This is a genomic window from Catenuloplanes niger, assembly GCF_031458255.1.
Classification (GTDB): domain Bacteria; phylum Actinomycetota; class Actinomycetes; order Mycobacteriales; family Micromonosporaceae; genus Catenuloplanes; species Catenuloplanes niger.
This window is the reverse complement of sequence record NZ_JAVDYC010000001.1, coordinates 8493328-8549743: the sequence shown is the minus strand read 5'-3', so window position 1 is coordinate 8549743 and position 56416 is coordinate 8493328. Positions and strand designations below refer to the sequence as shown.

Below are 56416 nucleotides of genomic sequence, written 5' to 3'. Positions count from 1 at the left end.
GACGTCCACGATCAGCTTCTACTCGCACCGGGTCACCGCGGGCGGGCGGCAGATCACGAACGGTGTGATGCACTTCGCCGGCACGTCGACCATCTACGTGACGCCGACACCGGCCGTGCGCACCGGTGAGTTCGAGTTCTACTCACGCTGGCAGCTGGTCGCGCCGCAGGTGCAGGCGTCCGTGCCGGGCCTCGGCGCGATCGAGGCCTACCTGGCGAGCACGTCGCCGGCACCGGACGGGCGGCGCGTCCTCCCGCTGGCCGCGGCGAGCGCGAAGCACCTGCGCGGGACGGCGGTGCTGGTCGCCGACGACCACACCGACGACCTCTCCCGGTACGTCCGGGCCGGCGCGGCCGCGGTCGTCCTGATCCAGGAGAAGGGCGTCGACCCGCGCACCGGCTGGAACCCGACCGCGCCGGACCGGTTGCCGCTGCCCACGATCGCGGTGTCCTACGAGGACGGTCAGCGCATGCTGCGCGGACCGGCGTCGCTCGACCTCACGCTGACCACGTCCAGCCCGTACCTGTACGACGTCGTGCAGATCTCGAAGGACCGGATCCCGGACCGGATCACGCACCGGGTCACCACCGCGAACACCCAGCGGATCACGACCCGGTACGCGCACAACGGCGGCGAGAACTGGATCAAGGAGCAGCGGTTCGCCTGGCGGCCGTGGCAGACGTTCGCCTGGAACGACACGTCCCGGGCCGCGCGGACGCCGTCGGTGCGCGAGGAGTGGGTCTCCGCCGGCGACTCGCGGTGGCTGCACCGGGTCCACCACGCCTACCCGTGGGACTCGTTCGGCCCGCTGCAGACCGGCTTCGAGGGCCCGGTGGCCTCCTACCGGCCGGGCACCAGCGCGGAGACGTGGGCCGCGCCGGTGGTCCGCCCGGCCGACGTGGGCTCGTCCCGCGACGGTGACGTGCTGCGGTTGCGGGTGGCCGAGTTCGTCGACGGCGACGGCCACTACACGAGCGCCTACCCGGGCGAGTCCACGGCCGCGCTGTGGCGGGACGGCGTCAAGGTCGCCGACCTGGTCAACGGCAACCAGAACGTGACCACGACCGCCGCGCGGGCCGCCTACCGGCTCACCGTCACCACGGCCCGCGACGACGAGGACTGGCGGTTCGGCACCCGCACGGAGACCGAGTGGGGCTTCACGTCCGCGACCGGCACCGGTGACCTGCCGTTGCTCGGCGTCGACTACGACCCGGGCCTGCTCGGCGTCCGACTCGACTTCACCGGGCGGCTGTCGTCGCTGAAGGTCGAGTTCTCCACGGACGAGGGCCGCACCTGGCTCCGGACCGTGACGATCGGCGAACTCGCGCTGGTACCGCGCGGCGGCGACGAGCCGGTCTCGCTGCGCGTCACCGCCCGCGACACCGCGGGGAACACGCTCACCCAGACCGTGATCCGCGCCTTCTGACCCGCTTCCACCCTCGCGAGAGCCGGGCACCCGCACCCAGCGGGCCGCCCGGCTCTCGCCCGCTCACGGCCCGGCCCGCCGCCTGATCATCACCCGGCTCGCCGCCCGATCACGGGCCGGCTCGCCGCCCGATCACGGACCGGCCGGTGCCCCGTCAGGCGGCGAACCGGTCGAGTGTGTCCATCACCCGCGCGCGTGCCTCCGCGGACCCGACGTGACCGGCGTTCTCCACGATCTGCAGTTCGGCGCCGGGCCAGGCCCTGTGCAGTTCCCACGCGGTGTGCAGCGGCCCGCCCAGGTCCAGCCGCCCGTGGATGAGCACGCCGGGAATACCGGCCAGCCGGCCCGCGTCCCGGATCAGCTGGCCCTCGGCCAGCCAGGCACCGTGCGCGAAGTAATGCGCGCAGATCCGCACGAACGCGATCCGGTCCGCCGGCGGCCGCTCGCTGTAGATGTTCTTCGCGTCGCCCGGCTCACCGGACAGCACCGCGTCCTCCCAGGCACACCAGTCGAGCGTGGCCTTCTCCCGTACCGTGGGATCGGGGTCCTCGGTCAGCCGCGCGTACGCGGCGACCACGTCGTCGTCGCCCCCACCGGCGTCCCGGAACCGTTCCCACTGCTCGGGATAGAACCGGCCGACGCCCCGATACAACCAGTCGATCTCCGAGCGCCGGGTGGTGGTGACCGCCGCGATGACGATCTCCGACACCCGCTCCGGGTGCGCCTGCGCGTAGGCCAGTGCCAGCGTCGACCCCCACGAGCCGCCGTGCAGCAGCCAGCGGTCGACGCCGAGGTGCGCGCGCAGCAACTCGATGTCCGCGATCAGGTGCGCGGTCGTGTTGTGCCGCATGTCCGTGGCCGGGTCGGACGCGTGCGGCGTGCTGCGCCCGCACCCACGCTGGTCGAACAGCACGATCCGGTAGCGCTCCGGGTCGAACGGCCGGCGCCAGCCCTCCCCCGCCCCGGACCCCGGGCCGCCGTGCACGACCAGCGCCGGCTTGCCCTCCGGATTCCCGCAGACCTCCCAGTGGACGTGGTTCCCGTCGCCGACGTCGAGCATTCCGCTCGCGTACGGCTCGATCGGCGGATACAGATCTCGTGTCACCCGCGGATCCTCTCAACACCGACCCCGGAAAAGCCGTTGGTTTTCCCGCTTCCGGCGTGGCCGGCTGCCGCATGCTCCCGCGGGCACCGGTCGTCGCCGGCGCTCCTCCCTGCACGTCCCGGCCCACTCACCACAGGTCACCGGGCCGGTGACCCGCCGGCCGCGCCACAGACCCCGTCGCGGGCGTACGCGTCCGTGTTCCAGTTCGCGTCGCCCGGTGCGATCTCCGCCGACGAGGAGACGAACGCGACCGTGCCGCCGTCCGCGGTGATGTCGCTGCCGTAGGAGTCGGAGTCCAGGTCGCCGCCGGTGTAGGAGGTGCTCACCCGGACCGTCGTCCCGGCCGCCCGGTCCCGCACGAACACGTCGAAGTCGGCGCCGGTCTCCGCGCCCGGGACCAGCGTGGCGGCCCGCGAGGTGAACAGCACGCACCGGCCGTCCGCGCTGAGGGCGTCCGGCAGGCTCCAGCCGCCGGCGGGCGCGCCGGACGGCGTACCGCTGATCAGCTCGGTCGTGCCCGCGACCAGGTCCCGCAGGTACACGTCCGGGTCGTCGTCGGTGTCGCCGGGCACGACACCGGTCGAGGTGGTGCCGAACGTGACGTACCGTCCGTCGCCGCTCAGGATCGGGCTCATCACGTCCGCGACCGGCGCGCCGGCGGAGTCGAGGGAGGCCCGGACCGTGGTGCCGGTCCACCGGTCCCGGACGAAGTATCCGGCGCCGCCGCCGTCCGCGACCAGGTCGGTGGCGAACGACTGGAAGCCTACGTAGCGGCCGTCGTCGCTGACCCGCGGCGCGACGCTGCTGCTGTCGCCGGTCCCGCCGCCCGGCGCCACGCTGACCAGCTCGGTCGTGCCGGTCTCCCGGTCGTGCAGGTAGACATCCGGGTACCGCGGCCCGTTCCGGTCCACCACGCCCATGTTGGTCGCCGGCGACTCGTATGCCACGAACCGCCCGTCCGCGCTGATCGCCGGCGCGGCCGCGTGCGCGTTCGGTTCCGCGCCGGCCGGCGTCAGCGTGACCCGGCCGGTCACGCCGGTCAGCCGGTCCCGCACGAAGAGGTCCTTCCGGCGGTTCGTGTCACCGGGCACGATCCCGGCATCGAGCGTGCGAAACAGCAGGTGCCGCCCGTCGCCGCTGATCACCGGCAGGTCGGCGGCCTCGGCCGGCTCGGTGCCGTCGTGCCGGAACGCGACCCGGTCGGTGGTGCCGAGCGCGCGGTCGCGGAGGAACACGTCCGCGACCTCGTTCGTGTCGCCGGGCACCAGGCCGGGCGCGTAACTGTCGAACACCGCGAACCGGCCGTCGTCGCTGATCGACGCCGGCTCGCTCGGCTCCGGGGTCCCGACGCCGGCGCTCGTCACGTTGAGCCGTTCACTGGCGCCCGGGGCCGCGTGGGCCGGGCCGGGCGCCATCACCGCCAACGGCACCGTCGCGCAGGCGGCCACGATCCAGCGGACCTTCATCGCGTCTCCGATCGTCGGGCGTCGATTGCCGCTCCACAGTAGAACCAACGACGATCACGATCTGTCGGGTTGCCGATTCCAGAGCGTGATCGTTTAGTCGGCACGGACCGGGGAATTCGCGACGCGACCTGCGCAAACGGTTATGAAGGAGTAGCGATGAAGCTGCCGATCCCCCGCGGCCCGCTCAGCGAGCACCTGGTCGACGCGCTCACCCGCGACCCGCACGATCTGGGCATGCCGCCGGTGCCGGAGACGGTCGCGTTCACCGACGAGGACGCGCAGCTGGCCCTGTTCATCGCGTACGAGCTGCACTTCCGCGGCTGGGACGGGGTGGACGAGCGCTGGGAGTGGGAGCCGTCGCTGCTGCGCCTGCGGGCCGCGCTGGAGGCGCCGTTCGAGCGCGCACTGCGGGACCTGACCGGCCCGCTGCCGGAGACCGCACCGGCCGACGTCGCGCACGCGCTGACCGACGTGGTGGACGCGGACGACGGGCCGTCGCTGGCCAAGCACCTGCAGAAGGGGTCGAGCCTGGCGGAGTTCCGCGAGTTCGTGGCGCATCGCGCGGTCTACCACCTGCGCGAGGCGGACCCGCACAGCTTCGCCATCCCGCGGCTCGGCGGGCGGGCCAAGGCCGCGCTGATCGAGATCCAGGCCGACGAGTACGGGCAGGGGCGCGAGGAGCGCATGCACGCCACGCTGTTCGCGAACACGATGGCCGCGCTCGGACTGGACACCACCTACGGCGCGTACGTCGACGCGGTGCCCGCGGTCACGCTCGCGACGAACAACACGATGTCGCTGTTCGGCCTGCACCGGCGGCTGCGCGGCGCGATCATCGGGCACCTGGCCGTGTTCGAGATGACCTCGTCACTGCCCAACCGGCGGTACGGCAACGGGCTGCGGCGCCTCGGCTTCGGCCCGGAGGCCACGTTCTTCTACGACGAGCACGTGGAGGCGGACGCGGTGCACGAGCAGATCGCGGCGACCGACCTGGCCGGTGGCTTCTGCGCGGCCGAGCCACAGCTGACCGGCGACGTGCTGTTCGGCGCCGCGGCCTGTCTCGCGGTGGACGCGCTGTGGGCCGGCCACCTGCTGGACGCGTGGGCGGAGGGCCGCAGCTCCCTCCGCCCGGGCACGATCAGTGCTCCCGGCCTGTTCCTGCCGTGAAGCCGACCACCTTGTGCGTACCGTCGCAGAAGGGTTTGATCGCGGACCGGCCGCAGCGGCACAGCGCCACCGTGGACCGGCCCGCGTCGATCAGTTCCCCGTCCGGCGTCATCAGTTCGAAGTCGCCGCGCACCAGCAGCGGCCCGTCCTCGTAGGGCGTGATCCGCGCCTTGTGATCCGTCATGATCGCCCGGTTTCCCCGGCGCCATCAGCGCAAACCCGTCAGGCCGCCTGGAGGGACCGCTTGGCCAGCCCGATGCTGTAGCCGTCGATCACCGAGGTCGGCGGCGCGGCCGGGTCGGTGGCGGCACCGAGCGTGACGAACAGCGGCGTGAAGTGCTCGACCGTGGGATGCGCGTACGGCATGCCGGGCGCCCGGTCGCGGAACGCGGCCAGCGCGTCGACGTCGCCGCGGCCGAGCGCCTCGACGGCCCACGTGTCGAAGTCCGAGGACCAGCCGGGCACCGCGTCCGGCCGGCTCCAGTCGACGAACGGCAGTCCGTGCGTCATGTAACCGGAGCCGATCACCAGCACGCCGGACTCGCGCAGCGTACGCAGGCGGCGGCCGAGGTCCAGCAGGCGGTCCGGGTCGTGGGTGGGCATGCTCAGCTGCAGCACCGGGAGGTCCGCCTCCGGATACATGATCTTCAGCGGCACCCAGGCGCCGTGGTCCAGCCCGCGGCCACGGTGCTCGTGCACCGGCTCGGTGTCCGGCATCAACCCGGCGACGGCCCGGGCCAGGCGGCCGGCGGACGGGGTGTCGTAGCGCATCCGGTAGTACATCGGGTGGAAGCCGCCGAAGTCGTAGACCAGCTCGGTGGCCTGCGTGCTGCTCACGCTGAGCGGCGCCGACTCCCAGTGCGCGGACACGATCACGACGCCCTTCGGGCGGGGCAGCGACCGCGCCCAGTCGTGCAGCTGGGTCATCCACTCGGTCATCTCGAACAGCATCGGGGCACCGTGGCTGATGTACAGGCTGGGCAGCGGCCCGTCGGCCTCGGTCCAGCCGCGGTGCGCCTCCGCACCGCCGAGCGCGGCGGCACGGCGCAGGTGCGCGGCGAACGGGTGCCCCGCGGGGATGTGGGCGTCGGCCGCCGCGGTCGTGCTGAGCGGGGTCATACGGACTCCTTAGTTGTACCTACAACTTGCACCCTACCGGACACTAAGTTGTAGCGTCAACCAATAGCCGTCACTCTCCGCAATTGCCGCCCTACCGACGCCGCCCGGCCTCGACGGCCAGGACAGCCGGCCGCCGGACCACCTCACCGAGGACACCGCGCTGGACACCGCGACCATCGGCGGCAACGACGCCGGCCGCACGAAGACGGGTGCCCGGTTCACCGGTGCCGACCGGTCCGGGTCCTGAGGTGACCGGGGACCGACCGGCACGCGACACCGGTCCGGGCAGCCGGCCTGCCCAGACCCGTCCGGGCAGCCGGCCTGGGCAGCCGGTCCGGGCCGGCGTCAGGCGGCCAGCTCCGGGATGCGCCGCTGCCAGGCGTCGCGGACCGCGGCGGGCAGGTGCAGGTGTGGCCACATCCGGCCGAGCAGGTCCCGGTTCACCAGGTCGCACAGCTCACCCGCACCCGCGGCGTGGGTGAGTATGTGCTGGTAGGCGCTGCGCGCCTGGGCCGGATCGGCCAGGTCGTAGCGGCGGCGGCTGCGGTGCCCGCGGCTCATGTGATGCGGCAGTTCCAGCACGCCGAGCCGCTGTCCGTGCAGGTCACCGAGCCGGCCGGGGACGGGGGCCGGGCGGTCCGCGCCCCGGCCCCGGCCGTCCCGCGTGACGAGAAGCTGAGTCATGCCCTACACCGTAGGAGCCGGACGGCCGCGGCGTCCCCGATACCGCTCAGCGTGGGCCGTGGATCTCCCGGTGCAGGCGTTCCATCCGCTCGTCCAGCCGGGCCGCGTCGTGGGCGGCCGCGACCAGCTCCTCGCGCAACGGGGCCGGAATGTCCGGGTCGTACTTGTAGTAGATCTTATGTTCCAGGCTGGCCCAGAAGTCCATCGCGACCGTGCGCAGCTGCACCTCGACCGGAACCGCCACGACCCGGTCGGACAGGAACACCGGGATCTCCACGATCAGGTGCAGGCTGCGGTAGCCGTTCGGCTTCGGCGCCGCGATGTAGTCCTTGGTGAGCAGCAGGTTGATGTCCGGCTGCCGGGTGAGCATGTCCGCGACCGTGTAGACGTCGGAGACGAAGCTGCACACGATCCGGATGCCGGCGATGTCCCGGATGTTCGCCCGGACCTCGTCGACCGTCATCGCACAGCCGATCCGCGTCGCCTTCGCCGTGATGCTGGCCGGCGTCTTCAACCGCGGGCTGACGTGCTCGATCGGGTTGCCCCGGCCCTTGTGCGCCAGCTCCTCCGCCAGGATCTTGACCTTCGTCTCGACCTCGGCCAGCCCGAACTTGTAGTGCAGCATGAACTGCGAGAAGTCGTCGGCCAGGTCGCGGAGCTTCTCGAACGTGGGCGTCACGCCGGACGCGGCCACCAGCTCCCCGCCCGGCCGGGCCTTCCTCCGCTGAGGCATCTTCCCTAACCCTCCGTCACTCGCGCCCTGAGGGTACGTCCCCGCCTCGACCCGGGGGTGAGGCGGAGACGTCGTGGCGCGGGACGAGTTCAGTGCACCGCGACCGCGGCGTCGGCCGGGACGGTCTCGGTCAGCTGCCACGGGCGGGCCAGCGTGAGCAGCACCAGCGCGGCCGCGGCCAGGCTGCCCGCGATCACCGCGGCCATCGCGAGCGCGTTCGAGCCGAGCAGGCCGACCGCGGGGGCGGCCAGCGCGCCGATGCCGAACTGGCCGGCGCCGAGCAGCGCGGCGGCCGTGCCCGCCGCCTCGCCGTGCCGGGACAGCGCGAGCGCGGGCGCGTTCGGGAACGCCAGACCGGCCGCGGCCAGCACCAGCCACAGCGGCGCCAGCACACCGGCCAGCCCGCCGACCTCGAGCACGGTCAGCACGACCAGCAGCACGCCGGCGGCCAGGCCACCGAGCAGCGCGGTCACCAGGATCTGGCTCGGCGTCCACCAGCGCAGCAGGCGCACGTTCAGCTGCGTCGCGATGATCATGCCGACCGCGCCGCCGCCGAACGCCACACCGAACTGCTGCTCGGTGAGCCCGAACTCCCCCTGCATGACGAAGCTCGAGCCCGCGACGTAGGCGAAGATCGCGGCCATGGTCAGGCCGGTGGTGAGCGCCAGCCCGACGTAGACGCGGTCCCGGAGCAGCCCGGCGTAGGCACGCAGCACGCTCGCGGGGGTGGCCGGCCGGCGGCGCTCGCGGGGCAGCGTCTCCGGCAGCCCGAACGCGGTCATCAGGATCAGGAGCACACCGAACACCGCGAGAGCGGCGAAGACCCCACGCCAGTCGGTACGGGACAGCAGCGCGCTGCCGAGCGTCGGCGCGAGCACCGGCGCCGCGCCCATCACCAGCATCAGCCGGGACAGGATGCGCGCCGCGGGCAGCCCGGTGAACAGGTCCCGCACGATCGCCATCGCCACGACCGCGGCCGCGGCGGCACCGAGCCCCTGCAGCACGCGCAGCGCGCCGAGCGTGCCGATGTTCGGCGCGAACACGCACAGGACCGAGGCGAGCACGTGCACCGCGGTGCCGGCCAGCAGCGGGATTCGCCGCCCGACCACGTCGGAGAGCGGGCCGATGAGCAGCTGCCCGGCCGCCAGCCCGGCCAGCGTGCCGGTCAGCGTCAGTTGCACCGCCGCCGCCGTGGTCGCGAACTCCGCGGTGAGCGCGGGCAGCGCCGGAAGATACATGTCGATCGTGAGCGGACCGATCGCGATCAGCGACCCCAGTACGATGATCAGCCGGAACCGCTGCGTCGTGCTCATCAGATCGCCCGGCGTGGCGGCAGCTGCCACCTGCCGTTCCATGGTCGCCGTCATCGCTCTCCCTGCCGCGTTAACCTGCACGTAACGACCCACCCGGGCCGACGCACTTACAGTGCGCGACAAGTCCCCCCGGCGCGACCGCATTCCCGGTTTCCACCGTCGTGCGCCCCGTCACACCGCTTCCAAAGACCCAACCTGGCTCACCCCGGTTCCGCGGGAGCACGCCGTCGGCAACTGAGCAGGGCTGCACACAGCCGACAGGAACGGGACGTCACCCATCACGCTACGAAGCGCCCGTCGTTCTCCAGGGAGGACGACGGGCGACCCTCCCGGTGCCCAGCTCGGACGTCAACCGGCGCCCCGGCACCGAGAGAGCAGAATACGGGCGTTGCGGGACTTTTGTTGCATATGGTATGGTTTATCCCGACGCGAGGCAGCGGGCAACACTCGCCGCGCACGACGTCAGGGCGCAATCACACGCCCCCAAACCAATAGACTTTCGGAATGGCCCGACTGCTGAGCAGTCGGGCCATTCCGCATTTGACTAGAGGCCACGAACATGAGCGACGACGACCGGCCGGGCAGCCAAGGCGAGTCAGGCAATCCAAATAGCAGATTACTGACCCAACGACACATGGGCCTGGAGCAGGCCTGCCTCCTGGATGAACTCGCAAAATCCCTGGAGAGTCGAAAACCACCGAATTTCGAGGACACCCGCGCGATCGCAGTCAGACACTCCCTCACCTACCACCCACCGGAGGATCCCTCGCTACGCAAGAACGAGATCGACAAGCGTCATCTACTCGCGCTACAGGATCTGATCCCGCCGTGGTGTGCGGCACGCCAGGACCCAGAACAGCAAGAACCGGCGCTGGAAAGCGTCATGACACAGCACGCAAAGTCGTTTCCATGCGCAAATGAGGCCCTTGCAACCTGCCCCGAGGACGATCGCTGGGTATACCTCATGTGGTCGTTTCAGCGATTCGGCCGCGACGGGGCCATGAAGGTTACAGGATTTGGGCGCCACAAGACGGAAAGGCTGTTCCAGAGAACTCAAGTGGTGATCGAAAAACATCTGAAGTCCAAAAAAGGCAGGAAACCGTGAAAATAATCAAACAACACCGGCCGGCAAGCTCTCGAGAGACACGTCGCGACGACGAATATCACGCAGCACTGGCGAAGATGATGGCGGCGTCGGGAGCGCTCGAGATCGCACGCGACTTGTTCACGAAGGGCCAGTGGAGGCTGGCCTTGACATTCTTGGTGATCGCGGACAGATGCAAACTCCCCGAAGCCGAAGCCGACCTGCTCTACTGGCGAGCCACCGGTCGGCCCCCCAATGACAACTCAGGAGCGACATCGGTTCCCGTGCCGGCACCGAGGCGCTGGATCGCGTACTGGGCCAGTACGGCTTCCCCGTACGGCTGGCGGCCCGGCATCGTGATGGCGGCCCTGCTGACCACCGGCCTGGCCACCGGGCTGACGCTGGCCGGGCAGTCCACATCGACACAGGAGGAAGCCGGTACCCGCCGAGCTCCCGTGCATGCGTCGTCGGAGCAAGCCGGCAGAACCCTCCCGGAAGTTGCCGTCAGCTTCAGCGCCATTGTTCCTACAGGTTCGGCACCCCCGCAGGCACCTCCTTCAGAGGGCAGCCCGCAGGACGTTGCGGAACTGCGGGTTGCACTCACCGACCCGCCCGCCGACAAGTACGTGGTAACGCTGCGTGCGGCCGTAACGGAAGCCTGCGAATGGCGCATCGTGAAGTCGCCGACGGACGGCCTTCCCAACGCTGCGATAGTCAGTCTCGCCCCCGGCCAGTCGGGAAAGGTCACGGTTCCGGTCGGCCAATTAGCAAGCCTCTCCATCTTCCCCCAAAACCAGGGCCAGCATCCGGGGTGCACGGTGGTGAGCGGGCAGTACTTCTCCGGGGCGGTGCCAACCGTACCGGCGACCGCCGTACCGCCCGATCCGGCCGATCAACCGGATACGACCGTTCCGCCGACGTCACACCCAGCCGGCACACCTTCTTCGGTTCAGGTATCGCCGCAATCGGTTCCGCCACCATCAACAGGCACCGCCGCACCGTACGCTACTCCACCTTCCGATTGATTCGGACCACCGCTCAGCATCGAGGGCGGTGTCAGGAACGCTTTGTTCCTGACACCGCCCTCTTCATGTTCGAAGGAGATCCCCACCCGTGACGCAACAAAACATCAGCGAGCCACAGTGGAGGCGAAGTGCCCGCTGCGTGGCGAGCCATCACTGCATGGAAGTCGCAATCTGCGGCGCGCTCGTTCTGGTGCGCAACTCCACGAGGCCCACCGTTGCACTCGACCTCAACGGAGATCAATGGCGGGGATTTCTTGCGTATCTACGCTCCGCGAAGCGGACCGAGTAGGCGCGCACTGAACTGTCCCGACGGCGGGCCACCCTCCCCCTCGGGCTTCTCAACCGTTCCCCTCCGGGAATTGGCTCCGCTCTCCTCGAAGGCGGCCCGCCCGCCATGGCCGCACGAAATTCGCCGTCCACCATCCGCAAGAAACGGAGTTCCGGCCCCCGCGCCGCAGACAGGCGCCATCCTCCGTATGCGATCCAGTACATTCTCGGGATTTCACTGTCTGCCATCGAGCGCGCATAGGATCGCACGGCCTCGTCGGTCAGATCACCGCACTCCCAAGCATGAAACCATGCTGTCAAGATCGAACTAGAGTAATAGAACAGTCTTTCGTCAACGTGTTCGGGCGTGACTCTGGGGCCCCAGCATTGACCGTAGGCAGGCTCTTCCATGGCAGTTCGGAGAACATCCGCATGCAGTTCCCGAGCCATCACCACACGTTCTTGGCGAAGCTGACGTCGCTGAACGAGAACGGCCACACACAGCGCAATCGCCGACAACAGCGTCGAGATAGGGCCGTAAGCCTGCCCGATCTCACCGAGACGACCCACATCGAGACCATCGGTATCGATGGCCCCGAGGACGACAGGCGATGCCAACACCGCTATGGAAAGGATCAGCAGGGCACCGGCCGAGAACAAAACGGTAAAAACACTGCGAAGCAACCTGGCACTGACTCCGCGTCGCGAAACGGGGGGGTAGCGGCATCGATTCCTCCTGATGAGGGGACCCGGTCACCTGCAGTGTCTGCACCGCTGTCCACTCGCCATGATCGCTACACCGCCGTGATCGGCGTCAGGCGTCGCTTCGGGTGAAGGTAACGGCGACCAGCACCCAAACGCCGATCGTCCATACCGTCGTCGCAAGCGTTCCACGGCTCGCGTGGGTGAGCATGGTGTCCGGAAGCCAACTGCCCAGTTCCTCGCGGAACAACGGGCCGACGATGAAATACACAGCCAGCAGCGGCAGAAGCGCAGCAACCGGATAGCGAATGACAGTAGTCACCGCGGCGGACAGCAGCGTGGTCAGGGTGAGGTAAGCGGTGGCGTCGGCGCCGCAGGTGAGGGATGCGGTGGCGGCGACCGGGAGGGTGGTGGCGGCGAGCGTGAGGGACTTCGCGGCGAGCAGCGGGAGGCGGCGGGGCATGGCCAGCAGTGTGGTGTGGAACTGGGCGCCGGCCTCGTGCTCGGACGAGACGGCCAGCACGCCGAGGACCAGGAAACCCGCCTGGGTGTACGTCAGCGGCAGCGCGCCCGGCTCGCCGGCCGCCCAGCGCAGCAGCCCGGTCGCGGCCAGCGTCAGTGCCACGGTCAGCCGCAGCGACGGCAGGGACCAGAGTTTCAGCAGCTCCGCATGCAGGTAGGTCATGCGTCCCGCCGGTGGAACAGCCAGGCGCCGAGGGCGAGCAGCGCGACGACCCAGGCGGTCATGGTGAGGCCGGCGACGAGCGGGGACATGGCGTAGTCGAAGCGGTCGCCGCGGATGAACATGCGTGCGCCGGCGATGTCCGGCAGGTAGTAGGCCAGGTCGGTGACCTTGGTGAGCAGGTAGGAGACGGAGACGAAGAAGCTGTTCACGATCAGGACGGTGAGCGGCACGATGCCGTTGCGGACGATCAGCGTGATCGCGTACGCGAACAGCGCCAGCAGCACCCAGTAGATCAGCACCGTGACCAGGCGGACCGGGTCCACCGGTGGCATCGCGCCGCCGTGCAGCGCGCGGGTCAGCGTGAGCACCGCGGTCGCGGCCACCGCGGACTGCAGCAGCACCACCGCGATCAGCGCGGCCGTCTTCGCGGCCAGCAGGCGCAACCGGTGCGGCATCGCGGTCAGCGTGGTGTGCAGCTGGGTGACGCCGGCCGAGTGCTCGCCGGTCGGCGTGAACTCACTACTGATGATCACGACGCCGAGCACGAGCGGGCCGAGCAGCCCGACGCCGAGGTCGTTCATCCCGAGGTTCGACAGGTCGCCGTAGCTGCCGTCCGCGATCGCCCGGCGCGTCGCCGGCGCGTTGAGCAGCACGATCAGCGGGGCCAGCAGCGTGCCGACGACCAGGCCGGCCCAGGCGGTCGGAATCCCGAGCAGTTTGCGCAGCTCCGCGATCACCACGAGGCACCGCCGCCGGCCGTGGTCAGCGCGAAGAACGCGTCCTCGAGGGTGCGGTGGTCGCCGGTCACCTCGGCCAGCGTGCCGGACACCACGACCCGGCCCTTGTCGATCACGACCACGTCGTCCGCCGTCTCGGCGAGCTCGCCCATCAGGTGGCTGGAGAGCAGGACCGTGTGCCCCTGTGCCGCACGCTCCCGCAGGAAGCTCCGCATCCACCGGATGCCGCCCGGGTCCAGGCCGTTGACCGGCTCGTCCAGGATCAGCACCTCCGGGTCGCCGAGCAGCGCGGCCGCGAGCCCGAGCCGGCGGCTCATGCCGAGCGAGAAGCGGCCCGCGCGCTTGCCCGCGTCGCCGGTCAGGCCGACCGCCTCGAGGACCTCGTCGGCCCGGGCGGCGGGCAGCCCGTTCGACGCGGCGACCCAGCGCAGGTGGGCGCGGGCGGTGCGGGCCCGGTGCGCGCCGGAACCGTCGAGCAGCGCGCCGACCCGGGTGAGCGGCCGGGTCAGGTCGCGGTAGCGGCGGCCGCAGACCAGCGCGGTGCCGCCGTCCGCCCGGTCCAGGCCGAGCAGGACGCGCAGCGTCGACGTCTTGCCGGCACCGTTCGGCCCGAGGAAGCCGGTGACCCGGCCGGGCCGGGCCTCGAAACTCACGTCGTACAGAATCTGGGTCCGGCCCTTGCTCTTGCTGACCCGATCAATGGAGATCATGCCGGTCAGTCAACCGCCCGCCGGGCGCGCGCACATCGGACCGGGATCCGATCCCGGCGCCGGTCTCAGACCTGGGTCCGAGAACTACAGTCGATGCGGTGAGACCCCGCCGCACGCTTTCCCCCGCGCTGCTGGTCGCGGCCGTGACCTGTGGCGTCCTGATCACCGCGATGTGCACGGCCGGCACGTCCGGCCCGCTGGCCCGCGTGGTCCCGGCCGTGATGGTCGGCGGTGCGATCGGCGCCGCGGTCTGGACCGTGCGCCGGGCGCGCGCGGACCGGGCCGACTACGAGGCGCGGCTGACCGCGTGGGCCGCGTCCGAGGCGGTGCTGGCCGAACGCCTGCACATCGCGCGCGACCTGCACGACATCGTCTCGCACGGGCTGGGCCTGATCACGGTGCGGGCCGCGGCCACCCGCCACCTGCCGAAACCGCCGGAGGTCGCGGCGGCGCTGACCGACATCGAGGAGGCCGGCCGGCAGGCCACCGCCGAACTGCGCCGCATGCTCGGCGTGCTGCGCTCCACCGACCCGCTCACGCCGGTGGACAGCCTCGACGACCTGGCCGCGATCGCCGCGGACGCCGGCCGCGGCGGGCTGCGCGTCGACCTGTCCGTCGGCGAGCTCGGGCCGGTCTCGCCGGGCGTGCAGGTCGCGGTGGCCCGCACGGTCCGGGAGGGGCTGGCCAACGCGGCCCGGCACGCGGGGCCGTCCGACGTGCGCGTCCGGGTGCACCGCGACGGCGCGGACGTGGTGGTCACGGTCGCGGACGGCGGCCCGGAGCCCGGCTGGCGGGCCACGCCCGGGGCCGGTCACGGGCTGGCCGGGCTGCGCGAACGCGTGGGCAGCCTCGGCGGCGTGCTCGGTGCGGCACCGGTCGACGGCGGTTTCCGGCTCACCGCCCGCATCCCGGACGCCGCCGCATGACCCGCGTGCTGCTCGTCGACGACCAGCCGCTGCTCCGGCGCAGCCTCGCCATGATCATCGGAAGCGACCCGGCGCTCGAGGTGGCCGGCGAGGCGGCGGACGGCACCGAGGCCGTGGTTCGCGCCCGCGCCACCCGGCCGGACGTGGTGCTGATGGACGTCCGCATGCCGCACCTGGACGGCCTCGAGGCGACCCGCCGGATCTGCGCCGATCCCGCGCTGTCCGGCACCCGGGTGCTGGTCCTGAGCATGTTCGAGCTCGACGAGTACGTCTGGCAGGCGCTGCACGCGGGCGCCTCCGGCTTCCTGCTCAAGGACGCGCGCCCGGAGGACCTGATAGAGGCGATCCACCGTACGGCCGAAGGGGTCTCGCTGTTCGCCCCGTCCATCCTGACCAGGCTGGTCACGCACTACGTCGGTACGCCCCGGCCCGGCCGGCCGGGCACCGCGCCCGGCGGGCTGACCGCGCGCGAGGTGGAGGTGCTGACGCTGGTCGGCGGCGGCCTGTCGAACGACGAGATCGCGACCGCGCTGGTGATCTCCGTCAAGACGGTCAAGACGCACATCACCCACCTGCTCGCCAAGCTCGCCGCCCGGGACCGCGCCCAGCTGGTCATCGCCGCGTTCGACGCGGGCCTGGTCCGGCCGCGCGGATAGCCCGCAACCGCGTCGCACCCCGGCCGCACCCGGCCCGCCACCGGCGGGGTGGACCGTGTTGATGCGACAGAGAGTCCGCGAAACGGAGACGGCATGGGCGTCCGGCAACGGCTGGCGGCGTTCGGCGCTGCCATGCTGGTGGCGCTGCCCGCCGTCATCGGGCTGCCCGGCGCGGCCCTCGCGGTGCCGGCGGCGCCCAAATCCTTCTCGGCGGTACGCAACACGGCCGCGCCCGGCCAGATCACGCTCGGCTGGAAGACCGTGCCGGACGCCGACCACTACGTCGTCGACGTGCTGCGCGACGACGTGGCGCAGCCGGCTGTGTCGCTGCCCGTCGCGGCCACGTCGTACATTGTGGATGGTGCGAACCCGTGCGTCACGTACAAGATCCGAATCGGTGCGGTGGACGCGGCCGGCAACGGGACCAGCACGGGCTACGTGACGGTGCGGACGCTGGCACCGGGCGTGGTGCCGGGCATGACCACCGGGCGGTCCGACCCGGCGACCGGCACGGTGTACTGGCGGGTGCCGTCGCACACCGGGTACTCGCCGATCACCGGCTACCGGATGCTGCTGACCCGGGACTCGGACGGCGCGGAACTGGTCGACCGGACCGTCACCGAACTGTCGCACAGCCTGCCGGGGCTCGATCCGGCCATGACGTACAAGATCCAGGTCACCTCGGCGAACGAGTGGGGCGGCTGCGCCACGGCGACGTCGCCGATCGGGCGCTGGCGGCCGGCCGACCCGGTCTCGATCACGGCCGTCCGCCGGGCGGAGTCCCCGGCCACGGCCGAGGTCTCCTGGGTGCCGGCGGCGAGTCGGCCGGCACCGACCTACTACCAGCTGACCTACACCAGCGGGGCGACCACCTCGACGGTACGGGTGGACGCGCCGGCCACGTCGGCCGCGCTGACGCTGGACCCGGCCCGGACGTGGACGCTGCAGGTCAAGTCCTACAACGAGTACGGCGGCAGCGGCACGGCCACGACGACGCTCGGCGTGTACGTGCCGCCGTCCACCGGCCCGACGCCGTCCGCCAGCCCGGTGTCCTCCGCCGGCCCGGCACCGTCGGCCGGCCCGACTCCCTCAGCCGGCCCGGCACCGTCGACCAACCCGGCTCCGTCGGCCGATCCGGTCCCGTCAGTCAGCCCCGTGCCGACCGGAAGTCCGGCGCCGACCAGCGGTCCGGTTCCGTCGGCCGATCCGGAGCCGGCACCCGGCACCGGTCCGAACCCCGCCCCGCTCCCGCGACCCGACCCCGAACCCGGACCGGCACCGAGCCCGGCCGCACCCGAGACGGCACCCGGCACCGAACCAACCCCGGGCACGCACCCGGAACCCACCCCGGCACCCGGACCGGCACCGAACCCGGTCACCCCCGAGCCGGCACCCGGAACCGGACCGGCCCCGATCCCGGCACCGAGCCCGGCCGGCACGCCGGGCCCCGCCGGCGCGCCGAGCCCGGTCGTCGCGGACCCGGCGCCCCTGCCGCAGCCGGGCCCGGAGCCGAGCGGCTCGCCGGGCCCCGTCCCGGCGCCCGGTCCGTCGCCGGACCCGGAGACCGGGCAGAGCCCCACGCCGGTGCCGACTGCCGTCCGGCCGGACGACACCACCCCGCCGGTGATCGCCGCCGTGCTGTCCGAGCCGGCCGACGGCGCCGGGTGGCACCGGGCGCCGGTGACGGTCGCGTTCACCTGCGCGGACGCGCAGTCGCCGATCGTCTGGTGCCCGCCCGCCGTCCCGGTCACCGCGGACGGCGCGGGTCAGGCGGTCACCGGCACCGCGGTCGACGCCGCCGGCAACCTGGCCGGCACCACGGTCACGGTCAACCTGGACCGCACCGCGCCGACCATCGTCGCCACCGTGGCCGGCACCCGGTCCGCGTCCGGCTGGTACACCACGCCGCCCACGGTCCGGTTCTCCTGCGCCGACACCGGCTCGGGGATCGCCTCCTGCCCGGCCGAGCGGCGCCTCACCGCGGAGGGCCGGTCGTTGACGGTCACCGGGCAGGTCACCGACCGGGCCGGCCACACCGCGGTCGTGTCGCTGACCGGCCTCCGGGTCGACCTGACCGCGCCCACGACCCGGGTCACCGGCGTGATGCCGTTCGGGCCGTTCCGCCGGTTCGCGACGCCGGTCCCGGCGTGCGTCACCACGGACACCGGCTCCGGGGTGGCCCGCCGGGCCACGCTGACCGTCACCACCACCGGTTCCGGCCGCCGCGCCGCCACCTGCGCCGGCGGCACCGACCACGCCGGCCGGACCGCACCGCCGGTGACCGTCACCTACGCGGTCGAGCAGCGCCGGGTGCGCCGCTGACCGCACGCACCCCGCGGGAACCGCCGGCCACCGACCGGGCCGGGCACCGACCGGGCCTAGGGTGGGACACATGATCACTGACACCTCGCGCCCGCGTATCGGTTTCATGTTCGATCGGGATCGGCGGCCGGAGGAGCTGGCCGGTTTCGCCGCCACCGTGGAGGAGCTGGGCGCCGGCGACCTGTGGGTGGTCGAGGACCTCGGCTGGACCGGCGCTATCAGCGCCGCGACCGTCGCCCTCGCCGCGACCCGCACGCTGCGCGTCGGCATCGGCATCGCGCCGGTGGCGCTGCGCAACCCGGCGCTGCTCGCCATGGAGCTGGCCACGGTCGCCCGGATCTACCCGGAGCGCCTGGTCGCCGGCCTCGGCCACGGCGTCACCGACTGGATGCGCCAGGTCGGCGCGGCGCCGAAGTCGCCGCTGTCCCGCCTCGAGGAGTCGATCGTCGTCACCCGCGGCCTGCTGGCCGGTGAGACGGTCACGATGCACGGCCGCGAGGTGACCGTCGACGGCGTGACGCTGGTCCACCCGCCGGCCGTGGTCCCGCCGATCGTCACCGGCGTCGTCCGGCCGAAGTCGCTGGAACTGTCCGGCCGGGTAGCGGACGGCACGATCGTCGCGGAGGGCAACGGCCCGGCCGAGCTGACCGACGCGCTCGGGCACATCGCACGCGGCCGTGCCGCCGGCACCCGGCCGGCGCACGAGCTGATCGCCTTCGCCTACCTGCACGTCGGCGACGACCCGGCCCGGGCCGCCGCCGAGACCGGCGAGATGGTCGCCGGCCAGGCCGCCTGGCTCGGCAAGCCGGCCGAGGAGCTGTTCACGCTGATCGGCTCGGCCGACTCCGTCCCCGCCAAGGTCGCCGCCCTGCACACGGCCGGCGCCACCACGGTCGTCCTCCGGCCGCTCGGCTCCGACCCCGACGCGCAGGCCCGGGCCGCCCTCGAGGCGCTCCGTACGGCCTGATCCGGCCCGCCTCAGCGGTTCCACTCCTTGGCGAGCAGTTCGTAGGAGCGGACGCGATCGGTGTGGTCGTGGGTGATCGTGGTGATCAGTAGTTCGTCGGCGCCGGTGACGTCGCGCAGCGTGCGCAGCGCGGCGGTGACCGTGTCGGGCGCGCCGACGAACTGGGTGTCGAGGCGGTCGGCGACCAGCGCGCGGTCCTCGTCGGACCAGACGTGCGCGCGTGCCTCGGCCGGGCCGGGGAACGGGATCGCGCCGCCACCGCCGCGGATGCTGCGCACCCACAGCCCGTACGGGGAGGCCAGCTCGCGTGCCTCGGCGTCGGTCGGGGCGACCACGACGTCGGCGGAGACCGACACGTACGGGCGGTCGAGCATGCCGGGCGTGAACGCGTCCCGGTAGGCCCGCACCGCCTCCAGCACGGTCGCGGGACTGACGTGGTAGTTCGCCCCGAACGGCAGGCCCAGCGCGCCGGCGACCCGGGCGCTCTGCCCGGCGCTGCTGCCGAGGATCCACACCTGCAGGTCGGCGCCCTCGCCCGGCACCGCGTGCGCGTCGATGCCGTCCGGGGACACCCAGGTGCCGCGCAGCAGCGCGAGGAGGTCGTCGACCTGGTCCGCGAAGTCCGGGGTCTCGGCGCCGGGTTGTTGCAGCAGCTTCCCGTACGCCCGGAATCGTGGGGTCGTGAAGAGGTGGCTGAAGGAGAACGCCGCCGGGATGAGCAACCCGTCCACCACCCGGGCCGGAGCGGGTGCCGGCGGGGCCGCGGTCTCCGAGCGGCGCTGACCGGACCGGCCCAGGCCGAGGTCGATCCGGCCGGGGTACAGCGCGTCGAGCGTGCCGAACGACTCGGCGACGGAGAGCGCGGTCCGGTGCCCGACCTGCACCGCGCCGGACCCGACCCGGATCCGGCGGGTGGCGCCCGCGACCGCGCCCATCAGCACGGCCGTGGCGGAGCTGGCGACGCCCCGCGCGAAGTGGTGCTCGGCCAGCCAGTAGCGGTGGTAGCCGAACTCCTCCACGTGCCGGGCCAGGTCGATCGTGTTGCGCAGCGCGTCACCGGGACCGGACCCGGACGGTACGGGCGACAGGTCCAGAACGGCCAGGGGCGTGGTCATGCGGCGGCCTCCACGGTAGACGGTGGGACGGGAGAGAACGGCCGGCTCGGGATCGCGGCGCGCAGCGCGGGCGCGATGTCGCTCTGGAACAGTTCGAGCGTCCTCCGGTGCTGGGCCGGGGTCAGGCCGTCGCGGTCGGCGTGCAGGTGGATGACCTCGTGGCCGAACGCGGCGTGGTAGCGCTGCACCTTCTCGATGATCTGCTGCGGGCTGCCGACCAGCGCGGAGCTGCGCTCGACCGCGTCCTCGACGGACGTGAACACCGGGTCGACGCCGAGCCGCCGGAACGCGGCCTGCCGCGCCTCGAAGATCGGCCGCCAGGTCGCGATCGCCTCCTGGGCTGCCGGAAAAGCTCGTACGCCTCCCGGTTGCGGTCCCAGCCGCGCCGTTGCCCTTCCCGATGATCAGTTCGAGGCGCCCGCCGGAGAGGTGGTCCAGCGTGGCGTAGTCCTCGAACGCGCGGACCGGGTCGAGCAGCGCGAGCGTGGTCACGGCCGTGAACAGCCGGATCCGTGCGGTGCGTGCCGCGATGTGGCTGAGCACGACCGGCGGGGACGAGGAGATGAACGGGCGTTCGTGCCGCTCGCCCACGCCGTACCCGTCGAATCCGAGCTCCTCGGCCAGCACCGCGTTGTCCACCACGTCCCGGAATCGCTGCGTGGTCGACGGCCGCACGCCGGTGAGCGGGTCCGGCAGGTGCGTGATGAGCGTGATCAGCAGGATCTTCATGCCGGGCCGCCGCCGAGGAAGGACGCGACGGACGCGGGCGAGGTGGGTGGAAGCCCCAGCAGCGACCGCAGCGTCGAGCCGCCGGACGGGTACGCGGTCCGGAACACGCCGCGCTCCTGCAGCAGCGGCACCACCCGGTCGACGAAGTCGTCGAGTCCGGCCGGCGTGAGGTGCGGGACCAGGATGAAGCCGTCCGCCGCGTCCTGCTGGACGAACGCGTCGACCGATTCGGCCACCGCCGCCGGCGTACCGATGAAGGACTGCCGGCCCGTCACCTCGATGATCAGGTCACGGATTCCCAGGCCCTTCTCCTCCGCCAGGGACCGCCACGCGCGCGCCGTGGCGACCGGGTCGTCGAACAGCCTGGTCCGGCCCTGCGCGATCGACTCGCCGGAGACGTCCGGGTCGAACGGCGGCAGCGGCCCCTCCGGGTCGAACGAGGACAGGTCCCGGTTCCACAGCTGCTCCAGGTGCCGGATCGCGGTCTGCGGCGTGACCTGCTGCCGCCGGATGTGGTGCGCCTTCTCCTGCGCCTCCGCGTCCGTGTCGCCGAGCACGTAGCTGACGGCCGGCAGGATCTTCAGCGAGTCCGGCGTCCGCCCGTACGCCGCGAGCCGGCCCTTCACGTCCCGGTAGAACGCCTGCCCGGCCTCCAGCGTGCTGTGCCGGGAGAAGATCGCGTCCGCGGACGCCGCCGCGAAGTCCCGCCCCGCCGGCGAGTCACCGGCCTGGATGATCACCGGATGCCGTTGCGGGCTGCGCGGCACCGTGAAGTGCCCGGAGATGTCGAACTGCGTGCCGTGGAAGGCGAACGCTCCGGGCGCCGGGGTGCGCGCGAACGAGTCCCCGTCGACGACGAGGTCCTCGGCCGACCACGAGTCCCACAGCGTCCGCGACGCCGCGATGAACTCCGCCGCGCGCGTGTACCGGTCCGCGTAGGACAGGAAGCCGCCCCGCCGGAAGTTCTCCCCGGTGAACGCGTTCGGTGTGGTCACCACGTTCCACGCGGCCCGCCCGCCGGACAGGTGATCGAGCGAGGCCAGCTGCCGGGCCAGCTCGTACGGCTCGTGGAACGTCGCGTTCAGCGTCCCCGCCAGTCCCAGACGCTCGGTCACCGCCGCGATCGCCGCCAGCACCGTCACCGTGTCCGGCCGCCCGACCACGTCCAGGTCGTAGATCTCGCCGCGCTGTTCGCGCAGCCGCAGCCCCTCGGCCAGGAAGAAGAAGTCGAAGAGCCCGCGTTCGGCCGTGCGCGCCAGGTGCACGAACGACGAGAACTCGATCTGCGACCCGGCCGCCGGATCCGTCCACACGGTCGTGTTGTTCACGCCCGGGAAGTGCGCGGCCAGGATGATCTGCTTGGTCATGCGGCGCCTCCCGCGACGGCGTAGCGGCTGGCCGGACGGGACAGCCCGAGCGTCTCCCGCAACGTCGTGCCCGGATACGCGCTGCGGAACAGCCCGCGCTCCCGCAACCGCGCGGTCAGCTCCCGCGCGATCAGTGTCAGGTCGTCCGGCAGCACCCCGGGCCGCAGCCGGAACCCGTCGAGCCCCGCGGCCCGCCACTCCACCAGCAGGTCCGCCAACTCCCCCGGCGTACCGGTGAACACGAACGCGTCCGACGTCAGCTCCGCCCCGTCGAGGTCGTCCAGCTCACGCTTCCGGCGCGCCGCCGCGCCCGGCTCCGGATCGAGGAAGACCACAAGATCACCGAAGATCCGCAACGGTACGCCGTCGCGGCCCTCGGCCCGCTCCGAGGCCCGCACCTCGGACACGACGGCCGCGGCGTGCGCGCCCGAGTCAGGCGTCACGTAGAGCACGTCCGCGCCGCGCACCCCCAGCAGGTACGGCACCGTCGCGTGCCCGAGCACGGTCACCAGCGGTTGTCCCTGCGGCGGCCGGGGCACGATCGACGGCCCCTTGACGCTGAACCACTCCCCCTCGAAGTCGACGTAGTGCAGCTTCCGGTTGTCGACGAACCGCCCGGTGGCCACGTCCCGGATGATCGCGTCGTCCTCCCAGGAGTCCCAGAGCCGGCGCACCACCTCGATCACGTCCGCCGCCTCGTCGAACAGCGGCCGGACGACCTCCGCGATCCGGTCCGGCCGCGCCGTGTGCAGCGCGGGCACCGTGCGCCGTCCGACGTGCGTGGCCTCGGCCTGCCGCGCGGACACCTGCGCGCGCCACCCGGCCCGCCCGGTGCTGACGTAGTCGAGCGTGGCGATCGCGCTGGCGATGTGGAACGGTTCGGTGTGCGTGGTGGTGACGGTCGGGACGATGCCGATGTGCGTGGTCAGCGGCGCGACGCGGGCCGCGATCACGGCCGCGTCCAGCCGCGCGCGGACCCGGTCGGCCCGGTCGACCGGCACGCCGGGCAGTTCGGACGGCGGCGCCAGCGAGTCCTCGACGGTGACGAAGTCGAGCAGTCCGCGCTCGGCCTCCGCGACCAGCCCGGCCCACCAGCCGGCCGTGAGGATCGCCGGCCGGTGCACGCGCCAGGCGGCCGGATGCCAGCCGGCGCCGTCCAGCGCGACGGCCAGATGCAACTGACTCATGGGGCAGTTCCTCCTGTGACCGAGGTGGGCAACGCCGCGACCAGCGCCTTCGTGTAGTCGTGCCGCGGATGGTGGAAGACGTCGCCGACCGGCCCGGCCTCGACCACGCGCCCCTCGTGCAGGACCAGGACCCGGTCCGCGAGGTGGTGGACGACGCCGAGGTCGTGCGAGATGAACAGGTAGGCGGTGCCGTCCTGGGCGCGCAGCTCCGCCAGCAGGTCGAGCACCTGAGCCTGCACGGACACGTCCAGCGCGGAGACCGGCTCGTCGCAGATGATCAGGCTGGGCCGGGGCGCGACGGCCCGGGCGATCGCGACCCGCTGCCGCTGCCCGCCGGACAACTGCCGGGGATGGCGGTCCGCGTGCTCCTCGCCGAGCCCGACCCGGTCCAGCAGCGCGAGCACCTCGCGGCGGCGGGCACCGCGGCCGGGCAGCGCCTCCGCGATGATCCGCCCGACCGGGTAGCGCGGGTCGAACGAGTTCAGCGGGTCCTGCGAGACGAACTGCATGCGCCGGCGGTACGGCCGGCGCCGGCGCTCCGGCACGCCGGACCAGGGCCGGCGCTCGAACTCGACGGTGCCCGCGTCCGGTGCGACCGTGCCGAACAGCAGCTGCGCGACCGTGGTCTTGCCGGACCCGGACTCGCCGACCAGTCCGACGATCTCCCCGGCGTGCACGTCGAGCGACACGTCCGCGACCGCGGTGTGCCCGCCGTACCGTTTGGTCAGGTCCTTGATCGTCACGACCGGTTCGCCGGAGCGGTGCGCCGCGACCGGCAGCGGCCCGCCGGGTGGGGCGAGCCGGCGACCGCGGGACGCCGCGGACGGCACCGCGTCGCGCAGCACCCGGGTGTAGGCGTGGCGGGGCGCGCCGAGGATTTGCGCGGTCGGCCCGGACTCGACGATCCGGCCGTCGCGCATGACCAGCACCCGGTCCGCGATCGCGGCGACCACGGCGAGGTCGTGGCTGATCAGCAGCAGCGTGTCCCGGCGCTCGGCGAGCAGGCCCAGGATCGCGGCCTGCACGGTCACGTCCAGCGCGGTGGTCGGCTCGTCCGCGATCAGCAGTTTCGGCCGGCCGGCGATCGCGGACGCGATCAGCGCGCGTTGCCGCAGGCCGCCGGAGAGCTGGTGCGGGTACTGCCGGGCGCGGCGGGCCGGTTCCGGCACGTGCACCTCGGTCAGCAGCTCCTCGACGCGTTCGTCCACCAGCCGGCCCGGGACCAGCCGGTGGGTGCGCAGCGCCTCACCGACCTCGTCGCCGACCCGGCGCAGTGGGTCGAGCGAGACCAGCGCGTCCTGCAGCACGAGCCCGGCGGTCCGGCCGCGCACCCGCTGCCAGTCCCGTTCGGTGAAGCCGCGCGCGTCCCGCCCGTCGATCTCCAGGCGGCCCGCCCGGACGGTGGCCCGCGGTCCGGCGAGGCCGACCAGCGTGCGCGCGGTGACGCTCTTGCCGGACCCGGACTCCCCGACGATCGCGACCCGTTCACCGGCGGCGACGGTGAAGCTGACGCCCCGCACCGCCTCGACCGCACCGCGCGCGGTCCGGAACGTGACGTGCAGGTCCTCGACGGCGATCATCACGGGTGCCTCGCCGGCCGGCGCGGTGGTGTCCGGCCGGGCGGCGTCGTCGACAGTGGTCATCGGAGGTCCCGTCCCTCGAAGCGGGCCTGGAGGCGGCGGCCGGTCACGGTCAGCGAGATGACGGTGAGCGTGACCGCGACGCCCGGCAGGATGCCGGACCACCAGGCGACGGAGAGGTAGTTGCGGCCCTCGGCGAGCATCGCGCCCCACTCCGGGGACGGCGGCTGCGGTCCCATGCCGAGGAAGCTGAGCCCGGCCGCGGCCAGCACCGCCTCGCCGAGCCCGATGACCGCGACGACCGGGATCGGGCCGAGCACGTTCGGCAGCACGTGCCGGACCACGATGCCCGCCCGGGAGCGGCCGAACGCGACCGCCTGGGACACGTACCCGGCGCGGCGGACCCGCAGGGTCTGCGCGCGGACCACGCGGGCGTAGTGCGGCAGCGTGGCGATGCCGATCGCGATCGTCAGGCTGAGCGTGCCGGTGCCGGCGAGCGCGATGAACAGCAACGCGAGCAGCAGCAGCGGGAACGCGGAGAGCGCGTCGAACGAGCGGGCCAGCGCTTCGTCGGCCCACCGGTGCGCGAGACCGGCCAGCAGGCCGAGCAGCACGCCGGCGCCCACCGCGACGGCGGTGGCGGCGACGCCGATGGCCAGCGAGGCCCGTGCGCCGTGCACCACCCGGTCGAACACGTCCCGGCCGAGCTGATCGGTGCCGAACCAGTGCGCGGCCGACGGCGGCAGCAGCGCGTCGAGGGGGTTCGCGGCCAGTGGGTCGCCGGCGCCGAGCGCACCCGGCGCGGCCACCGCGATCGCCACCAGCGTCAGGTACGCGACCGCGGCCGCGATGCCCGGCCCGGTCCGTGGCGTGACGGTCCACCGGGTGCCGCGGACCCGGTCGAGGGCCGGCGTCATGTGGTCCTCCGCAGCCGGGGGTCGATGAGCAGGTAGGCGAGGTCGGCCAGGGTGTTCAGCGCGACGTGGACCGCGGCCGCGAGGACGACGACGGCGAGCACGACCGGCATGTCGCTGCCGAGGACCGCGTCCAGCGTGACCCGGCCGACGCCGGGCCGGCCGAAGACCTGCTCGACGATCACCGCGCTGCCGAGCAGCAGCCCGAACTGCCAGCCGGCCAGCGTGACCGCGGGCAGCAGCGCGTGCCGGAGCGCGTGCCGGGCCAGGACCGCGCGGTCGCGCAGGCCGCGGGCGCGGGCGGTGACCACGAACGGCTCGTCCAGCGCGCGGTCGAGGCCGTCGCGGAGCACCTGGCCGAGCAGCCCGGCGATCGGCAGCGCGAGCGTGACCGCGGGCAGCACCAGCGCGGCCGGCCCGGCGCCACCGGCGACCGGGAACAGGCCGAGCCGGAACGAGAACACCGTGAGCAGCACGATCCCGATCAGGAACGACGGCGTGGAGACGACGGCCAGTTCCGCGGTGGACAGCACGCGGCGCAGCCACGGGCGGCGGTCACCGGCACCGGCCACGGCCGCGAGCACGGCGAGCGCCACGCCGAGCGCACCGGCCAGCGCGGCGAGCTGCAGCGTGGGCGGGATCTGCTCGCCGAGCACGTCCGCGACCGGGCGCTGCAGCAGGTAGGAGGTGCCGAGGTCGCCGCGCAGCAGCCGCCACAGGTAGTCGGCGTACTGCACGATCTCCGGCCGGTCCAGGTGCCAATCGCGGACGATCTGCGCGCGGATCTCCGGCGTGTCCGCACCGTCGCCGATGATCCGGTCGACGACGTCGCCGGGCGCGAGCAGCAGCGCCAGGTACGCGGCCGTCGCCGCCGCCCACAGCACCACCAGCCCGGTGCCGAGCCGCCGCAGGACATGCCTCATGCGCCGATCCAGACGTCGTACGCGCCGGCCGGCACGCCCGCGGTGGGCTCGAAGCCGGTGCCGCCGACCGTGTCGGAGACCGCGAGCTGGTCCTGCGGGGCGTAGAGCGGCAGCACGACCGCCTGGTCCCGCACGACGTACCGCTGCACCTCCTGATAGATCTTGAGGCGGTCGGCCGCGTCCGGCGTGGCCTGGCCCCGGTCGAGCAGCCCGTCGAGCTCCGGGGAGTCCAGGTGGGTACGGTTGATCGCGCCCCGGGAGTGCAGCAGCAGGTTGAGCGCGGCCCCGGCGTCGGTGTCCGCGCGGGAGTTGTCGAACAGCTCGTACTCGCCGTCGTTCAGCGCCGCGGTGGCCGTGCCCTGGTCGACGAGCCGCACGTCCAGGTGGATGCCGGCGGACTGCTTGACCGCGGCCTGCACCGCCTGGGCCAGGATCTCCCGCCGGTCGCGGACGAACGGCGCGCTCTGCACCAGCCGCACGGTCAGCCGCCGCCCGTCCCGGGTGCGGTATCCCTCGGCGTCGCGGGTGGTCCAGCCGGCCGCGTCGAGCAGCGCGTTCGCCGTCGCGGCGTCCCCGCCGTACGCGCCCTCGAGGGTGTCGTCGTAGAACCGCGACGACGGGCTGACCACGCTCCACGCCCGGGTGGCGGTGCCCCGGTAGACCGACTCCAGCACCGCGCCGACGTCGACGGCCTCGCGGAACGCCTGCCGGACGCGGATGTCGTCGAACGGCGCGTGGTCGACGTTGAGGTAGTACGCGTACGCGGATCCGGAGTTGAGGCCGCGGTCCAGGCGCAGCCGCCGGTTCGCGGCGATGGTGGCCTCGTCGGTGGCGGGCACGCCCTCGACGACCCGCACCTGGCCGGAGGTGAGCGCGCCGATCCGCACCGACGACTCCTTCAGGAACCGGTAGGTGACCGTGTCCAGGTAGGCCGGCCCGGTGTGCGCGGCGGTCGCCGGCGCCCAGTCGTAGGCCGGGTTCCGCCGGTAGACCACCTGCTGGCCGGCCGTGTACGAGTCGAGCACGAACGGGCCGGTGCCGACCACGTCCGTACCCCCGGCCTTGAGGTTCTTCGCGTTCCGGAGCGATCTCGGGGAGATCTGCGCGCCCTGCGGCGTGGTGAGGAAGTCGCGGATCAGCGTGTCCGGCACGGAGAGGTGCAGCCGCACCGTGACCGGGTCGACGACCTCGACGCTCTTCAGGTTGCGCAGCTGAACGGTGCGCACCTGCGGGTTGTAGCCGTCGGAGAGCAGCAGGTCGAAGTTGGCCTTGACCGCGGCGGCGTCGAACGTCTCCCCGTCGTGGAACGTCACGCCGGTCCGGAGCCGGATGGTGTACTCCCGGTCGCCGCCCTCGATGCCGGTGGCCAGCCACGGTACGTAGTTGCCCTGCTCGTCGTGGGTGAACAGCGCCTCGAACGAGTTCCAGACCAGCGGGCGCGCCTTGGCCTGCGCGTACTGGTGCGGGTTGAACGTCAGCGGCTCGGTCTCGACGGCCCACACCAGGTCGCCGCCGCTCCTCGGCTCACCGGCCGCGCTCGCGGCCGGAGCCGATCCGCACGCGGCCAGCAGTAGTGACAGGATGACGGCGGGTAACAGACGCGATCTCATGAAGGTGCTCCTGTCCGGATTCGGGCATGGCTTCGCCCCGGCGCTGGGGTGTGGTGCGTGATGCGGAGGGGTTCGGATCAGGCCGGACAGGACGCCGACCACACGCGACCGAAGTCGATGTGGCCGCGGATGGTGAGCCGCAGCGTGCCGCACATGTGACCAGTCCAGCGCGGAGCGTGCCGGGGTGTCAACGAGATGACCTCCGGGTGTCGGCTATCGCACGTGAGCGGCGCAAACCGTTGACCTAATCATACTTCGCCGATAGGGTTGGGCAGCATTGCGCCGTAGGGTGCCCCACCCGGCTCGACATGGTCCTCTAGGGTGTGACCAGCCCGGGGAGATCCGGCCCGGGCCGGAGGGAACGGGGCCCATGGATCACATCGACATCGCGGCGCGCATGCGGCAGGTGCAGGAGGTCGTCGCGACCGCGACCGCGGAACTGACCAGCGAGGACCACGAGGTGACCGTGGTGGCCGGGCCGCGTGGCGCGGTGCGCTCGGTGGAGCTGAGCCCGCGCGCGTTCCGGCTCACCGGCGCGCAGCTCGGCGAGCTGGTGGTGCGCACGATCCGCGCGGCGAACGCGCAGGTGGACGCGGAGATTCGCACCGCGCTGACCGGCTCCTCCACGCTGGGACCACCGGCGCCGTCACTGAGCGAGCTGCGGGCCCGGCTGCGGCAGGCGCCGCGATGAGGGCCTTCGAGAACCAGGAGGAGGTGCTCGCGCTCATCGAGCGCGTGCGCGCCCGCAACCAGCACGACACGGCCCGGCTGGAGAGCTACCTCGCCGAGGCCGGCGCGCTGACCGGCGAGGGGTTCTCCGAGGACGGCAGCGTGCGCGCCGAGGTCGACGAGGACGGGCTGGTGTCCCGGCTCGACATCCCCGACTCGGCGCTGCGGCGCGGCGCCCATCTCGCCGAAATGATCATGGTGGCGATCCGGGAGGCGCAGGCCGACCGCGCGCTGCGACTGACCGAGCTGGGCCAGGGCATCAACGGCGAGCGGACCGCGGAACGGGTGCGGGACGCGATCCCGGAGCACACCCGGGACCGGATCGCGGAGCGCAGGAGAGGAGACGGCCGTGGCTGACGGCGTCATCGTCCCGACCGACAAGCTGACCGGCACGGCCCAGGTGCTCAAAGGGCTCAGCACCAGCGCCGACCAGATCAAGACCGCGATGGCCGCGGCCGACCCGCCGGGCGTGCTGTGGGGCGGGCTCGGACTGCTGTTCGTCGGCTACTACAACGGCAAGGCCGACGAGGTACGCGAGCACGTCGGCCTGATCGCCAAGGCGTTCGACTCCCAGCACGGCGCGATCACGGCGAACGCGGACGCGTACACCCAGCTCGACGAGGCGCTCAACGCGGCGTTCAAGCGCTTCCAGGACAAGCTCTCCGGGAGTGGGTCGTGACGGACGTCCCCACGCCGCAGCCCGGCCCGGCGCCCACACCCCCGCCACCGAAGCCGCGGGACACCACGGGCACGGACGCGTACATCAGCAACAACGACAAGCCGTCCAGCCCGTACGCGGCCGGGGTGATCGACACCGACCCGGGCTCGGTCATCCCGCTCGCCGACCCGGTCAAGAACGCCTACTCCGGTGTCACCCAGGGCGACTGGACGGACCTGTACTCCTCCGCCGCCGACCTCACCGGCAACGCGGTCTCGTTCGCCATCGACCCGCTGAACTGGCTGATCTCGGCCGGGCTGACCTTCCTGATCGACTTCATCCAGCCGCTGGAGGACCTGCTCAGCCTGGTCACCGGCAACGCCGAGCGGATGGAGCCGTACGCGGCGCAGTGGAAGCAGCTCGGCGAGGCGCTCGTGCCGCTGGCCGCCGCCGCCCGGCAGGCCGCGGACGACGACCTGATCGAGTGGCAGGGCAAGGACGCGGACGCCGCCAAGACCCGGCTGCACGAATTCGCGAACGCGGTCGAGGCGACCGGCGGCGAGGCCGCGTCGATCAGCGGTCTGCTCACGCTCTTCTCGAAGATCATGGGGGCGGCGCAGCAGATCATCATCGGCATCATCGCCACGTTGATCGAGTGGATGATCATCGAATGGGGCATCGCGATGGCGGCCGCGGTCCCCACCGCGGGCGCGTCCGTCGCGGCCGCCGGGGCCGCGACCGGCGTCCAGGCCACGATCGCCACCAGCCGCGCGGTCCGGATCATCGACAAGGTGGTCTCGCTGCTGCAGAAGATGGGCGCGGTCCTGGCGAAGGTGCTCCCCGCCGCACTGAAGGCCAAGGTCGGCCAGAGCGTCGTGCAGTTCACCGCGGAAGGCCTCGGCCACGCCGCGCCCGCCACGCTCTCCATGGTCGCCCGGATCGCCGGCGACGTGCTCTCCGACCCGCGCGGCTACGTCGGCCCGATCGGCAACAACGTCACCACCGGCGCCGCGAAGAACGCCACCGCCGACGGTACGGACATGTCCCCCGAGGAGATCGAGGCCGGATTGGACGTGACCCGGTGAGCAACCCGTTCGACGCGCCGAAACCGTTCCCCGGCACGCCCGTCCTGCCGTGGCCGGCCACCGCGCCGGCGCCCGCGCTGCCGCCCGGCACGGCCGGCATCGCGATCCGGGTCCGCCGCGGCGGGTTCGACTCACCGCACTTCCGCGCGGCCCGGGCGATCGGCGTGGACGACCGGCCGCTGTGGCACGGTCTCGACCGCGCGGTCGCGGTCGTCGAACCGGGCACGCACCTCGTCGAGGTCCGCGACGACACCGGCGCCGAGTCGATCCGGCGGGTCGAGGCGGTCGCGGGCGAGATCACCGAGTGGCACATGTGGAGCCCGGCCACGTACGGGCGGGTGCCCGGCATCCTGGTGCCCGCGGCCCAGGCACGGCGGCGGCCGGGACCGCACGCGTGGGGCATCGTCGCCGGCTTCGCCGCGATGGCGGTCGTGCCGCAGCTGCTCGGCGGGCTCGGCGGAGTGGTCGTGCTCATCGGCATGCTGGCGGCGTTCCCGCTCGCGCTGTTCGGGGTCGGCCGGATCAAGAAGGTGATCGACGACCGCTACCGGGTCGCGGTCTCCACCGCCGCCGAGGGCCGGACCGACCCGGCCGAGGCGGAGGACGGCATGTTCCTCGGTCACGCGGACGTGCCGCCCGGCGTCGCCGACACCACGCACGGCGTGCTGCTGCTCACCGCGGACACGACGCTGAAGTACTCCAAGGACGGCCGCGACATGATCCTGCGGCCCACCGTCGATCGCAACACCTGGATCCCCTGGCCACGCCTGACCATCGACGGCCGGTCCCGGCGCCTCGCCTGGCAGAACTGGGCCTACCGCCTCCCGCCGGGGCCGCACGAGCTGCTGGTCACGCCGCAGGCACCGGCCACGCCGGACAACGTGCCGGGCGTCGCGCCGCAGGTCACCGTCACGCCGGTCCGGGTGCCGGTCGACATCCGCGCCGGCGAGACGACCCGCCTGCACCTCACCGTCCACGCCACCGTCGCGGTCCGGTCCAACCCGCCGGCCCCGGTCCGCTCGACCTCGCTGACCGACTTCACCGCCACCGTCGAGGCCGGGCCGGCGTCCTGACCGGCCGCCCGGCGTCCGCGCACCGGCCCGCGCGATGCCGCGTCGCCGCCGGTACCGTCCCGGGAGCCGCACCGGCCCCGGGACGGCCGAGCGTTCCGGAGCTCTACGACGTACCGGCGGAGGAATGTGACCTGGTCACGACGTCGAGGGTGCGGGCGCGGGCGGCCGGGTCGCCGGACGGGATGAGCACGACGTCGGTGGCGCCGGCGTCGCGGAGCCGGTCGACGGCGGCCGCGATCACGGACTCGTCGCCCACGGCCACGGTGTCGGCGATGCCGGTCAGACCGGCCCGGCGCAGCGAGGCGGCGTAGGCCGGCAGCTCACCGGCGGCGCCGAAGTCACGGGCGATCCGTTCGCGGGCCGCGTCCGGGTCGGTGGTCAGCACCGTGACCAGGCTGACCACGATCCGGGCGCCGGGCGGCTGGCTGGGCACCAGGCGCTCGGCGACGATCTCCGGCGTGACCCAGGTCGCGACGACGCCGTCGGCCAGGTCGTGGGCGACACGGAGCATCTTCGGGCCGAGCGCGGCCAGCAGCACCGGCGGCGCGGGCGCGCTGATGTCGAGCGCGGTGTCGACCGTGACGAACTCACCGGTCAGCCGGGCCGGCTCGCCGTGCAGCAGCGGGCGGAGCGCCGTCAGGTACTCCCGGGTGTGCCGCAGCGGCGACGTGTAGGGCAGGCCGAGCGCGTGCTCGACGTACCAGGCGTGGCCGGGGCCGACGCCGAGCGTCAGGCCACCGCCGGCGGCCTGCAGCGTGAGCGCCTCCGACGCCATGGTCACCGGGTGCCGCGGGTAGGTGAGCACGACCGCGGTGCCGATCTCGGCGGGACGCTCGCGGAGCCCGGCCAGCAGCGTGAGCGGGTCCCAGCCACCGGCCATCTGGTTGGTCCAGAAGCTGTCCAGGCCGCGCCGGGCGGCGTCGGCCGCGGCGGCCACCGTGTCGGCGGGCGTCGCGGCGTACAGAAGGGCGGTTCCGATGCGCATACGACCATCCCAGCGGCTCGCGCCCGCGGAATCGATGGCCGACCTCGCTCCGCAGCGATCACTTTTTGTGATAGATGAGGTGGGTGGAACTGAAGGCGTTGCGCTACTTCGTGACCGTCGCCGAGGAGCTGCACTTCGGGCGCGCGGCCGAGCGGCTGCACATCGTGCAACCCGCGGTCAGTCAGCAGATCGCCCGGCTGGAACGCGAACTCGGCGTGCAACTGCTCGACCGCACGTCCCGGCGGGTCACGCTCACCCCGGCCGGTCGGCGCGTTCTCGACGCCGCCCGGGAGACGCTGGCCGCGGCCGCCCGGGTGCGGGTGGTGGCCGGCGAGCGGGCCGCGACGCTGCGGATCGGCGTCGAGTCGTGCGTCACCGACCGGCTCGACCGGGTGCTCACCCGGCTGCGCGACGGGCCGCGGCCGGCCGAGCCGGTGCTGATCGACCTGCCGGAACCGGCGCGGCTGGACGCGGTCCGCGACGGCGAACTCGACCTGGCGCTGGTGCGGGGCACCACCTCCCCGGCCGGTACGGCCGTCGTGCACACCTGGTCGGACCCGCTGCACGCGATCGTGGCCCGGGAACACCCGGCGGCCGGGCGGACCGGTGTCGACGTCCGGGACCTCGACCCGGACGGGCTGCTCCTGCCGGACCGCCGGCACGATCCGTCGCTGTTCGACGCGATCGTGGCCGCGCTGCCGGTCACCCCGTCCCGGCCGCCGGCCGGAGACCCGGTGCACGTGCTGTTCGCGGTCGGCGACGACCCCCGCGCCTGGACGGTGCTGCCGGCCGAGCGGGCCACCGGGGCCCGGTCGGCGCGGATCCGGCAGGTGCCACTGGACCCACCGGTCACCATCGCCGGGTACGTCGTCACCTCGCACGCCACCCCCGCGTCATGCGTGTCCTCGTTCGTCACGGCCTTCACCGACTGAGCCGCCGCCCCGCACGCCACACGGCCGTGGCCGGCCGATCGACCGGCCGGGCGCGTTCTGCCAGCAGCGCGACCGCGCCACGAACCGGCACGCCGGACGTGGGCCGGTGCTGCCGCTGTCGGTGGCCGGAGCGCGGTGTGGGCCGGCCTCGGTGGATGCGGTTGGTAGTCTGGCGCGGCAGGTCATGAGCGCCGGCGCGAAGCCCCGGCTCGCCGGCCGGCAACCCTCCGTCTCGCGGCCGGGATGCCCCGGGCGATGACCCGGTCCGGCACGGTCGTGCCGGGCAACCACCGCGACCGGAGGCCACCGTGCCGACCAGCACCTCCCGCCCGCGGATCGCCCTCCGCCCCGGCACCGCCGACGACGCCGCGTCGATCGGCGCGCTGCACGCGGACAGCTGGCGACGCCACTACCGCGGCGCCTACGCCGACTCCTATCTGGACGGTGAACTGGTCGCGGAGCGGCAGGCCGTCTGGTCTGCGCGGCTCGCCGACCCGGCCGGCACCGAGACGATCATCGCCTGCCGCGGCGAGGCCGAACCGATCGCCGGCTTCGCCCACGTCGTCCTCGACCACGATCCGGTCTGGGGCAGCCTGGTCGACAACCTGCACGTGTCCCACGATCTGCACCGCGCCGGCATCGGCCGGCGACTGCTGGCCGAGGCCGCACGGGCGGTGGTCCGGCGGGCGGCCACGGATCGCCTCCATCTGTGGGTGCTGGAGCAGAACGTGGCGGCGCAGCGCTTCTACCTGGCGCTCGGCGCGCAGAACGAGGGTCGCCACCCGGTCACCGCGGCCGGTGCGGGCCCGTCCCGGCTCGTCGGCACGCCGGCCAAGTTCCGGATGGCCTGGCCGGACGCGTCCACCCTGGCGGCACCCGGCGCGTGAGCCGGCCCGCGCAGCCGGATCCACACGCGGCCGGCCTCGCTGGACCACCCGCAGCCGGCCTCCCGCAACGACGCCACACGCGGCGGGCCTCGCACAGCCGCCTCGCGCAGCCGGACGCGGGCCGGCGGCGGCCCGACTGCCGGCCGGAACGCGGCGGAGCGCGGGTGGTCAGCCGCTGAGATCGAGGAGGACCGCGTCCTCGACCGTGACGCGGTAGGCGCCCTTGCCGCCGAGCTGGAACGTGACCTCGCCGCTCGCCCGGCTGGTCGCCGCCGCGGTGAAGGTGTAGCTCAGCCGGCAGGGCGTGGGCCCGACCGGCACGCTCTCCATCAGCGACTCCCGGTACGCCGGCGGGTCCTCGTCCTGGATGCGCAGCAGGATCTCCTCCCGGCGGTCGCTCTGCACGGTGAAGTCGAACCGGTACCGATGGCCCTTGATGATGGTGATGCCGCTGCGGATGCCGATCAGGTCGGACGGTGCGAGCGAGTCCGCGGGCACGCTGGCCACGAACCCGGTGTCGGTGGGCGCCAGGTCCAGGGCGGGCTTGTTCGGCCACCAGTTCGGCGACACCGTGTCCGGGCTGCCGGCCGGCCCCATCACCATCGCACCGGACGGCCGCGCCGCGCCGGACGGCAGGCAGACCGGGTCGGCCGGGTCCGGCACGTTCGCCGGGCCGGTGCGGTCCGGCGTACCCGCCGGGATCTCGGCCGCGCCGGCCCGCGGGTCGGCGAGGCGGGAGCCGGTCACGCCGACGATGACACCGGTCGCGAAGATCGCCGCCAGGGCCATCCACGCCGGGCCGGGCCGCAGGCGCCGCCACCACGACGGCCCGCCGGGTGCTCCGGGCGCCGCCGGGCCCGGAGCGGCCGCGTTCGCCGTCACCACGGTGCGCCGGCCGCCGGCGTCGCGCGCGACGAGGGCCGCGGCCGGGCGCGGGACCGGCAACCGGTCCGGTGCCCGCCGGTCGGCCTCGTGCGCGGCCGCCAGCAGCGCGTTCAGGTAGTCGACCGCCACCGTCAGCCGTTGCGCGTCGTCCGCGCCGAACGGCACGGCGGCGATGAGGTGCGAGGCCTTGGCGACCGCGACGACCGTCACCGGATCGGTGAGGTACCGCAGGTCGCCGGCCAGCACGCCGGCCACGCCGTCCTTGTCGACGGCCCGGCCGGGCGCCAGCCGGTGTGCGCGGATCACCTCGGCCAGGTGCCGCAACGACGCCGCGCGACGCCGGCGGCGGGGCGGCGGCGACCCGCGGGGCGGGGAGTAGGTGCCGTCCCGGCCGGCCCGGGCCGCCGCGGCGTTCACCGCCGAGGTGATCAGCTGCGCCGCGTCGTCGACCTGTTTCCACCACGGTGCTGCCTGTGCTGTCACGCCCACCCCCTGACATCGGCCGACATGATTGTATTTCACGCTCACCAGTCGCCCGGCGCACACCGGTCCGCCACCCGGGGCGGACCGCTCCGGCGGGGCGGACGCCGCCGGGACGGCGCCATGATCGATCATCGTGGCGTGGGGAGCGGCCCGCATCGGCACCGTTCCGGCCGCCGCGCCCTCCCGGACCACCGCCACGACCGGCCGCGATCCGGCCGGACGACCGCCGAGGAGGCCGACCGCATGCGCATGTCCAGCACCCCGTGCCGATTCCGCGGGCCGCGATGACGACCGGCCCGGCGGGCACGCACGCGGCGCGGCTCGCCGCCTGGGCGCGGACGCTGCCGGCGGCCGCCGGCCGCACCCGGGTGGTGGCGGTCGAGGGCCGGTCCGGGGCCGGGAAGACCGGGCTGGCCACGGCGCTCGCGGCCGAGCTGGCGGCGCCACTGGTCCGGATGGACGACCTCTACCCGGGCTGGGACGGGCTGCTCGGCGGCGTCCGGGTGCTGCGCGAGTGGATCCTCGCGCCGCTCGCCGCCGGGCGGCCGGCCCGGTGGCGCCGCTGGGACTGGGCCGCCGGCGCCTACCGGGACTGGGAGCCGCTGACGGCCGGCTCCGACCTGGTCGTCGAGGGAGTGGGCTGCGGGGCTCGCGCGCTCTCGGCGTACCGCAGCGGCCTGGTCTGGATCGAGGTTCCGGACGCGGAACGCAAGCGGCGGGCGCTGGCGCGCGACGGCGAGAGCTACGCCCCGCACTGGGACCGCTGGGCGCGCCAGGAGGAGGCGTTCTATGCGGCCGAGGAGGTCCGGGCGAACGCGGACGTGATCGTCGACAACGCCGGCGACCTCGGCTGACTTGCGGCGAGCCGGGTTCCGCGCGATGATTTGGGCGATCGCCCAAATTCGTGCGGGAGGAGGACCGGCGTGAACCAGACCCGCGCCCGGCTGTTGCGCGCCGCCGCCGAGCTGGTCGTCGAAACCGGCTGGGGCGGGGTCAGCACCCGCCTGGTCGCGCAGCGGGCCGGCGTGCCCGGCGGGGCCGTGCACTACCACTTCACCTCCGTCGACGCGCTGCTGCGCGAGTCGGTCGCACCCGCGCTGGCCGCGCTCACCGCCGGTCTCCGCGCCGGCCTGGCCGCCTCGCCCGGCCCCCGCGACGGCGTACGCCTGATGATCCGCGCGGTCACCGACGGGCCGGCCGACGGTCCCGGCGCGATCCTGATCGGCGAGGTCTTCCTGCGCTCCACCCGCGACCCGGTGCTGCGCGCGGACGTCGCGGCCGTGCTCGCCGCGCTCCGCGCCGACCTGGCCGGCTGGCTCGCCGGCCACGGCCTCGGCGATCGCGCGGCCCCGGTCGCGACCGTGCTCACCGCCACACTCGACGCGCTCGGCCTGCATCGCGCGCTCGACCCCGCGCTCGACCTGACCGGCGTCGAGGACACGCTGCTGGAGCTGATCCGGTGAGGCGCGCGACGATCTGCGGCGCCGGCATCGCCGGGCTGACGCTGGCCTGGTGGCTGACGCGCGACGGCTGGACGGTCACGCTCGTCGAACGCGCGCCCGGTCCGCGCGGCGAGGGCTACCTGATGGACTTCTTCGGCTCCGGATACGACGTGGCCGAACGGATGGGCCTGCTCCCCACGTTGACGGATCGTGCGAGCCCGGTCGACGAACTGGTCCACCTCTCCCCGTCCGGCCGCCGCACCGGCGGTCTCCGCTACGCCGCGATGACCGGCGTCCTCGGCGGCCGCGTGCTCAGCCTGCTCCGCGGCGACCTGGAGTCCGCGCTCCGCACCGTCCAGAAAACCCCGCCACGGTACGGCGTGAGCGTCGCCGCCGCGGTCCCGCGCGGTGACCGGGTGGACGTGGAGCTGACCGACGGCACCCGGCACACCGCGGACCTGCTCGTCGGCGCGGACGGCATCCACTCCCGCATCCGTGAGCTGGTCTTCGGCCCGGAGGCACGGTTCCTGCGCCCGCTCGGCTTCCGCACCGCGTCGTACCTGTTCGACGACCCGGACCTGGCCGCCTGGCTGGGCACCCGGTTCGCCGTGATCGCCGCCCCCGGGCGACAGGCCGGCGTCTACCCCACCGGTCGCGGCGGCCTGGCCGCGAGCCTGATCCACCGCACGCCGCCGGCCGCCCGCCGGATCGGCTCGTCCGGTACCGGTCCGCCGCTCGCCGCGTTGTTCGCCGGTCTCGGTGACACCGCCGCCCGCGTGCTGGCGCGCTGCCCGGCCGGACCCGGGCTGTACGACGACTGCGTCGCGCAGGTCGAGATGACCTCCTGGACCCGCGGCCCGGTCACGCTCGTCGGCGACGCCGGGTACGCGGTCTCCCTGATGGCCGGTCAGGGCGCCTCGCTGGCCATGGGCGGGGCCTGGCTGCTCGCGCACCACCTGGCCGCCCGCCCCGGCGACGTCCCCGCCGCGCTGTCGGCCTACCAGGCCGAGATGCTGCCGTTCACCCGCCGTAAACAGCTCAGCGGCCGCCGCGCCGCCGCCTGGATGGTCCCGTCCACCCGCCGGCGCCTGCGCCTGCGCGACCGGCTGATGTCCATCGGCGACCTTCCCGGCGGCGTCGCGCTGCTCCGGCCCCTGATGGCCACCACCGCCGCCGGCCTTCCCGCGCTCACCGCTGTGCCGCGAACAGGGAACATCCACGGCCACGAATAATCTTTACGCTGGTCGGAGGGCGGTTCACTGCACCGAACGGGGGCCCGGCCGTGGGATTCACCGTGGAACCACACGCGCTCGACGACTTCGCCACGCTGCTCGGCCGGGCGGGCGACGACGCGTCGGCCGTCCGGCAGTACCTCACCCGGTACGCCATCCCGGAGGACTGGCCGGGCGAGCTGAGCAGAATGATCGGGCCGGCCGCACGGGCGTCGATGGAGTCGGCGATCGAGGCCGTCCGGAAGGCGACCGACATCCTGTACGTCAGCGCGGAGGGCATGCGTCACGCCGCGAACTACTACCGGCAGACCGACGCCACCGCGGCCGCGCAGATGGACGCGACGCTGCCCGGCCGGGAACCGGGGCCCGCCACCGCGCAGGAGGGAAGGTGGGCCGCGACCGGGATCACCCCCACGTTCACCGACGTGCACGAGCCGCAGGGCCGGCTCACGCCCGTCGACGACGTCGAGTACACCCACTGGCTCGCCGATCTGGACCTGATCAGCCCGGCCCATCACATCATCGCCGTGTGGGAGCAGATCTCCGGCACCAACCCGCTCAACGACGCCCTCGACTTCATCGTCGGCGACTGGCAGTCGATCGCCAATGCCGGCCGGTCGCTGGAGAACGCGGCGAACGCGCTGGAGGATCTCGCGCTCAACCTGCAGGGCGGCGCGTCCGCGCTGCATCCCGCGTGGTGGCAGGGGCACGCCGGGGAGACCGCCTACCAGTTCTTCGCCCGCACCGCGCAGGCCGTGGTCGACCTCCTGGTGATGCCGATGCGGGAACTCGCCGCCCGGTTCGCGGAGATCTCGATGGGCGTCTACCACTACTCGGAGGCGACGAGCGGCTTCATCAAAGGCATGATCGACGGCGCCGTCGTGGTCGCGCTCGCCGCCGCCGGCGGAGCGGCCTCCGCCGCGACGGTCGTCGGACCGGTCTTCGCCGCCGGCGTGGTCGCGATCGAGGTGGCCCGGATCCTGGCGCTGATCAGCAGCGCGACACAGGCGCTCACCACGCTCTACGGTGTGGGGCAGCAGGTGCTGGGCGTCATCCGGAGCAGCGCCGCCGACCTCGACGGTGCGGCCCTGCCCGCGCCGTCCGGCGGCGGCTACGCCCACCCGCTCGCGGGATGACCGGAGAGGACGGATCGTCATGCACGACAGCGCGTACGAGCTGGCCGGTGACCGGCGGATGACGAAGGCGGTCCGGCTCCTGCTGGAGAAGCTCGCCGCCGGTACGGACGGCACGCTGAAGGAGATGGCCGAGGGCGTCCTGGCCGGCAACCTCGACCTCCGCGAGGCCGCGCACTCGTCGATCTACGGCGACGCACTGAGCGCCGCGACCGAGCCCGCGCTGCGCCGTTGTGCGGAGATGGACGAGGACGAGCGTCGCGCCCTCGTCCGCCGCACCGAGGCCGAACTGGAAGACCTGCTGGGCTAGGCGCCCGTACAGGTCTTCCGGCCCCGCCGGACGGGACCGTCACGCGCACACGCTCGACGCACCCGGCACGTTCTACGTCCTCGCGGACGGCCGCGCCCGCCCGCGCCTACCCCGTCACCCACCCGGTGGGCGGTCGTGCGGGTGATGCCACCGCCGTGGATGCGGCCGGTCAGCGGACGGGCTGGTCCACGCCGAAGAGGCCGGGGAGGCCGCCGGTGTGCAGGAAGACGACGCGGTCGCCGGCGCCGGCCGTGGCGGCGAGGCCGGCCATCGCCCGGCCGGTGTAGATCGGGTCGAGGAACAGTCCCTCCGTGCGGGCGGCCAGCCGCAGCGCGGCCCGCACCTCGTCGGTCACCGTGGCGTATCCGGCGCCGATCCGCTCCCGGTCGATGCGCAGCTCGCCCGGATCGGTGGGCAGCAGTGCCCGGACGGCGGCGCCCGGGTCGGGCAGCGCGCCGGTGTCGACGCCGGCGACCCGGCCCGCACCGAGGCCGAGCACCAGCCCGGCCATGGTGGCGCCGGAGCCGACCGCGACCACCACCCGGTCGAAGTCCGCCCGTGCGGTCAGTTCCCGGGCGCATTCGGCGTAGGCGTGCACGGACGTGGGTGACGAGCCGCCGAACGGGATCAGGTGCGCGCCCGGCCGGGTCGCGGCCTCGATCGCGGCGACGTCGCCGGGCGGCCGGTCACCGGCCCACACGATCTCCGCGCCGGCGAGCCGGTCCAGCAGCAGGTTGCCGCGCTCGACGGCCGGCCCGGCACCGGCCAGCACCAGTACGCAGCCCAGCCCGAGGCGGGCCGCCACGGCGGCGGTCGCGCGCGCGTGGTTGGACTGTGGCGCCCCGGTCGTCACGAGCGTGCGGGCGCCCGCCGCCAGCGCCTCCGCCGCGGTGACGCGCAGCTTGCGGGCCTTGTTGCCGCCGCCACCGGCCCCGATCAGGTCGTCGCGTTTGATCCACAGCCGTGCCAGCCCGAGCGATGCCGCCAGGCGCGGCGCGTCCTCCAGCGGCGTCGGGAACGTACCGAGATCCAGCGGCTCGATCATGACCCGAACTGTAGGCCCGCCCGGAGGTCCCCCGCGGCCGGGTCCTCCGGCTCTGCCGGGCCGGACCCGCGCGCCCGTAGCGTGAAGGGCGCTGGAGGTGGTTCTGATGAGGAACTGGCAGGTCGGGGACGTCATGACCAAGGATGTCGCGACGGTCACCGCGGACACGCCGTACCGGTCGATCGTGGATGTCCTGATGCGGCGCCGGGTGAGCGCGGTGCCGGTCGTGGACGAGCTGGGCCGCGTGGTCGGTGTGGTGTCCGAGACGGATCTGCTTCACAAGATCGAATTCGCCGGCACGGATCAGGCGCCGCGGCTGTTCGAGAGCCGCCGCAACCGCCGGGCCCGCGTCAAGGCCGACGCCGTGGTCGCCGCGGACCTGATGTCGACGCCGGCGAGCACCGCGCTGGCCACCACGTCGATCACCGCCGCCGCCCGCCGGATGGACGCCGGCCGGGTCAAGCGCCTTCCGGTCGTCGACGAGCTGGGCCGCATCATCGGCATCGTCACCCGCTCCGACCTGCTGAAGACCCACCTGCGCCCGGACGAGGCGATCCGCGTCGACATCGAGAGCGGCATCCTGCACCGGGTCCTGCTGCTCGAGCCCGGCACGATCACGGTGACGGTCACCGCGGGCACGGTCACGCTGGCCGGCACGGTCGACCGCCGCTCGTCCGCGGAGCTGGCGGTGCGGCTGACCCGCCAGGTGCCGGGCGTCGTCGAGGTCGCCGACGCCGTCACGTTCGAATTCGACGACACCGCGATCCTGTACCCCGCGTTCTGAACCGGCGCGCGGGACACGAACCCGGGCCGGCACACGAACCCGGCCCGGCACACGAACCCGGCCCGGTTCACGAGCCGGCCGGGTCCTTGGCCGTCCAGGCGGACATCTCGACGCGCACGGACTTGGTGCCCGCCGGGACGGCATCCGGCAGCTCGACCATTTTGATCATCACGAGGCTGCGGGCGGTGCGCAGGCACCAGACCTGGTCCTGGTAGACCCGGACCCAGTCGGAGGCGCCGGCCAGACCGTGGCAGCCGTCCGGGTCGTCGAGGTCGCCGCCCTCGCTGCGCGCGGCCGTCGTGCCGGTCTTCGGGCTGGGCACGAGATGGTAGGCCGGTATCGTGCCGGGCCGGCAGCCGGTGCGGTTCTGCCGCGGATCGTCCTGGTCGGGCGGCATCCGGCATTCGATGGTGAATCCCCGGTCGTCCTTCGGCGTGCTGTCCAGCGTCTCGTGATCGAAGCTGCGCTGCGGGATCTCCGACGTGTCCAGGAGCACGGTGAACGGCGCCACGCGCCGGACCGCGTCGAAGTGACGTGGACCGGTCCGCGTGAGTCCCCAGTACAGCACGCCCCCGGCGGTGAGCAGCAGCGCCAGGCCGCCGGCGAGCAGGAACCCCCGCGACCGGAGCGGCCCGCCGGCCCGATGCGGCCCACCGGCCCGGTGCGCGGCCGGCCGGCTCGCGCGCATCCGGTGGAGGCCGAACCCGGTGAGGATCGCACCGGCCACACCGGCGACCGCACCGATGATCGAGAAGATCTTCTCCGCTGTGTCCAGCGAGCTCATCCGGTCACCATAGAGCCGGTCGCGGTGCCGGTACGGTCGTCCGTTCGGCCCACCGGTTCCGTTCGGCACCGATCGGGCGACACCGCGCCGGTCCCGGCCGTGGGCCGGCGGCGCCGAAGCACGACAAGATCGACTGATACCGATGTCGGGGTCGGGCGTCTAGATTGAGGGTCCGACCTCAACCGTGGGGGTTCCGATGCCACAGCACGTGTCCCGGCGCACCCTTCTCCGCGCCACCGCGGCCGGCGGTCTGGTCACCGCCGTTCCCGCGCGCGTCCCGGTGCCGTCCGCCGTCCGGGAGCTGGAGGACCGGATCCGGGCCGGGATGGAGCGGTACGGTGTCGCCGGCGTCGGGGTCGGGCTGTGGTACCGCGGCCGGGAGTACGTCCGGGGTTTCGGCGTCACCCGCACCGACGCGCCCACGGCCGTGGACGGTGACACCGTCTTCCGCGTCGCCTCGACCACCAAGACGTTCACCGGCGCGGCCGTCATGCGGCTGGTCGAGCAGGGCCGGATCGACCTCGACCGTACGGTCCGCTCCTACCTCCCCGGGTTCCGCACCGCGGACGCCGCGGCCTCGGCGCGGGTCACGGTCCGGCAGGCGCTCAACCACACCGGCGGCTGGCTCGGCGACTTCTTCCTGGACACCGGCGACGACGCCGGCGCGCTGGCCCGTTACGTCGCCGCGATGGACCGCCTGCCGCAGCTCAACCCGCCCGGCCGGGTGTTCGCGTACAACAACGCGGCGCTGTCCCTGGCCGGACGACTGATCGAGGTGGTGACGCACCGGCCGTACGAGGAGGAGGTGCGCCGCGGCCTGCTGCACCCGCTCGGCCTGACCCGGTCGGCGTTCTCCGTGGACGACCTTCCCGGCGCCTCGGTCGCGCAGCCGCACGTCGTCGACCCGGCCACCGGCACGCTCGTGGTGTCGCCGGAGTCGTGGTGGCTCCCGCGGTCGCTGCACGCGGCCGGTGGGCTGATCTCCAGCGCGCGCGACCAGATCCGCTGGGCCCGGTTCCACCTGGGTGGCGGCGGCCGGGTGCTGAGCGGTCGCGCGATCCGCGCGATGCGGTCCCGGCCCGGCCCCGGCGGCACGCTCTTCGTCGAGCTGGACGGCGCCGGCGTCACCTGGATGCTGCGGCCGACGGCCGAGGGCCCCACGGTGGTGCAGCACGGCGGTGACTGGTCCGGGCAGCACAGCGGCTTCCTGATGGTGCCGGCCCGCGACGTCGCCCTCACCGTGCTCACCAACTCCGACGCCGGTCCGGCGCTGCTCGACGACTTGTTCGTCGGCGACTGGGCGCTGCGCCGTCTCGCCGGCGTCAGCAACATCCCGGCGCCGCCGCTCACGCTCACCGACGCCGAACTCGCGCCGTACCTGGGCCGCTACTCCGGCCAGCAGATCGACGTCGACGGCACCGTCTACACACAGGAGTTCGAGTTCGTCGCCGACCGGGGCCGGCTGGTGCTGATGGCCGGCGGCGCGGCGGTCGACGGTTTCGCGTTCTACCGCAAGGACTACGTCGTCGACCTGCCGTTGCGCGGCGGCACCGAGGAGGGCATCCGGGCGAACTTCGTCCGTGGCCCCGACGGTTCCGTCCGGTGGTTCCGCATCGGCGGCCGCCTCTACCGCCGCGGCGGGACCGCGGCGGCCACCGCCCGCGTCCGCCCCTTCAACCCGCGGCCCGCACTGTCCTGACCGGTGCCGGCGGAGGTGGGCCGTGCCGGGCCCGCCCCCGCCGGGGGCCGTCAGAACGCGGCCACGACCGCGCCCTTGTACTTCTGCGTGATGAAGTCCTTGACCTGCGGGGAGTGCAGGAGCTTCTCCAGCTTGACGATGCGCTCGTCGGTCTCGTCGCCGGTGCGGACCACGACCAGGTTGGCGTACGGGTTGTTCTCGCCGGTCTCCAGCGCGAGCGCGTCGGTGGCCGGGGACAGGCCGGTCTCGAGCGCGTAGTTGCCGTTGATCACGGAGATCGCGGTGTCCTCGAGGCTGCGCGGCAGCTGGGCGGCCTCCAGCGCCTCGAACCTGAGGTTCTTCGGGTTGCCGGTGATGTCCGCCTCGGTGGCCTTGACGCCCACGCCGTCCTTGAGCGTGATCAGGCCGTTGGTGGCGAGCAGGTTGAGCGCGCGGCCGGAGTTGGACGGGTCGTTCGGGATCGCGACCACGGCGCCGTCCGGGACCTCGGTGAGCGCCTTGACCGTCTTGGAGTAGACGCCGAGCGGCTCGATGTGCACCGGCGTGAGCGGCGTGAACCGGTAGCCCTTGGACGCGACCTCCTCCTCCAGGTACGGGACGTGCTGGAAGTAGTTCGCGTCCAGCTGCTCGTCCTGGAGCGCGGTGTTCGGCTGGACGTAGTCGTTGAACTCGACGATCTCGATCTTCAGGCCCTCGGCCGCGGCCAGCTCGTCGCTGACGTACTTGAGGATCTCGCCGTGCGGGACGGGGCTGACGCCGATCGTGAGCGTGTCGCTGCCGCTCTCCGAGCCGGAGTCGTTGCCGCAGGCGGCCACGCCGATCAGGAGCGAGGCGGCCGCGGTGAGCGCGACCAGGGTCCGACGCATGACAAACTGCCTTCCGTTGTACGGATATCTCTGGATGAAACCGCCCGGGGATGGCGGCGTGGGGCAGGCTCCGCGGTGAGCCGACGGCGGCGCGTCCCTCCGCGCGTTCGTCGCCCGCCGCACGCGCGGGAGGGACGGCGGTCCGGGAGACGGGCTACCGGTGGGAGAGGCGGCGCACCAGCAGGTCGCCGAGGCTCTGCACGGCCTGGACGAACAGCACCAGCACCACCACGGTCGCGATCATCATCTCGGTCTCGAAGCGCTGGTATCCGTACCGGATGGCCAGGTCTCCGAGTCCGCCGCCGCCCACGGTCCCGGCCATGGCGGAGTAACCGACCAGCGCGATGATCGTGATGGTCAGTCCGGCCGCCAGGCCGGGCCGCGCCTCGCGCAGCAGGACCTTGTGGACGACCTGCCACCGGGACGCGCCGGCCGCGATCGCGGCGTTGACGAGATCGCGCGGCACCTCGCGGATCGCGGTCTCCACGATCCGGGCGAAGAACGGGATCGCGCCGATGGTCAGCGGCACGATCGCGGCGTCCGTGCCGATCGTGGTGCCGACCACCGCGCGGGTGAACGGGATGACCGCGACCAGCAGGATGATGAACGGCAGCGACCGGCCGACGTTGACGATCAGGCCGAGCACCAGGTTGACCGGCGGCGCGGACAGCAGCCCGCCGCGCTCGGTCAGCACCAGCAGCACACCGATCAGCAGCCCGCCGAGCGCGGTGATCGCCGTGGAGACACCCACCATGTAGGCGGTCTCCCACAGCCCCTCACCGAGCAGCGGCCAGATGTCCTCCCAGGTCACGCCACGACTCCCGTCTTGTCAGCGCCGGCCACCTCGGTCGGGACGCCGGTCTCGCGCAGCCAGGTCAGAGCGGCGCGGTTGTCGTCGGCGGAGCCGGGCAGCGCCAGGCGCAGCCGCCCCGCGCGGGTCGCGGCCAGGTCCTCGACCGTGCCGCCGAGGATGCGCACGTCCACCTCGAAGCGCCGGGCCAGTTCCGCGATCAGCGGCCGGTCCGCGTGGTCGCCGCTGACCGTCACGTCGACCACGGTCTGTCCCGGCAGGTCCGGCACCGGTCCGAGGCGCAGCAGTTCCGCCGCGAGCTCCGAGCCGGGCCGGGCCAGGACCTCCGCGATCCGCCCGGACTCGGTGAACCGTCCGTCACGCATGATCGCGGCGGAGTGGCAGATCCGCTTCACCACGTCCATCTCGTGCGTGATCAGCAGGATGGTCAGGCCGAGCCGCTTGTTCAGGTCGGCCAGCAGCCCCAGGATCGAGTGCGTGGTCTCCGGGTCGAGCGCCGAGGTGGCCTCGTCGGAAAGCAGCACCTTGGGGTCGCCGGCCAGCGCCCGCGCGATGCCGACCCGCTGCTTCTGCCCGCCGGACAGCTGCGCCGGATACGCGCCCGCGCGACCCTCCAGCCCGACGAGCTCCAGCAGTTCCGCCACCCGTGCGGCCCGGGCCGCCCGCGGCACGCCGGTCACCTCGAGCGGGAACGCCACGTTCCCGGCCACGGTCCGCGAGCTGAGCAGCGCGAAGTGCTGGTGGATCATGCCGATGCGCTGCCGTTCCCGGCGCAACCGCCGCTCCGGCAGCGCGGTCAGCTCGACCCCGCCAACGGTGACGGTGCCGGAGTCGGGGCGCTCCAGCAGGTTCACGCTGCGCAGCAGCGTGCTCTTTCCGGCCCCGCTGCGCCCGAGCACGCCGTAGATCTCGCCCTCGGCGACGTCCAGCGAGACGCCGTCGAGCGCGGTCACGGCCCGGCCGCGCCCGCGGTAGACCTTGTGCAGGTCCCTGATGCTGATCACTAGAGGAGTCCTGAGGTAAGGGGTGATGGGCGTTCGCCACAATACACTACTTGCCCGATAGGGTTTAGAGACTTTCAGCCCAGAGTGACGGGCGACTCACCAGAACCATTGTGCCGAGCCGGATTCCGCCGATTCGGGCGACCCGCGAAGCTGTGCCCTGCGTAACATGCACGAAATGATCGACCGTGGTTGAATGCATCATGTTCGATGCGATGCGGATCGGCACGGTGGCGCTCGTCGCGATACTCGGCACCGCACCGGCCGCGCCGACGGCCGGCACCGCACCCGCGGTTGGCGCCGCACCGGCCACCGCGCCGGAGACGGTCGGGCCGGCCGCGATCCTCGACCGCCGCGCGCTGCTCGGTGACGTGCCCGAGCCCGGGTGGTACGAGGCGAACATCCCGTTCGTGGACCTGCCGGACGCCGAGATCGAGGACACCTACTACTACCGGTGGCGCACGTTCAAGGAGGCGCTGAAGTACACCGGGCCGCGCGACGGCTGGATCGTCACGGAGTTCCTCGGCCCGGTCGGCTACTCCGCACCGTTCGGCGGCATCAACGCGGCCGCCGGGCACCACCTCTACGAGGGCCGCTGGCTGCGCGACCGCCGCTACCTCGACGACTACCTGGACTACTGGCTGTCCGGCTCCGGCGCCGGCCCGAAGCCGGCCACCGAGGCGCTCAACACGGACACCACGGACTGGGCCCACCAGTACTCGTTCTGGGCCGTGGACGCGGCGGTGGCACGGGCCGAGGTCACCGGTGACTGGCGGTTCCTGCTCGACCGGTTGCCGCGGCTGACCCGGCAGTACGAGACGTGGAAGGCGAGCCATCTCGACCCGTCGCGCGGCCTCTACTGGCAGACGCCGGTGTGGGACGCGATGGAGTACACGGCCGGCTCGTACCAGACCGAGGACCCGTACCACGGCGGCGACGGCTTCCGGCCGACGCTCAACGCCTACCAGTACGGCGACGCCCGCGCGCTCGCGGAACTGTCCCGCCGCGCCGGCGACGCCGCGGCCGCGCAGCGATTCGACCGCGAGGCCGACGCGCTCCGCGAGCGGCTCACGCAGCTCTGGGACGGCGACTTCTACAAGCACGTGCAGCGCGACGCGACCACGCCGATCGCGGACCGCGAGCTGATGGGCTACGTCCCCTGGTACTTCCACCTGCCCCCGGCGGAGAACGCGGTGGCGTGGGCGCAACTGACCGACCCGCGGGGTTTCGCCGCACCGTTCGGGCCGGCCACCGCGGAGCGCCGCAGCCCGTGGTTCATGCACGAGGCACCGGACGGCTGCTGCCGGTGGAACGGGCCGAGCTGGCCGTTCGCCACCAGCCAGACGCTGACCGCGCTCGCGAACCAGCTGCTCGACTACCCGGCACAGCCCCACGTCGACCGGGCCGACTACCAGGACCTGCTGCGCAGGTACGCGCTGACGCAGCGCAAGGCCGGCCGGCCGTACGTCGCGGAGGCGCACCACCCGGACGAGGACCGGTGGCTCTACGACGGCGCCGGGCACAGCGAGGACTACAACCACTCCACCTTCACCGACCTGGTGCTGTCCGGCCTGCTCGGCATCCGGCCGCAGTCCGGCGACACGGTCCGGATCGCGCCGCTCAACGACTACCGTCACTTCGCGGTGGAGAACCTGAGCTACCACGGCCACGACCTGTCCGTGCGCTGGGACGCGGACGGCACCGCGTACGGCCGGGGCGCGGGGTTCCGGGTCTTCGTCGACGGCCGCCAGGTGCTGCACCGCGCCACGCCCGGCGACGTCACCGTCCCGGTCGGCGCGCCGGTGGTGCCGCCGCTGCCGGAGCCGGTGGACGACGCCGCGAACCCGCGGGAGACCGGTTATCCGGCCGCGCGCGCCTCGCACACCTGGCGGGGGGACAAGCCGGTGGACGCGATCGACGGCCAGGACTTCCACCTCGACGTGCCGGCCACCCGCTGGACCAACTACGGCACCCCGCACCCGGCCGACCATTTGGAGATCGATCTCGGCGCCGCGACCGTGGTGTCGGACGTGCGGATCGTGTTCTACGACGACGGCGGGGGCGTGCGCACTCCCCCGTCGTTCACGCTGCGGTACCAGGCTGCGGACGGCACCTGGCAGGACGTGCCCGGGCAGGTCAGGTCCCCGGCGCAGCCGGTGGGCCGGGACGTGAACCGGGTGCGCGTCGATCCGCCGCTGACCACCGACCGGCTGCGCGTCGCCGCGCCCGGCGTCTTCGGCGTCACCGCGGTCCAGCTCTGGCGCGTACCCGACCCGAGCCTGACGGTCACGCTCCCGGAGACGCTCGCCGTGGACGCCGGCGAGGAGGTCGACGTGCGCGCCCGGGTCACCGCGTCCGCGTCCGTCCCGCGGGCACGGATCAGCCTGACGGCACCGCGCGGCTGGACCGTCACCGGGAACAGCGATCGCGCACGCCCGCTGCGGGCCGGGCAGACAGTCGAGACCACCTGGCGGGTACGGGTGCCGGCCGGCGCGGACCCGGCCGGGCTGCCGCTGCGCGTGCTGGCCGGCACCGGCGCCGGGGTCAGCTCCGCGCTCACCACCACGGTGTACGAGTTCGACCCGGCCGACTACCCGGTCACCGCGTGGGACGACGACTTCGGCACCGACCGGCTGGCCGCCTACCGGATCGACCATCCGGTCGCGGAGCCCTCCCCCGCGCTCGCGGTCGTGGACGGCGCGCTGACCGCGACCGCGAGCACGCGCGCGTTCGCGGTGCTCGCCGCGCCGGTCACCGGCTCGGCCGACGGCACCGCGGTCGTCGTGGAGCCGCGCGCGTTCGCCGGCTCCGAGCCGGAGGACAGCCTCTTCCTGGGCCTGTCCGGCGGGTCCGGTGACTTCGCGCTGGCCTGGTACAACCACCGGCACCGCAGCTCCGGCGCGGACGTGCGGACCGGCGGGCGCGACCGGCCGGAGGCGACCGGCGGTTGCTGCGCGGCCGTGACCTGGCGGCCCGGCGACCGCCTCGCGGTCCTGGTCCGCTGGGGGCGGCTGAGCACCTGGCTGGAGCACGACGGGCGCTGGACCCGGATCCACGACGCACCGGCCGGCGCCGCGGTCGACGCGGCCACGCTGACCTCCTGGTCGGCCGCGGCCGGGCTGCGGCTGGACGGCGGCACGATCGCGCTGGACCGGCTCACCGTCCGACACCGCTGACCCGCGCCGCCGTCGCGCGTTCACCGCCGTCACCGACCGTGTTCCCCAAGTGTCGGAACGTCCACAGTGTGTTCCGAGTGGACATTCATGGTTGCCATGATGTGCTCGTTCGACCGCCGGGGCGGGGGCCCCGGCGGCACCGAAGGGAGTTCACATGTCACGACGCTGGACAGCGCTCGCGGCCGGCGCCGTCGTCGCCGCGCTCGTCACCGCGCTGCCGGGGCCCGCGCACGCCGCGGCCCCCTCGGGCGCGCTCGACCCGACGTTCGCCGCCGCGCCCACGGACTTCGCGGCCGCGTTCGACTTCGGTGACGCCGTGGTCCCGGTCACCGGCGGCAGTGCGGTGGTGGCCGGGCGGGCCGGCTCGGCGGACTTCGGGCCCGGCGACTTCGGGCTGGTCAAGTACAGCCCGGACGGCACGCTCGACCCGACGTTCGGCACCGGCGGCCGGGTCGTCACGGACCTGTCCGGCAGCGAGGACCAGGCGACCGCCGCGATCGCCCAGCCGGGCGGGAAGATCGTGGTGGCCGGCACGACCGTCGACGCGACCGGTGACGCGAACTTCGGGGTGGCCCGCTACACGGCGGACGGCGCGCTGGACACCACGTTCGGCGGCGGCGACGGCTTCGTGACCACGAACGTCCTCGGCCACGACGAGGCCACGTCCGCGGCGATCACGCGGGACGGGCGCATCCTGGTCGCCGGCTTCACCACGGTCGACAACGACGGCAGCTCGATCGCGCTGGCCCGCTACACCGCGGACGGCGCGCCGGACACCACGTTCGGCGGCGACGGGACCGTGACCACGTCGGTCAACGGCAACGAGCACGCGAACACGGTCGCGCTCGCACCGGGCGGCCGGTTCTACGTCGGCGGCTACACCACCTCGGACGCCGGCGGGTTCGACATCGCGCTGCTGGCCTACCTCGAGGACGGCACGCCGGACACGTCGTTCGACGGCGACGGCGTGGTGACGACGCCGGTCACCGGCGACGACCGGGAGGAGATCACCGCGCTGGTCGTGCAGGCCGACGTGGTCACGGCCGCGATCGACCGCGAGTCGATGGGCGCGCAGCAGGCCCTGCTGCTGGCCCGGTTCCAGTGGGACGGCACGGCCGATCCGTCGTTCGACGGCGACGGCTGGGTGACCGGCACGGCCGGCACCGGGTCCGGCGCGGTCGCGCTGGTGACGGCCGGCACCGACCTGTTGGTCGGCACCTCGGACTGGAAGCTCGTCCGCTACGACCGGTACGGCGCGCTCCGGACCGGCTTCGGCACCGGCGGCGTGCTCACCACCGACCTGCCCGGCGAGCCGGACCAGCTGGCCGCGCTCGCCTGGGGCCGGGACGGCCGCCTCTACGCGGCCGGCACCGCAATCCCACCCGGCGACACGCTCACCGACTTCGCCGCGACCCGCTACCGGATCCGCTGACCACCGACACCGCCGTGACGGAGGCGTCCCGCACGAGTGCGGGACGCCTCCGTCACGTCACGCGGGCGCGGGTCAGCTGAACACCGGGATCTCCCGCGCCTCGGCCAGGTACGACGCGCCGCCGGTGTATCCGGTGCCGCCGGTCGCCGCGCCCAGCATGCGCACGGCCAGCCGATGGTGGGTGCGGCGCCAGACGTCCACGGCCGCGGCGAAGTCGGCCATCGCCGCACCGGCCGCCGCGCGCCCCTCCGGCGGCAGCGTCGCGGTCCGGTAGGCCGCGTCGACCGACGGCAGCCCGGTCAGCACCAGCTCCCGGATCTCCGGCACGTGGTCGTAGGCGGCCGAGCCGAGGCGCGCCACGTCCGGCCGGCGCGCCAAGCTCTCCATCAGCTTGTAGTGCCGGGACTGGATCGCGCTCGCGCCCTCGGTCCACTGCCGGAACCGGCGGAACGCGTCCACCCGCATCGTGGCCACCACCGACCAGAGTGGACTGACCTCCCGCAGCAGCGCGGCCGCGTGCCGCAACGCGTTGACCGCCGCGCAGACCGCGCCGTCGGTCAGTGCGCCGGCCGCGCGTTCCAGGTCGCGGACCAGCGCGGCGAACGCGGCCTCGAACGTCTGCAGCACCCGGATGAACAGGTACTCGTCGTGCACCACGTCGACCGGCAGCACGGTGCAGCGCAGCATCAGCCGCTGGCCGTCACTGAGCGCCGACTCCGTGGTCGCCCACACCGCGCGCGCCTCGACCCGCACGCCCGGCCCGGCCACCGGCACGGCCCAGCCGAGCCGGTCCAGCACCGGCCGGATCACCCGCAGTCCGTGCCGCAGCCGCTTGTCCACCAGCCCGTCGTCCGGCGGCATCACCGGCAGCGGGCCGGCCGGGTCGTCCGCCGCGGCCAGTTCGAAGCGCATCAGGTCGGCGACCAGCAGCACGGTCAGCAGGTCACGGTCGGCCAGGTGCGGCGCCAGCAACGGCAGCGCCAGGTAGGAGCGGTAGTCGTAGGTGCCGTCCCGCTTGTCCAGCAACACGTCCAGCAGTGTCCGGAGCCCGGCCGTCGCGTGCGGCCGGGCCTCGGACAGCGCGTCCAGCAGATCGATCGGAACCAGAGCCTTACCCCATCGCCGGTACGCGCAGAGCACCTCCGCGTAGGGGAACTCCCCACCGGACGCGGTCCACGCCCGCACCGCCGCCACCTCGGCGTTCATGATCCGTATCCCTCAGCAGGCAACGCCGGTCTACTTAGGTCAGTCAGCACGACCGAACCATATCGATCAATAAACCGTTTCGCTCGGTGATTTATCTATCACTCTCGGTGCCGATTGGGCATTGTCCAGATACGGATCATGCGAGAACATCCCGGTGCGGCGGATCAGGAACCGAGGCGGCGGTAACGGCGGATCGCGAGCGGCGCGAAGACCGCGATCAGCAGCAGCGGCCAGGCGATCGCCAGCGGCAGCGCGTGCGCGGCCGCCCAGGAGTCGCCGCCCACACCGGGGTTGCCGAACAGGTCCCGGGCCGCGGCCACGGTGGCGGAGATCGGGTTCCACTGCGAGACCGCACCCACCCAGGACGGCATCAGCTCCGGCGCCACGAAGACGTTGGAGAGCGCGGTCAGCGGGAACGCCAGCGGGAAGACGATCACGGAGACCGTGTCCGGGTTCGGCACCAGGCTGCCCATCCAGATGCCGACCCAGGTGAGCGCGAAGCGCAGCAACAGGATGAGGCCGATGCCGGCCAGCGCGGGCCCGATCCCCCGGTGCGCCTGCCAGCCGACCAGCAGCCCGCAGACGATCAGCGCGGACATCTCCAGCAGCGCGCGGACCAGATCGGCGGCGCTGCGCCCGGCCATCAGCGCGGACCGGGCGGTCGGCATCGACCGGAACCGGTCCACCACGCCGCGGTTGATGTCGACCGCGACCGCGGTGGCGGTCGCACCCAGCCCGTACAGCATGGTCATCACGAACACACCGGGGATCAGGAACTCCCGGTACGTGTCGCCGGTGACCGCCATGCCGGCGCCGAACACGTAGCCGAAGACCAGCGTGAACATGATCGGCAGGGTGAAGTAGAGGACGATCTCCTCGGGCGCGCGGGCCACGTGCGTGAGGTAGCGGCCGGTCATCACGCGGGCGTCGCCGAGGGTGTGGGCGAGCGTGCTCATGCCTGGTGTCCCGTCAGGTGAAGGAATACCTCGTCGAGGGTGGGGCGGTGGACGCCGAGGTCCACCACGGTGATGCCGGCGTCCTGCAGCGCGCGGGCCGCGTCGATCAGCGCGCCCACCCGGTCCGTGACCGGCACCCGGATCCGGCGGGTGTCCACGTCCACGTCCGCGTCCGCCGCACCGAGGATCGCGGCCGCCTTCGCCAGCGCGTCCGGCTCCCGGACCACCACCTCGAGGCGGTCCACGCCGATCACCGACTTGAGCGCGTCCGGGGTGCCCTCCGCCACCACCCGGCCGGCGTCGATCACCGAGACGTGGTCGGCGAGCTGGTCGGCCTCCTCCAGGTACTGCGTGGTCAGCAGCACGGTGGTGCCCTCCGCCACGAGGTCCCGGACGGCCTGCCAGACCTGGTTGCGGCTGCGCGGGTCCAGGCCGGTGGTCGGCTCGTCCAGGAACAGCACGGCCGGGCGGCGGATCAGGCTCGCGGCCAGGTCCAGGCGGCGCTGCATGCCGCCGGAGTAGGTCTGCGCGGACCGGTGCGCCGCGTCCGTCAGGCCGAAACGCTCCAGCAGCTCGTCGGCGCGGCGCCGGGCGGCCCGCGCGCCCAGGTGGTGCAGGCGGCCGAAGAGCACCAGGTTCTGCCGCCCGCTGAGCAGTCCGTCGACGGCACTGTACTGGCCGGTCAGCGCGATCCGCTCGCGTACCGTGCCGGGATCCTTGGTCACGTCCGCGCCGGCCACGACGGCCCGGCCGGCGTCGAAGCGCAGCAGCGTGGCGAGGATGCGCACCGCGGTGGTCTTGCCGGCGCCGTTCGGGCCGAGCAGCCCGTGCACGCTGCCGGCCGGGACGTGCAGGTGGAAGCCGTCCAGCGCGGTCGTCCGCGGATAGCGTTTGCGAAGGCCCTCGGCGAGGACCCCGGATGAAGTGGTCATGCCGGTCAGCGTGGCGGTGCGCGCTGACCGGCCGCGCACGGATCACGCACGGATCGCGTACGCGAGCGCCTCCTCCCGGGTCAGCGCGGCCCCGGCCGCGTGCCGGGCCCGGAAGACGCGCTCGCCGAGCGCCCGGCGCACCACCGCCGCCTCCGTCCCGGGCCGCGGCGGCGCGGCGCCGGCCACCTCCAGCGTCGCGCCGGTGCCGACCAGCAGCGTCCCGGCGGCACCGAGCAGCGTGGCCGCGCGTTCCGGGTCCCCGGCCCGGACCGCCAGGCCGACCAGACCCTCCAGCGCCTCACCGACCGCGGCCAGCCCGTCCGGGCCCGGGCCGACCGTGAAGATCTCGCGGAACAGGCGACCGGCCGCGGCGTCGTCACCGTCGAGTTCCGCGATCCGGCCCAGCACGGCCAAAATCGTGACCCGCACGCCGTACGAGCCGTACCAGTCGACCGGGCACTCGTCCAGCGCGGCGTGGCACAACCGGCGCGCCTCGGGCCGGTCACCGCGGCGCAACGCCAGCCGGCCGAGCCCGAGCAGCGCCGCCGACAGCAGCTCCGGCGCGCCGCACTCGCGGGCCAGCTCGGCCGTGCGGACCAGGTCGGCCCGCGCACCCTCGAGGTCGCCGGTGGCCAGCCGGCTCTCCGCGCGACCGCGCAACAGGTCGGCGGTGTCCACGGTGGATTCCAGCTCGACCGCGAGCCGCATCGCCTCCGCCATCCGCTCCTGCGCCGCGACCTGGTCACCGCGCGCGGACGCCATCTCGGCCAGGCCGCTCAGCGCCAGCATGGTGCCCCAGCGCTCGCCCAGCGCCCGGAACCCGGCCAGCGCGGCGCGGAACTCCGGCTCCGCCTGCTCCGGCGTGCCGCCGTTCAACAGCAGCAGCATCCAGCCCTCGCCGATCGCGCCGAGCGCCTCGCTCCACGGGTCGCCGGCCAAATGATCGCGCAGGTGCAGGTGCATCGGCTGCAGGCCCGCGAGGCTCTCGGCCGGCGGGCCGGACACGATCGCGGACAGGTACATCAGGAACGGCTGCGCCGGCGGGCGGGTGATCCCGGCCAGGTAGCGGCCCGGCTGCCGCTCCCCGGCCGGCGTGCCGAGCCGCGCGAACAGCACGCACAGCGCGTGCTCCTCGCCGAGCCCGTCCGGCGGCTCCGGAAGCTGCCGCAGCAGCGCGCGGGCCAGGTCCGCGGCCTCGGCCCGCAGGCCGCGCAGCCACCAGTAGAACGACAGCGCGGACAGCAGCCGCATCCCGGTCGCCGGGTCGGCGTCGCGCAGCGCCGCGTGCAGGTTGTCCCGCTCCGCGTCCAGCTCGCGCAGCGCGGCCAGCTGCCGGGGGCCGCGCAGCGCACGGTCCGCCGCGCGCGCCAG

The 56416-nt window shown here is 73.5% G+C and carries 54 protein-coding genes, 2 pseudogenes and 1 riboswitch (2 of these 57 running past the window's edge); of the genes and pseudogenes, 25 read left to right on the top strand and 31 right to left on the bottom strand.

Annotated features, from left to right (window positions below; translation table 11 throughout):
• Positions 1–1426 carry the 3' portion of a S8 family peptidase gene (locus J2S44_RS37620; protein ID WP_310424459.1) on the top strand. Its footprint begins 2021 nt before the window's first position, so the window shows 1426 of its 3447 coding nt (coding positions 2022–3447); its start codon lies beyond the left edge, outside the window; the stop codon is at positions 1424–1426.
• A 154-nt stretch (positions 1427–1580) separates the two neighbouring features.
• Here the strand turns inward: J2S44_RS37620 and pip are convergent, their stop codons facing one another.
• Both pip and J2S44_RS37610 read right to left on the bottom strand, forming a co-directional pair.
• Entirely contained in the window at positions 1581–2531 is a 951-nt protein-coding gene (gene pip / locus J2S44_RS37615; protein ID WP_310424457.1) for a prolyl aminopeptidase, read from the bottom strand.
• Positions 2532–2668: 137 nt separating this feature from the next.
• Entirely contained in the window at positions 2669–3997 is a 1329-nt protein-coding gene (locus J2S44_RS37610) for a TolB family protein (RefSeq protein WP_310424456.1), read from the bottom strand.
• Between the two features lie 156 nt (positions 3998–4153).
• Between J2S44_RS37610 and J2S44_RS37605 the strand changes: the two genes are divergently transcribed.
• On the top strand, positions 4154–5164 hold the full coding sequence (locus tag J2S44_RS37605; protein WP_310424454.1) for an iron-containing redox enzyme family protein: 1011 nt from the start codon (positions 4154–4156) through the stop codon (positions 5162–5164).
• Here J2S44_RS37605 and J2S44_RS37600 read toward each other — a convergent pair.
• The 5 genes from J2S44_RS37600 to J2S44_RS37580 form a co-directional block, all read right to left on the bottom strand.
• Positions 5136–5348: a CDGSH iron-sulfur domain-containing protein gene (locus J2S44_RS37600; RefSeq protein ID WP_310424452.1), complete on the bottom strand. Its 213-nt coding sequence runs from the start codon at positions 5346–5348 to the stop codon at positions 5136–5138. The two genes, J2S44_RS37605 and J2S44_RS37600, sit on opposite strands and share 29 nt — an antisense overlap.
• 38 nt (positions 5349–5386) lie before the next feature.
• On the bottom strand, positions 5387–6283 hold the full coding sequence (locus J2S44_RS37595; RefSeq protein WP_310424450.1) for a dioxygenase family protein: 897 nt from the start codon (positions 6281–6283) through the stop codon (positions 5387–5389).
• Positions 6284–6628: 345 nt separating this feature from the next.
• Complete coding sequence (locus J2S44_RS37590; RefSeq protein ID WP_310424448.1) at positions 6629–6967, bottom strand: hypothetical protein; 339 nt, start codon at positions 6965–6967, stop codon at positions 6629–6631.
• 46 nt (positions 6968–7013) lie between these two features.
• A complete protein-coding gene (locus J2S44_RS37585) occupies positions 7014–7700 on the bottom strand; it encodes a GTP pyrophosphokinase (protein WP_310424446.1) in 687 nt (228 codons plus the stop codon).
• Positions 7701–7789: 89 nt separating this feature from the next.
• The gene (locus J2S44_RS37580; RefSeq protein WP_310424444.1) at positions 7790–9067 is read right to left on the bottom strand and encodes a multidrug effflux MFS transporter; all 1278 of its coding nucleotides are present in this window, start codon (positions 9065–9067) and stop codon (positions 7790–7792) included.
• A 505-nt stretch (positions 9068–9572) separates the two neighbouring features.
• Here J2S44_RS37580 and J2S44_RS37575 point away from each other — a divergent pair.
• From J2S44_RS37575 to J2S44_RS43050, 3 genes are all read left to right on the top strand, one after another.
• Positions 9573–10118, top strand: coding sequence for a hypothetical protein (locus J2S44_RS37575; RefSeq protein WP_310424441.1), 546 nt, complete (start codon positions 9573–9575; stop codon positions 10116–10118).
• Positions 10115–11122: a hypothetical protein gene (locus J2S44_RS37570; RefSeq protein WP_310424439.1), complete on the top strand. Its 1008-nt coding sequence runs from the start codon at positions 10115–10117 to the stop codon at positions 11120–11122. The genes J2S44_RS37575 and J2S44_RS37570 overlap by 4 nt, the downstream gene beginning before the upstream one ends.
• Positions 11123–11210: 88 nt before the next feature.
• Complete coding sequence (locus tag J2S44_RS43050) at positions 11211–11411, top strand: DUF397 domain-containing protein (RefSeq protein WP_374727944.1); 201 nt, start codon at positions 11211–11213, stop codon at positions 11409–11411.
• Here J2S44_RS43050 and J2S44_RS43045 read toward each other — a convergent pair.
• The 4 genes from J2S44_RS43045 to J2S44_RS37555 all read right to left on the bottom strand — a co-directional run bounded on the left by J2S44_RS43045 (position 11360) and on the right by J2S44_RS37555 (position 14223).
• Positions 11360–11959, bottom strand: coding sequence for a DUF6082 family protein (locus J2S44_RS43045; protein WP_374728048.1), 600 nt, complete (start codon positions 11957–11959; stop codon positions 11360–11362). The two genes, J2S44_RS43050 and J2S44_RS43045, sit on opposite strands and share 52 nt — an antisense overlap.
• Before the next feature lie 244 nt (positions 11960–12203).
• Positions 12204–12776, bottom strand: coding sequence for a hypothetical protein (locus J2S44_RS37565; protein WP_310424437.1), 573 nt, complete (start codon positions 12774–12776; stop codon positions 12204–12206).
• Positions 12773–13516 carry a hypothetical protein gene (locus tag J2S44_RS37560; protein WP_310424435.1) on the bottom strand — a complete coding sequence of 248 codons (744 nt, stop codon included), beginning with the start codon at positions 13514–13516 and terminating at the stop codon, positions 12773–12775. Before J2S44_RS37560 ends, J2S44_RS37565 begins: the two co-directional genes overlap by 4 nt.
• Positions 13510–14223, bottom strand: a complete 714-nt coding sequence (locus J2S44_RS37555) for an ABC transporter ATP-binding protein (protein WP_310424433.1) — start codon at positions 14221–14223, stop codon at positions 13510–13512. The genes J2S44_RS37560 and J2S44_RS37555 overlap by 7 nt, the downstream gene beginning before the upstream one ends.
• A gap of 98 nt (positions 14224–14321) precedes the next feature.
• Between J2S44_RS37555 and J2S44_RS37550 the strand changes: the two genes are divergently transcribed.
• From J2S44_RS37550 to J2S44_RS37535, 4 genes are all read left to right on the top strand, one after another.
• Entirely contained in the window at positions 14322–15149 is an 828-nt protein-coding gene (locus J2S44_RS37550; RefSeq protein ID WP_310424430.1) for a sensor histidine kinase, read from the top strand.
• Positions 15146–15805: a response regulator gene (locus J2S44_RS37545; RefSeq protein WP_310424428.1), complete on the top strand. Its 660-nt coding sequence runs from the start codon at positions 15146–15148 to the stop codon at positions 15803–15805. Before J2S44_RS37550 ends, J2S44_RS37545 begins: the two co-directional genes overlap by 4 nt.
• Before the next feature lie 93 nt (positions 15806–15898).
• Positions 15899–18127 carry a fibronectin type III domain-containing protein gene (locus tag J2S44_RS37540; protein ID WP_310424426.1) on the top strand — a complete coding sequence of 743 codons (2229 nt, stop codon included), beginning with the start codon at positions 15899–15901 and terminating at the stop codon, positions 18125–18127.
• A 70-nt stretch (positions 18128–18197) separates the two neighbouring features.
• Positions 18198–19094 (top strand): LLM class flavin-dependent oxidoreductase, encoded by an 897-nt coding sequence (locus tag J2S44_RS37535; protein WP_310424424.1) that lies wholly within the window; start codon positions 18198–18200, stop codon positions 19092–19094.
• Between the two features lie 11 nt (positions 19095–19105).
• On the opposite strand, the pseudogene J2S44_RS37530 reads toward J2S44_RS37535, so the two are convergent.
• The 9 genes and pseudogenes from J2S44_RS37530 to J2S44_RS37490 form a co-directional block, all read right to left on the bottom strand.
• Positions 19106–20173 (bottom strand): annotated as a pseudogene (locus J2S44_RS37530) (LLM class flavin-dependent oxidoreductase); the annotation flags it as partial.
• A gap of 32 nt (positions 20174–20205) precedes the next feature.
• Positions 20206–20472: a hypothetical protein gene (locus J2S44_RS37525; RefSeq protein WP_310430174.1), complete on the bottom strand. Its 267-nt coding sequence runs from the start codon at positions 20470–20472 to the stop codon at positions 20206–20208.
• Between the two features lie 175 nt (positions 20473–20647).
• Positions 20648–20938, bottom strand: a pseudogene (locus J2S44_RS37520) (LLM class flavin-dependent oxidoreductase); the annotation flags it as partial.
• The gene (locus J2S44_RS37515) at positions 20935–22305 is read right to left on the bottom strand and encodes an NtaA/DmoA family FMN-dependent monooxygenase (RefSeq protein ID WP_310424422.1); all 1371 of its coding nucleotides are present in this window, start codon (positions 22303–22305) and stop codon (positions 20935–20937) included. The pseudogene J2S44_RS37520 and the gene J2S44_RS37515, both read right to left, overlap by 4 nt.
• Entirely contained in the window at positions 22302–23492 is a 1191-nt protein-coding gene (locus J2S44_RS37510; RefSeq protein ID WP_310424420.1) for an LLM class flavin-dependent oxidoreductase, read from the bottom strand. The genes J2S44_RS37515 and J2S44_RS37510 overlap by 4 nt, the downstream gene beginning before the upstream one ends.
• Entirely contained in the window at positions 23489–25135 is a 1647-nt protein-coding gene (locus J2S44_RS37505; protein WP_310424418.1) for a dipeptide ABC transporter ATP-binding protein, read from the bottom strand. The genes J2S44_RS37510 and J2S44_RS37505 overlap by 4 nt, the downstream gene beginning before the upstream one ends.
• Positions 25132–25989 carry an ABC transporter permease gene (locus J2S44_RS37500; RefSeq protein ID WP_310424416.1) on the bottom strand — a complete coding sequence of 286 codons (858 nt, stop codon included), beginning with the start codon at positions 25987–25989 and terminating at the stop codon, positions 25132–25134. The genes J2S44_RS37505 and J2S44_RS37500 overlap by 4 nt, the downstream gene beginning before the upstream one ends.
• Positions 25986–26909 carry an ABC transporter permease gene (locus J2S44_RS37495; protein ID WP_310424414.1) on the bottom strand — a complete coding sequence of 308 codons (924 nt, stop codon included), beginning with the start codon at positions 26907–26909 and terminating at the stop codon, positions 25986–25988. The genes J2S44_RS37500 and J2S44_RS37495 overlap by 4 nt, the downstream gene beginning before the upstream one ends.
• Positions 26906–28519, bottom strand: coding sequence for an ABC transporter substrate-binding protein (locus tag J2S44_RS37490; protein WP_310424412.1), 1614 nt, complete (start codon positions 28517–28519; stop codon positions 26906–26908). The genes J2S44_RS37495 and J2S44_RS37490 overlap by 4 nt, the downstream gene beginning before the upstream one ends.
• Before the next feature lie 370 nt (positions 28520–28889).
• Between J2S44_RS37490 and J2S44_RS37485 the strand changes: the two genes are divergently transcribed.
• From J2S44_RS37485 to J2S44_RS37465, 5 genes are read left to right on the top strand one after another with little or no spacing between them, the layout of a single operon-like run.
• Positions 28890–29210, top strand: coding sequence for a YbaB/EbfC family nucleoid-associated protein (locus tag J2S44_RS37485; protein ID WP_310424410.1), 321 nt, complete (start codon positions 28890–28892; stop codon positions 29208–29210).
• Positions 29207–29605 carry a YbaB/EbfC family nucleoid-associated protein gene (locus J2S44_RS37480; protein WP_310424408.1) on the top strand — a complete coding sequence of 133 codons (399 nt, stop codon included), beginning with the start codon at positions 29207–29209 and terminating at the stop codon, positions 29603–29605. Before J2S44_RS37485 ends, J2S44_RS37480 begins: the two co-directional genes overlap by 4 nt.
• Positions 29598–29927: a hypothetical protein gene (locus J2S44_RS37475; protein ID WP_310424406.1), complete on the top strand. Its 330-nt coding sequence runs from the start codon at positions 29598–29600 to the stop codon at positions 29925–29927. The genes J2S44_RS37480 and J2S44_RS37475 overlap by 8 nt, the downstream gene beginning before the upstream one ends.
• Positions 29924–30991, top strand: coding sequence for a hypothetical protein (locus tag J2S44_RS37470; RefSeq protein ID WP_310424403.1), 1068 nt, complete (start codon positions 29924–29926; stop codon positions 30989–30991). Before J2S44_RS37475 ends, J2S44_RS37470 begins: the two co-directional genes overlap by 4 nt.
• Positions 30988–32064 (top strand): hypothetical protein, encoded by a 1077-nt coding sequence (locus J2S44_RS37465; RefSeq protein WP_310424400.1) that lies wholly within the window; start codon positions 30988–30990, stop codon positions 32062–32064. Before J2S44_RS37470 ends, J2S44_RS37465 begins: the two co-directional genes overlap by 4 nt.
• A 103-nt stretch (positions 32065–32167) precedes the next feature.
• Here the strand turns inward: J2S44_RS37465 and J2S44_RS37460 are convergent, their stop codons facing one another.
• Complete coding sequence (locus J2S44_RS37460; protein ID WP_310424397.1) at positions 32168–33049, bottom strand: LLM class flavin-dependent oxidoreductase; 882 nt, start codon at positions 33047–33049, stop codon at positions 32168–32170.
• Positions 33050–33123: 74 nt separating this feature from the next.
• Here J2S44_RS37460 and J2S44_RS37455 point away from each other — a divergent pair, with 74 nt between their 5' ends.
• Both J2S44_RS37455 and J2S44_RS37450 read left to right on the top strand, forming a co-directional pair.
• On the top strand, positions 33124–33981 hold the full coding sequence (locus J2S44_RS37455) for a LysR family transcriptional regulator (protein WP_310424394.1): 858 nt from the start codon (positions 33124–33126) through the stop codon (positions 33979–33981).
• A gap of 180 nt (positions 33982–34161) precedes the next feature.
• Positions 34162–34277: riboswitch (SAM riboswitch) on the top strand.
• 12 nt (positions 34278–34289) lie between these two features.
• Positions 34290–34868: a GNAT family N-acetyltransferase gene (locus tag J2S44_RS37450; RefSeq protein ID WP_310424391.1), complete on the top strand. Its 579-nt coding sequence runs from the start codon at positions 34290–34292 to the stop codon at positions 34866–34868.
• A gap of 168 nt (positions 34869–35036) precedes the next feature.
• On the opposite strand, the gene J2S44_RS37445 is transcribed toward J2S44_RS37450, so the two are convergent.
• Positions 35037–36236 (bottom strand): hypothetical protein, encoded by a 1200-nt coding sequence (locus tag J2S44_RS37445; protein ID WP_310424389.1) that lies wholly within the window; start codon positions 36234–36236, stop codon positions 35037–35039.
• A 263-nt stretch (positions 36237–36499) separates the two neighbouring features.
• Here J2S44_RS37445 and J2S44_RS37440 point away from each other — a divergent pair, with 263 nt between their 5' ends.
• The 5 genes from J2S44_RS37440 to J2S44_RS37420 all read left to right on the top strand — a co-directional run bounded on the left by J2S44_RS37440 (position 36500) and on the right by J2S44_RS37420 (position 40353).
• Entirely contained in the window at positions 36500–37090 is a 591-nt protein-coding gene (locus J2S44_RS37440; RefSeq protein WP_310424386.1) for a nucleoside/nucleotide kinase family protein, read from the top strand.
• A 69-nt stretch (positions 37091–37159) separates the two neighbouring features.
• Positions 37160–37699 carry a TetR/AcrR family transcriptional regulator gene (locus tag J2S44_RS37435; RefSeq protein ID WP_310424382.1) on the top strand — a complete coding sequence of 180 codons (540 nt, stop codon included), beginning with the start codon at positions 37160–37162 and terminating at the stop codon, positions 37697–37699.
• Positions 37696–38910, top strand: a complete 1215-nt coding sequence (locus J2S44_RS37430) for an FAD-dependent oxidoreductase (RefSeq protein WP_310424379.1) — start codon at positions 37696–37698, stop codon at positions 38908–38910. Before J2S44_RS37435 ends, J2S44_RS37430 begins: the two co-directional genes overlap by 4 nt.
• Positions 38911–38972: 62 nt before the next feature.
• The gene (locus tag J2S44_RS37425; RefSeq protein ID WP_310424376.1) at positions 38973–40046 is read left to right on the top strand and encodes a hypothetical protein; all 1074 of its coding nucleotides are present in this window, start codon (positions 38973–38975) and stop codon (positions 40044–40046) included.
• 19 nt (positions 40047–40065) lie between these two features.
• On the top strand, positions 40066–40353 hold the full coding sequence (locus J2S44_RS37420; protein ID WP_310424372.1) for a hypothetical protein: 288 nt from the start codon (positions 40066–40068) through the stop codon (positions 40351–40353).
• Between the two features lie 169 nt (positions 40354–40522).
• Here J2S44_RS37420 and J2S44_RS37415 read toward each other — a convergent pair whose 3' ends face one another.
• A complete protein-coding gene (locus J2S44_RS37415) occupies positions 40523–41398 on the bottom strand; it encodes a pyridoxal-phosphate dependent enzyme (protein WP_310424369.1) in 876 nt (291 codons plus the stop codon).
• 106 nt (positions 41399–41504) lie between these two features.
• On the opposite strand from J2S44_RS37415, the gene J2S44_RS37410 reads away from it, so the two are divergent.
• On the top strand, positions 41505–42182 hold the full coding sequence (locus J2S44_RS37410) for a CBS domain-containing protein (protein WP_310424366.1): 678 nt from the start codon (positions 41505–41507) through the stop codon (positions 42180–42182).
• A gap of 67 nt (positions 42183–42249) precedes the next feature.
• On the opposite strand, the gene J2S44_RS37405 is transcribed toward J2S44_RS37410, so the two are convergent.
• The gene (locus J2S44_RS37405; protein WP_310424363.1) at positions 42250–42966 is read right to left on the bottom strand and encodes a hypothetical protein; all 717 of its coding nucleotides are present in this window, start codon (positions 42964–42966) and stop codon (positions 42250–42252) included.
• A gap of 196 nt (positions 42967–43162) precedes the next feature.
• Between J2S44_RS37405 and J2S44_RS37400 the strand changes: the two genes are divergently transcribed.
• Entirely contained in the window at positions 43163–44665 is a 1503-nt protein-coding gene (locus J2S44_RS37400) for a serine hydrolase domain-containing protein (RefSeq protein WP_310424361.1), read from the top strand.
• Between the two features lie 50 nt (positions 44666–44715).
• Here J2S44_RS37400 and J2S44_RS37395 read toward each other — a convergent pair whose 3' ends face one another.
• The 3 genes from J2S44_RS37395 to J2S44_RS37385 all read right to left on the bottom strand — a co-directional run bounded on the left by J2S44_RS37395 (position 44716) and on the right by J2S44_RS37385 (position 47346).
• Positions 44716–45531 (bottom strand): MetQ/NlpA family ABC transporter substrate-binding protein, encoded by an 816-nt coding sequence (locus J2S44_RS37395; RefSeq protein WP_310424356.1) that lies wholly within the window; start codon positions 45529–45531, stop codon positions 44716–44718.
• 154 nt (positions 45532–45685) lie between these two features.
• Entirely contained in the window at positions 45686–46342 is a 657-nt protein-coding gene (locus J2S44_RS37390; protein WP_310424353.1) for a methionine ABC transporter permease, read from the bottom strand.
• The gene (locus J2S44_RS37385) at positions 46339–47346 is read right to left on the bottom strand and encodes a methionine ABC transporter ATP-binding protein (RefSeq protein ID WP_310424350.1); all 1008 of its coding nucleotides are present in this window, start codon (positions 47344–47346) and stop codon (positions 46339–46341) included. The genes J2S44_RS37390 and J2S44_RS37385 overlap by 4 nt, the downstream gene beginning before the upstream one ends.
• 200 nt (positions 47347–47546) lie before the next feature.
• Between J2S44_RS37385 and J2S44_RS37380 the strand changes: the two genes are divergently transcribed.
• The gene (locus J2S44_RS37380; protein ID WP_310424347.1) at positions 47547–50519 is read left to right on the top strand and encodes an MGH1-like glycoside hydrolase domain-containing protein; all 2973 of its coding nucleotides are present in this window, start codon (positions 47547–47549) and stop codon (positions 50517–50519) included.
• Between the two features lie 154 nt (positions 50520–50673).
• Entirely contained in the window at positions 50674–51951 is a 1278-nt protein-coding gene (locus tag J2S44_RS37375; protein ID WP_310424345.1) for an NHL repeat-containing protein, read from the top strand.
• Between the two features lie 72 nt (positions 51952–52023).
• Here J2S44_RS37375 and J2S44_RS37370 read toward each other — a convergent pair whose 3' ends face one another.
• The 4 genes from J2S44_RS37370 to J2S44_RS37355 form a co-directional block, all read right to left on the bottom strand.
• Entirely contained in the window at positions 52024–53157 is a 1134-nt protein-coding gene (locus tag J2S44_RS37370) for a tryptophan 2,3-dioxygenase family protein (protein ID WP_310424342.1), read from the bottom strand.
• Positions 53158–53321: 164 nt separating this feature from the next.
• Positions 53322–54113, bottom strand: coding sequence for an ABC transporter permease (locus J2S44_RS37365; RefSeq protein WP_310424339.1), 792 nt, complete (start codon positions 54111–54113; stop codon positions 53322–53324).
• Entirely contained in the window at positions 54110–55045 is a 936-nt protein-coding gene (locus J2S44_RS37360; protein ID WP_310424336.1) for an ATP-binding cassette domain-containing protein, read from the bottom strand. The genes J2S44_RS37365 and J2S44_RS37360 overlap by 4 nt, the downstream gene beginning before the upstream one ends.
• A 42-nt stretch (positions 55046–55087) precedes the next feature.
• Positions 55088–56416 carry the end of an AfsR/SARP family transcriptional regulator gene (locus tag J2S44_RS37355; protein WP_310424333.1) on the bottom strand. 1797 nt of this gene lie beyond the right edge of the window, so only the last 1329 of its 3126 coding nucleotides appear in the window; the start codon falls outside the window, past its right edge — the gene reads right to left on this strand; the stop codon is at positions 55088–55090.

Excerpts from the sequence above, each read along its gene's own strand:
- J2S44_RS37610 (WP_310424456.1), bottom strand. The coding sequence starts at position 3,997 with ATGAAGGTCCGCTGGATCGTGGCCGCCTGCGCGACGGTGCCGTTGGCG.
- J2S44_RS37605 (WP_310424454.1), top strand. The coding sequence starts at position 4,154 with ATGAAGCTGCCGATCCCCCGCGGCCCGCTCAGCGAGCACCTGGTCGAC.
- J2S44_RS37600 (WP_310424452.1), bottom strand. The coding sequence starts at position 5,348 with ATGACGGATCACAAGGCGCGGATCACGCCCTACGAGGACGGGCCGCTG.
- J2S44_RS37595 (WP_310424450.1), bottom strand. The coding sequence starts at position 6,283 with ATGACCCCGCTCAGCACGACCGCGGCGGCCGACGCCCACATCCCCGCG.
- J2S44_RS37590 (WP_310424448.1), bottom strand. The coding sequence starts at position 6,967 with ATGACTCAGCTTCTCGTCACGCGGGACGGCCGGGGCCGGGGCGCGGAC.
- J2S44_RS37585 (WP_310424446.1), bottom strand. The coding sequence starts at position 7,700 with ATGCCTCAGCGGAGGAAGGCCCGGCCGGGCGGGGAGCTGGTGGCCGCG.
- J2S44_RS37580 (WP_310424444.1), bottom strand. The coding sequence starts at position 9,067 with ATGACGGCGACCATGGAACGGCAGGTGGCAGCTGCCGCCACGCCGGGC.
- J2S44_RS37575 (WP_310424441.1), top strand. The coding sequence starts at position 9,573 with ATGAGCGACGACGACCGGCCGGGCAGCCAAGGCGAGTCAGGCAATCCA.
- J2S44_RS37565 (WP_310424437.1), bottom strand. The coding sequence starts at position 12,776 with ATGACCTACCTGCATGCGGAGCTGCTGAAACTCTGGTCCCTGCCGTCG.
- J2S44_RS37555 (WP_310424433.1), bottom strand. The coding sequence starts at position 14,223 with ATGATCTCCATTGATCGGGTCAGCAAGAGCAAGGGCCGGACCCAGATT.
- J2S44_RS37545 (WP_310424428.1), top strand. The coding sequence starts at position 15,146 with ATGACCCGCGTGCTGCTCGTCGACGACCAGCCGCTGCTCCGGCGCAGC.
- J2S44_RS37540 (WP_310424426.1), top strand. The coding sequence starts at position 15,899 with ATGGGCGTCCGGCAACGGCTGGCGGCGTTCGGCGCTGCCATGCTGGTG.
- J2S44_RS37535 (WP_310424424.1), top strand. The coding sequence starts at position 18,198 with ATGATCACTGACACCTCGCGCCCGCGTATCGGTTTCATGTTCGATCGG.
- J2S44_RS37515 (WP_310424422.1), bottom strand. The coding sequence starts at position 22,305 with ATGACCAAGCAGATCATCCTGGCCGCGCACTTCCCGGGCGTGAACAAC.
- J2S44_RS37510 (WP_310424420.1), bottom strand. The coding sequence starts at position 23,492 with ATGAGTCAGTTGCATCTGGCCGTCGCGCTGGACGGCGCCGGCTGGCAT.
- J2S44_RS37505 (WP_310424418.1), bottom strand. The coding sequence starts at position 25,135 with ATGACCACTGTCGACGACGCCGCCCGGCCGGACACCACCGCGCCGGCC.
- J2S44_RS37500 (WP_310424416.1), bottom strand. The coding sequence starts at position 25,989 with ATGACGCCGGCCCTCGACCGGGTCCGCGGCACCCGGTGGACCGTCACG.
- J2S44_RS37495 (WP_310424414.1), bottom strand. The coding sequence starts at position 26,909 with ATGAGGCATGTCCTGCGGCGGCTCGGCACCGGGCTGGTGGTGCTGTGG.
- J2S44_RS37490 (WP_310424412.1), bottom strand. The coding sequence starts at position 28,519 with ATGAGATCGCGTCTGTTACCCGCCGTCATCCTGTCACTACTGCTGGCC.
- J2S44_RS37485 (WP_310424410.1), top strand. The coding sequence starts at position 28,890 with ATGGATCACATCGACATCGCGGCGCGCATGCGGCAGGTGCAGGAGGTC.
- J2S44_RS37480 (WP_310424408.1), top strand. The coding sequence starts at position 29,207 with ATGAGGGCCTTCGAGAACCAGGAGGAGGTGCTCGCGCTCATCGAGCGC.
- J2S44_RS37460 (WP_310424397.1), bottom strand. The coding sequence starts at position 33,049 with ATGCGCATCGGAACCGCCCTTCTGTACGCCGCGACGCCCGCCGACACG.
- J2S44_RS37455 (WP_310424394.1), top strand. The coding sequence starts at position 33,124 with ATGAGGTGGGTGGAACTGAAGGCGTTGCGCTACTTCGTGACCGTCGCC.
- J2S44_RS37420 (WP_310424372.1), top strand. The coding sequence starts at position 40,066 with ATGCACGACAGCGCGTACGAGCTGGCCGGTGACCGGCGGATGACGAAG.
- J2S44_RS37415 (WP_310424369.1), bottom strand. The coding sequence starts at position 41,398 with ATGATCGAGCCGCTGGATCTCGGTACGTTCCCGACGCCGCTGGAGGAC.
- J2S44_RS37410 (WP_310424366.1), top strand. The coding sequence starts at position 41,505 with ATGAGGAACTGGCAGGTCGGGGACGTCATGACCAAGGATGTCGCGACG.
- J2S44_RS37405 (WP_310424363.1), bottom strand. The coding sequence starts at position 42,966 with ATGAGCTCGCTGGACACAGCGGAGAAGATCTTCTCGATCATCGGTGCG.
- J2S44_RS37400 (WP_310424361.1), top strand. The coding sequence starts at position 43,163 with ATGCCACAGCACGTGTCCCGGCGCACCCTTCTCCGCGCCACCGCGGCC.
- J2S44_RS37395 (WP_310424356.1), bottom strand. The coding sequence starts at position 45,531 with ATGCGTCGGACCCTGGTCGCGCTCACCGCGGCCGCCTCGCTCCTGATC.
- J2S44_RS37380 (WP_310424347.1), top strand. The coding sequence starts at position 47,547 with ATGTTCGATGCGATGCGGATCGGCACGGTGGCGCTCGTCGCGATACTC.
- J2S44_RS37375 (WP_310424345.1), top strand. The coding sequence starts at position 50,674 with ATGTCACGACGCTGGACAGCGCTCGCGGCCGGCGCCGTCGTCGCCGCG.
- J2S44_RS37370 (WP_310424342.1), bottom strand. The coding sequence starts at position 53,157 with ATGAACGCCGAGGTGGCGGCGGTGCGGGCGTGGACCGCGTCCGGTGGG.
- J2S44_RS37365 (WP_310424339.1), bottom strand. The coding sequence starts at position 54,113 with ATGAGCACGCTCGCCCACACCCTCGGCGACGCCCGCGTGATGACCGGC.
- J2S44_RS37360 (WP_310424336.1), bottom strand. The coding sequence starts at position 55,045 with ATGACCACTTCATCCGGGGTCCTCGCCGAGGGCCTTCGCAAACGCTAT.